Raw genomic sequence first — 47,613 nt, 5'->3', positions numbered from 1 at the left:
CATGGTGTGGGTTGGACGGCAAATGTGGTTCCAATTGCCGCCATTGCTGTTCAGTTAGGTCAGTTCGGCTCATCGCCGTCTGACCGGCTAAACCTTGCTTGGTTCAACTCAGTCAGACAGACCCTAGCACGCCTGGCGCTGGTGCGCTCGGGGAGCGCACCCTACGCAGGGGGCAGCGCCAGGTTTTGCGCTTGGGCGCTGACCCCGGTGTTCAGCCGCGCAACCAGACCCGGTCCTTCCCTGCCGCAGGCCAAAACCGGGGTCAGAGCCCCAAAGGAAAAACCGGGCTCTGACCCCTCGCACCAGCCTCAAAAGAACTGCTGCCAGTCCTCCAGCCACCCCGGAAACGCGTCCGCCGCCATCGGATTGGCGATGTGGTAGCCCTGCGCGTACGTGCACCCCAGTGCCTGCAGGAAGTCCCAGTCCTGGCGCGTCTCGACGCCCACCGCCACCGACATGCGGTCCAGGCTGTGCGCCAGGCCCAGGCACGATTTCAGCACCGTGCCCAGCGGGCGCTTCTTGGAGGCGCCGTCGACGAAGGAGCGGTCGATCTTGAGTTCCGAGAACGGGATGCGCGCCAGCAGCTGCAGGTTGGAACGGCCGGTGCCGTAGTCGTCGATCGCCAGGCCGAAGCCCATCATGCGCAGGCGCACCAGGCGCTCGATGAAGTCGGCGTCGAAGTCGAGGATCGAGGATTCGGTCATCTCGAACGTCAGGTAGTCCGGCAGCACCCCGTGGCGCTGCATGCACGACGACACCTGGCGGATGAAGTTCGGATGCGCCAGCGTGGCCGGGTCGAGGTTCAGCGAGATCGGGACCGGGATGCCCTGGTCCTGGAAGCGGCGGCAGCGCTCGACCGACGATTCGATCATGGTCCAGTCGAGGAAGTCGACGCGGCCGTTCTGCTCCAGCGCGTCGATGAAGGCGCCCGGGCCCAGCACCCCGTGTTCCGGATGGCGCCAGCGCGCGAACACCTCCAGGCCCTTGACCTGGCCGGTGGCCAGCTCGATCTTGGGCTGGAAATACGGTTCGAACTGGCGCTTCTGCAGGCCCACGCCCACCTCGGCGAAGTTGAAGCTGGGCGTGGGCGCGCGCGGGCGCGCCGGCGCCGGCGGCTGGTAGTTGTCGAGCAGGACCTTGAGCTTGGCGCTGGTGACCGGCTTGGCGACCGTGCCCAGCAGGTCGACGCCATGGGCCTGCGCCAGCGTCTCGACGGAAAACAGCACGCTGGCCGGCTGGTTGCCGACCACGATCAGGCGCACGCCGGACTGCAGCGCCGCGATCGCCCGCAGCAGTTCCAGCCCGTCCATGCCGCCCAGCGCCAGGTCGATGACGGCGACGTCGACCTTCGGCGTGAAGCCCGCCTGCAGGGTGCGCAGGGCGGTCGGGCCGTCCGGCACGTCGGTCACCCGGGTGGCGCCGACGTGGCCCAGCGCCTCGATGAGCGCGCGGCGCTGCACCGGTTCGGCCTCGGCCACGAGAAAATGTAAATGCTGCACCTGGGCGGTATCCATCACGACTCCATCATTGCTAGCCCGAAGAGTAACCCGGGAACGGGACGGCGTCTATGCCGGACGGCTGGCCTGTTGTTGCCGGAGCTGTTCGAAGAAGCAGACGGCGGCGCAAGCGGCCACGTTGAGCGACTCGACCGCGCCCGCGTGCGGGATCGCGACGCGGTGGGTGGCCAGGTCGAGCAGTTCGCGCGACACGCCCTGCCCTTCGTGGCCCAGCACCCAGGCCACCGGCCGGGCCAGGTCGACGTCGTGGATGCGCTCGGCCGCGTAGCCGCTGGTCGCCAGCACCGGCACCCGGGCCGCACGTACCAGCGCCGCCAGGTCGGCCTGCTCGAACACGTCCAGCACGAAGTGGGCGCCCATCGCCGCGCGCAGCACCTTGGGCGACCAGATCGACGCCGTGCCGGGGCTGCAATACACCTGGCGGATGCCGGCCGCGCCGGCGCTGCGCAGGATCGAGCCGGCGTTGCCGGGGTCCTGGACGCCGTCCAGCAGCACCGCCGATTCCACCAGCGCGGGCGCGCGCGCGGGACGCGGCGTGTCGACCAGGAACAGGACGTGCACGCCGTGCTCGACCTGGCTGAGCGCGCCGAACAGCGCGTCCGGCAGGACGATCGTCTCCGCTTGCACGCGGCCGACGATGGCGGCCACTTCCGGATTGGCGAGCGCGCCCTCCGACACGATGCAGTGCTGCGGCTGGCCCTTCAGGTCGAGCCAGCTCTGGCACAGGTGCACGCCGTCCAGCAGCGCCTTGCCGGCACGGCGCAGCGCCTGCGCGCTGCCGGCCAGGTGCTTGAGTTCCTTGTAGAAGGCGTTGTCGCGCGAGGTGATCGTCTTCATGCCGGCTGCTCCGCGAACAGGTCGGGCTGCGCGACCAGCGCGCGCACCGGGGCGAAGCTGCGCCGGTGCACCGGGCACGGGCCGTGCTCGCGCAGGCGCGCCAGGTGCAGCGCGGTGCCGTAGCCCTTGTGCTGGTCGAACGCGTACTGCGGATACTGGGCGTGCAGCTGCACCAGGGCGGCGTCGCGCGCCGTCTTGGCCAGGATCGACGCGGCCGAGATGGCATGCACCTTGTCGTCGCCTTCCACCACCGCGTGCGCGCGGATGGCCGCGGCCAGTGGCGGGCAGCGGTTGCCGTCGATCAGCGCGATGGTCGGCACGGTCGCCAGCGCCTCGACGGCGCGGCGCATCGCCAGCATGGTCGCCTGCAGGATGTTCAGCGTGTCGATCTCGTCGTGCGAGCACTCGGCGATGGCCCAGGCCAGCGCCTGCGCGCGGATGATCGGTGCGAGCTCGTCGCGGCGCGCCCCGGTCAGCTTCTTCGAGTCGCGCAGGCCCGCGATCGGGCGCGCCGGATCGAGGATGACGGCGGCCGCGAACACCGGGCCGGCCAGCGGGCCGCGCCCGGCCTCGTCCACGCCGCAGACGACGTCGTCCAGCGTGAACGGGCGGTTCTTCGGCGCCAGGCCGGGATAGAAATCGAACGTCTTTTTTCTCATCTCATTTACCGATCACCTGCAGCACGGCTTGCGCGCTCAGTTGCGCGCTGTCGCGCAGCAGGTCGTGATGCATGTCCGTGAAGCGCTGCACGAGGCGCTTGCGGTTGGTCTCGTCCGTCAGCTGGAACCACAGGGCGTCCGCCAGCGCGTGCGGCGTGGCCGCGTCCTGCAGGAATTCCGGCACGACGGACTCGCGCGCCAGGATGTTCGGGAGCCCGATCCACGGCAGGTAGCCCATGTGGCGGATGATCATCCATTCGGCCGCCAGCACCTTGTAGGCGATGACCATCGGCTTCTTGAACAGCGCCACTTCCAGCGTCGCCGTGCCCGACGCGGCCAGCACGGCGTCGGCGGCGGCGATGCAGTCGTGCGACTGGCCGTCCACCAGCACCAGGGGCACGTCCTGCAGGCCCGCCTTCGCGGCGACCGCCCGGAACGCCGCCTTCTGGCGCTCGCCCGCCATCGGCGCGACGAAGCGCAGCGCCGGGTCGCGCGCGGCCAGCAGGCGCACCGTGCGCAGGTAGGGCTCGGTCAGGTACTTGATCTCCGACATGCGGCTGCCCGGCATCACGGTGACGACCTTCGCGTCCTCCGGCAGGCCGAGCGCGCGCCGCGCCGCGCCGACGTCCGGCGCCAGGGGGATCGTCTCGGCCAGCGGATGGCCGATGTACGTCACCGGCACGCCGGCGCGTTCGTAGATCGCCTGCTCGAACGGGAACACCACCAGCATGTGCGAGACGGCGCGCTGGATCTTCTTGATCCGGCCGCCGCGCCAGGCCCAGACCTGCGGCCCGATGAAGTGCACGGTCGGGATGCCGGCGGCGCGCAGCTGCTCCTCCAGGCCCAGGTTGAAGCCCGGGTAGTCGGCGCCGATGAAGGCGGCCGGGCGCTCGACCAGCAGGCGGTCGCGCAGGCGGTCCTGGATGCCCTTGAGCTCGCGGTAGCGCAGCAGCACGGGCAGCAGGCCGCGCACCGTGAGCGTGTCCATCGGCACGTCCGAGACCAGGCCCTGCTCCAGCATGCGCGGTCCGCCGATGCCGGTGAAGCGCGCGCCGGGCAGGTGCGGCTGGAGTCCGGCCATCAGGCGGGCGGCCAGCAGGTCGCCCGAGACTTCGCCGGCGACGAGGGCCAGGGTGGTGGCCCCCGCCGGGGGCGGTGCCGGCGTCGCGTCCTGCCGTGTATCAGCGGACGATGCCACGGCTGGTGGTGTCGAGGAATGCGCGCAGGGCGCCCACGTGCGCCGCGCCTTCGCCGCCCGCCGCTTCTTCCTGCGCCAGCCTGGCCTTGGCTTCCTCCAGCGTCAGGCCGGAGCGGTACAGGGTCTTGTAGGCGGCGCGGACGGCGTTGATCTGCTCGCGCGAGAAGCCGCGGCGCTTCATGCCCTCGATGTTGACGCCGTGCGCGGCCGCCGGGTTGCCCGAGACGAGCACGAACGGCGGCACGTCCTGGGTCAGGCTGGTGTACATGCCGACGAAGGCGTGGGCGCCGATCTTGCAGAACTGGTGCACGCCGCAGTAGCCCGACAGGATCGCCCAGTCGCCCACGTGGACGTGGCCGGCCAGCTGGGCGTTGTTCGAGAAGATCGTGTTGCTGCCGACCTGGCAGTCGTGCGCCAGGTGGGTGTAGGCCGACATCCAGTTGTCGTCGCCCAGGCGCGTCACGCCGGCGTCCTGCACGGTGCCGAGGTTGAAGGTGCAGAATTCGCGGATGGTGTTGCGGTCGCCGATTTCCAGGCGGGTCGGCTCGCCCGCCCACTTCTTGTCCTGCGGCGCCGCGCCCAGCGAGGAGAACTGGAAGATGCGGTTGTCGCGGCCGATCGTCGTGTGGCCCTCGAGCACCACGTGCGGGCCGACGACGGTGCCGGCGCCGATGCGCACGTTCGGTCCGACGATCGAGTACGGGCCGACCTCGACCGAGCTGTCCAGCTCGGCCTTCGGGTCGACGATCGCGGTCGCGTGGATCTTGCTCATCACTGCCCCGCGCCGCCGCTGGCCGGTTCGCTGGCCCGGATCGTGCACATCAGTTCGGCCTCGACGGCGACCTTGCCGTCGACGCTGGCCTGCGCCTTGTACTTCCAGATGCCGCGCGAGGTGCGCAGGATCTCGACGTCCATCTTCAGCTGGTCGCCGGGGCCGACCGGGCGCTTGAAGCGCGCGTTGTCGATGCCCACGAAGTACACGACCGAGTTCTCGTCCGGCTTGACGTTCATGGTCATGAAGGACAGGATCGCGGCGGTCTGCGCCAGCGCCTCGATCATCAGCACGCCCGGCATCACCGGCTGGTGCGGGAAGTGGCCGTTGAAGAATTCTTCGTTGACGGTCACGTTCTTGATCGCGGTGATGGTCTTGCCCAGTTCGTAGTCGACCACGCGGTCCACCAGCAGCAACGGGTAGCGGTGCGGCAGGTATTCCTTGATCTCCTTGATGCCCAGGATCTTCGATGCGGTGTTTGCTTCAGTCGTCATTGTTGTTCTGTCGGTTCGGTCAGGTTCTTGATCTGTTTTTCCAGTACGCGGATCTTCTCGCGCATCGAGGCCAGGTTGCGCACGATGGCCGCGCTCTTTTCCCACTCGGCGTTCTTGGCCAGCGGATAGAAGCCGGTGTACTGCCCCGGCTCCAGCACGGAGCGCGACACCATGCTGCCCGAGGAGATATGGACATTGTCCGCGATTTCCAGGTGGCCGAGCACCATGGCGGCGCCGCCGAAGGTGCAATTCTTGCCGATCTTCGCGCTGCCCGCCACGCCGACGCAGCCGGCCATGGCCGTGTTGGCGCCGATGTGGCAGTTGTGGCCGATCTGGATCTGGTTGTCGAGCTTGACGCCGTCCTCGATGACGGTGTCGGCCATGGCGCCGCGGTCCACGGTCGTGTTGGCGCCGATGTCGACGTCGTCGCCCAGCAGCACGCGCCCGGTCTGCGGGATCTTGATGTAGACGCCGTTCTCGCGCGCGAAGCCGAAGCCGTCGGTGCCGATCACGGCGCCCGAGTGCAGGATGCCGCGCTTGCCGATCCTGCAGCGCGCGTGGAAGGTCACGTTGGGGAACAGCTGCGTGTGCTCGCCGATCTCGGCCTCGCGGCCGACGAAGCAGCCGGCGCCGATCACCGCGTGCGCGCCGACGACGGCGCCGGCCTCGATGGTCGCGTGCGGGCCGACGTGCGCGGTCGGATCGACGATGGCGCCGTCGTGCACCACCGCGCTCGGGTGAATGCCCGGCGCCGGCGGCGTTTCCTCGAGCGCGGCGAAGTACTGGGCCGCGCGCGCGAAGTAGGCATAGGGGTTGGTGGTGACGATGCGCGCGCCCTCGTAGGTGGCGGCGACGGTCGCGTCGTCCAGCGGGGCGACGATCAGCGCCGCCGCCCTGCTCTGCGCGGCGAGCGCGCGCAGTTTGCTGTTGCTCAGAAAGCTGATGTGCGAAGCGTCGGCGCTGTCCAGCGGGGCGATGCCCTGAACCTCGAGGTTCGGGTCGCCGACCAGCTGTCCGCCGAAGCGTTCGACCAAATCACCCAGTCGAGTGGCCATCTTGGTCGTCCAGTCAAAGTGGTAAAAAAACTGCCGGCCACGCAGGCCGGCGTCTTGCGGGATGCACGGCGCGACGCCTTACTTGTCGAGCAGCTTGAGGATCTTGTCGGTGATGTCGATGCGCGGGTTGGTCCAGATGGATTCCTGCAGCACGACGTCGAGGTGTTCCTGTTCGGCGACCTGCTCGATCAGCTTGTAGGCGCGCTGGGCGATCGCCGAGCGTTCCTCGTTCTTGCGCTGGATGAGATCCTCGTTGAACTCGCGCTGCATGCGCTGGACGTCCTTTTCCATGTCGAGCAGCTCGCGCGTGCGGCGCGTGCGCTCGATGTCGTTCAGCTTGGGCGCATCGCCGTCGAACTTTTCGCGGTTCGACTTGTAGCGCTTGATCATGTCGTCGACCTGGGCCTGGCGCTTGGAGAATTCGGCCTGGATCTTTTCGTCGGCCTGCTTGGCGAGCCGGGATTCGCTCATCAGGCGCTCGGTGTACACGAAGCCGATCCGGCCGGTCGTTGCTTGCTGCGCATGCGCCTGCGCCATCACGCCGGCGCAGACGGCCGCCAGCACCAGGGCCGTGCTCAACTTGGCCGGCAACGAGGCAATCGCATTTTTCAACATCATTCTCCGCATTCCTTAATCAGAAGCCGGTACCCATCTGGAACTGGAAGCGTTCCAGGCGGTCGCCCGGCTTGGCATTCAGGGGCTTAGCATAACTCAACTTCAGCGGACCCACCGGCGAAATCCACGACAGGCCGATACCGGCCGACGTACGCAGCTCGGACGGACGGATCTTCTGGGTTTCCTGGTAGATCTGGCCGGCGTCGGCGAAGGTGAACCAGCGCAGCGAACGGTCCTGGCCGCTGCCCGGGAACGGGAACTGCAGCTCGGCGTTGCCGATGATGCGCTTGGAGCCGCCCAGGGCGTCGTAGGTGTACGGGTCGACGATGCCCAGCGAGGAACTCTCGTAGCCGCGCACCGAGCCGATGCCGCCGCCGTAGAAGTTCTTGAACACCGGGTAGCTGTGACCGCCCAGGCCATGGCCGTAGTCCAGCTCGCCCTTCAGCGCCAGCGTCATCCAGCGCGTGAGCGGACGGTACCACTGGTGTTCGTAGATCGCGCGGTAGTACTTGGCGTCGCCCAGCAGGTCGATCTCGAGGTTGGCGCGCTGGTAGCGGCCGCGGGTCGGGGTGATCGCGCTGTCGCGCGAGTCGCGGCCCCAGGCCACGGTGAACGGGATCGAATTGGTGCGCGCGGTGCCCACGCCGGAGGCCGGGCCGCCGTTCTGGATCACGAACTGCTTGTACAGCGTCGGCGAGCTCTCGTCGGTCTCGAGCTGGGTGCGTTCCAGGCCGGTACCGAAGTAGACGGTGTCGATTTCCGAGAACGGCACGCCGAACGTCAGGTTGCCGCCGATCTGGCGCACGGTGTACGAACCGATGTTGATCGCCGGCGGACGCGAGGTGCGCAGGTACAGCTGGAACGCGCGCGAGATGCCTTCGTCGGTGAAGTACGGGTTGGTCTGCGCGAACGAGATCGTGCGGTTGTACTTGCTGGTGTTCAGTTCGATGCCGACGGTATTGCCCGAGCCGGCGAAGTTGGCCTGCGTGACCGAGGCGGTGAACGTGAACTTTTCCGCCTGCGAGAACGCGCCGCCGATCATGAAGTTACCGGTCGGCTTCTCGACGACGGCGATGTTCACGTCGACCTGGTCGGAGGTGCCCTGGGCTTCCGGCGTCTCGACGGTCACGTCCTTGAAGTAGCCGAGGCGGTCGACGCGGTCGCGCGACAGCTTCACGCGGTTCGGGTCGTACCACGAGCTCTCGAACTGGCGGAATTCGCGGCGGATGACTTCGTCGCGGGTGATGGTGTTGCCCGAGATGGTCATGTGGCGCACGTAGGCGCGCTTGCCCGGGTCGACCAGGAAGGTGAACGCCACCTGGCGCTTCTCGCGGTCGATTTCCGGGTTGGCCGTGACGTTGGCGAAGGCGTAGCCGAAGCTCGCCAGGCGGTCGGCGATGCGCTTGTTCGACGCTTCCTGCAGGTCGCCGGAGAAGGTCTCGCCCGGGCGCAGCAGCACCAGGCTCTTGAGCTCCGCCTCGCGGCCGAACATCTCGCCTTCCATCTTGATGCCCGAGACGGTGTACTTCTCGCCTTCGGTGATGTTGATGGTGAGGTAGATGTCCTTCTTGTCCGGGGTGATCGACACCTGGGTCGATTCCACGTTGACCTCGAGGTAGCCATGGTTCAGGTACCACGACTTGATGGTCTCCAGGTCGCCGGTCAGCTTCTGCTTCGAGTACTGGTCGGCCTTCGAGTACCAGGTGAACCAGCCCGAGGTGTTCAACTGCAGCAGCCCGCGCAGTTCCTTGTCGGAGAACGCCTTGTTGCCGATGATGTTGATGCCCTTGATCTTGGCGACGTCGCCTTCGTCGACGTTGAACATGACGTTCACGCGATTGCGCTCGATCGGGGTGATGGTGGTGGTGATCTTGACGCCGTACAGGCCGTGCGACAGGTACTGGCGCTTGAGTTCCTGCTCGGCGCGGTCGACCGATGCCTTGTCGAAGATCTTGGTCTCGCCGACGCCGATTTCCTTCAGCGCCTTGACCAGCATGTCCTTCTCGAATTCCTTGGTGCCCGTGAAGTCCACCGCGGCGATCGCCGGGCGTTCCTCGACCAGCACCACCAGCACGCCGTTTTCCTCTTCCAGGCGCACGTCCTTGAAGAAGCCGGTCGCGTACAGTGCCTTGATCGCGGCGGTGCCCTTGTCGTCGTCGAACGTCTCGCCCACGCGCACCGGCAGGTAGCTGAACACCGTGCCCGCCTCGGTACGCTGGATGCCTTCGACCCGGATGTCCTTCACGACGAAGGGCGCGACGGCGCTGGCATGGCCGGCGCACAGCGCCAGCACGGCCGCGCCGATCAGGCTGCGGGAGGTGAACGGCAGGGCAAAGCGATCAGGTTGTAATTTCATCGGTTGTTTCAAATTCGGTCAGTCATTGGACAACGTTTCGTGTTCTTCGCCCGCGCTTATGCCGCCGTGACGGGGACTCCGTGGCCGAAGTCCTCGTTCAAAGCAGCCGCACCAGGTCGTTGAAGACGGCGAGCGCCATCAGCATGAACAGCAGGCCTACCCCGGCGCGCTGCGCGATCTCGCCGATCCGCGCTGACACGGGGCGCCCGGTCAAAACTTCCAGCGAATAATACAGCAAATGGCCACCATCCAGAACGGGAATTGGTAACAGATTCATTACACCCAGGCTGATACTGATGAAGGCGATGAACTCCAGGAAGGGCTGCGCGCCCGCCCTGGCGGTCTGCCCGGCCACGTCCGCGATGGTGATCGGCCCGGTCACGTTCTTCAGCGAGACCTCGCCCACGATCATCTTGCCGATCATCTTGAGCGTCATCGTGGCGGTCTCCCAGGTGCGCTGGGCGCCGCGGCCCAGCGCCTCGAGCGGGCCGGTCTGCACGGTCACCATCTCGGGCATCTGCGCCACCATCAGCTTGACGACGCCGCGTCCCGACGCGGGATCGCGCTCGGGCGTCAGCGCCAGCGCCAGCGGCGCGCCCGCGCGTTCCACCTGCAGCTGCAGCGTGCGCCCGGCCGCGCCGCGCACCGCCTCGATGAAGGCGACGCCGTCGGCGACCGGCTTGCCGTCGATGCCCGTCACCAGGTCGCCGGCCTGCAGGCCCGCGCGCGCGGCCGCGCCGTCCGCCAGCACCTTGTCGACGGTCGGCCGCGGGCGCCACATCTGCATGCCCAGCGCGCCCATCACGTCGCCGTCGACGTCCAGCGCCGCCACCTTGTCCTGCGGGAGCACGGCGCGGTAGGTCGAGCCGTCCGCCGCGCGCAGCGCCAGTTCGGCGCCGCGCTTGTCGAGGGCGGCGCGCACGATTTCCCAGCGCAGCTCGGTCCAGGCCTGCACCGGGCGGCCGTTCACCGCGGTGACGGCATCGCCGCCGCGCACGCCGGCCTGGTAGACGACCGACGTCTCGGCCATGCCGCGCAGGCGCGTGCCCGGTTCGTCCTTGCCGCCCATGTAGACCAGCGCCGTGACGACGATGGCCAGGAGGAAGTTGGCGAGCGGACCCGCGGCGACGATGGCGATGCGCTTCCACACGCTCTGGCGGGTGAATTCGCGCGCCAGGTCCTTGTCGTCGGTGGGCGCGGTGCTCGGGTCGCGCGCATCGAGCATCTTGACGTAGCCGCCCAGCGGCAGCGCCGAGATCGCCCACTCGGTCTGGTCGGGACCGAAGCGGCGCGACCACACCACGCGGCCCATGCCGACGGAGAAGCGCAGCACCTTCACGCCGCACAGGCGCGCCACCCAGTAGTGGCCCAGTTCGTGGAACACGATCAACGGGCCGAGCGCCAGCACGAAGGCCAGCACGGTCGTCAGGAATGTCATGTCAGGCTCCCTGCAACCCGCTCACGATGCGCCCCGCCGCGTCGCGGGCGCACGCGTCCTGGGCCAGCACGGCGTCGATGCCGGACGCCGCGCCGCAGGGATTCTCGTCCATCACCCGGCGCACGACGCGGTCGATGTCGCGAAAGCCGATGCGGCGGTCGAGGAAAGCTTGGACCGCGACTTCGTTCGCCGCGTTCAGCAGCGCCGGCGCGGTGCCGCCCGCGCGCAGCGCGTCGAAGGCCAGCGCCAGGCAGGGGAAGCGGTCGAAGTCGGGATGCTGGAACTGCAGCGCCGCCCATTGCGTCAGGTCGAGCTGGGCGACGCCGGACGCGATGCGCTGCGGGTAGGCCAGCGCGTGCGCGATCGGCGTGCGCATGTCGGGATTGCCGAGCTGGGCCAGCACGGAACCGTCGGTGTACGACACCATCGAATGGATCACGCTCTGCGGATGGATCAGCACCTCGATGCGCTCGGGCGGCGCGCCGAACAGCCAGTGGGCCTCGATCACTTCCAGGCCCTTGTTCATCATCGTGGCGGAGTCGACCGAGATCTTGCGGCCCATCGACCAGTTCGGATGCTTGCAGGCTTCCTCCGGCGTCACGTCGCCCAGGGTATCGACGGCGCGGTGCAGGAACGGGCCGCCGGACGCCGTCAGCAGGATCTTCGCCACGCCGGCGGCGTCCGGGTCGCGCGCGTAGTGCGCCGGCAGCGACTGGAAGATGGCGTTGTGCTCGCTGTCGATCGGCAGCAGCGTGGCCTTGTGCTCGCGCACGGCGTCCATGAACAGCTGGCCGGACATCACCAGCGCTTCCTTGTTCGCCAGCAGCACTTTCTTGCCGGCGCGGGCGGCGGCCAGCGTCGGGGCCAGGCCGGCGGCGCCGACGATCGCCGCCATCACGGTGTCGGTCTCGGCGCTGGACGCGATGTCGCACAGGGCCGCCTCGCCATGGTCGACGTCGACCGGCAGGCCGGCCAGCAGGCCGCGCAGGCGCGCGGCCGCTTCCGCCGTGCCGACGACGGCGCGCTGCGGGCGGAACTGGCGGCATTGCGCGGCCAGTTCCTCGACGCGCGCGTGGGCGCTGAGGGCGTGGACGCGGTATTTGTCGGGGTGACGCGCGAGCACGTCGAGGGTCGAGGCGCCGATCGAACCGGTGGCGCCCAGGATGGTGATGCGTTGCATGAAACGTTCCTCTGTTTCTGGATGGCCGGGCACGGCGGACGCGGGCGCGGCCATGCCCGGGGGACGCTTAGAGCCGCGAGCCGATCAGGGCGGCCAGCGGAAGTACCGGGATCAGGGCATCGATCCGGTCGAGCACGCCGCCATGGCCGGGCAGCAGGTTGCTGCTGTCCTTCATGCCGGCGCGGCGCTTGAGCTGGGATTCGAACAGGTCGCCGACGATGCTGGCGGCGACCATGACGGCGAGCACGAGCAGCAGCACGCCCCAGCCGTAGCTGTGCTGGACGCGCACCGCGAAGGTGTTCGCCAGCGCCGGGCCGCCGAACGCGACGCTCAGGGCGCCCAGCACCAGCACGGCGATGCCGCCGCCGATCGCGCCTTCCCAGGATTTACCCGGCGAAATGGACGGTGCGAGCTTGCGCTTGCCGAAGGCCTTGCCGGCGAAATAGGCGCCGATGTCGGCCACCCAGACGATCGCCAGCACCGACAGCAGGAACAGCGGCGAATAGGAATACAGTTCGACGATGGCGGCGAAGCAGCCGACCACGGCGAAGCCGTAGACCAGGCTCAGCAGCGTATTCGTGGGCGTGCCCAGCGGCGGCAGCCCGGTCTTGAGCGAGGGCGCGAAGCGGGCGATCCACAGGGCCAGGCTGAGCGCGGCCCAGAACGACGTATTGATGCGGTCGGTGAACAGGGCGACGGCGAAGGCCGCCGTCCACAGCAGCGCGATGATGTGGGCGTTCTGGGTGCCTGGATTGAACAGGCGGAAGCATTCCCAGATGGCGGCGCCGAAGAAGACCGTGGCCACCACCGCGAACGCCGTGAAGTTGTTGAAATAAAGGATGGGCAGCAGGACTGCCAGCAGCACGACGGCGGTGATGACGCGGGTCTTGAGCATCGTTGTTTACTTGGCCTTATCTGCGATCTGCTCGCCGGTGCGGCCGAAGCGGCGTTCCCGGCTCTGGTAGGACGCGATCGCCGTGTCGAGCGAGGCGGGCGAAAAGTCCGGCCAGAAGGTGTCGGTGAAGTACAGCTCGGAATACGCGAGCTGCCACAGCAGGAAATTCGAGATGCGTTCCTCGCCGCCGGTACGGATGAACAGGTCCGGCTCCGGCGCGTAGGCCATCGCCAGGTGCGGCGCCAGCATCTCCTCGGTGAAGTCGGTCGTCCCCGGATTGGCGGCGACCATCTTCCCGGTCGCCTGCATGATATCCCAGCGGCCGCCATAGTTGGCGCACACGGTGACGGTCAGGCGGGTATTGCCGGCGGTGCGGCGTTCGGCGGCGGCGATCATGTCCTGCAGCTTCGGGTCGAAACGGCTCAGGTCGCCCACCACTTTCAGGCGGATGTTATTTGCGTGCATCTTCGCGACTTCGCGCTCGAGCGCGGTCACGAACAGGCCCATCAGGTAGGACACTTCGTCGGCGGGACGGCGCCAGTTTTCCGACGAAAAGGCGAACAGCGTCAGGTACGCGACGCCGCGCTCCACGCAGGCTTCGACGATCTTGCGCACGGCGTCCACGCCCTTGACGTGGCCGGCGACGCGGGGCAGCAGGCGCTTGGTGGCCCAGCGGCCGTTGCCGTCCATGATGATGGCGATGTGGCGCGGCACGACGGGGGTGTCGGGCACGGCGGTGGTCGAACTTTTGAAAATCATAAATCTGGCCAGAAGCGGCCGACCGGGGGATTCCGGATCGGCGACGCGGGTGCGGCGACAGCTTACCGCAAAAACAACGGGAGCGGACCGGCCGAGGCCGGTCCGCCCTTCCATGACGCTTCCCGGCGGAACCGGGCATGTCGCGTCACACCGTCATCACTTCCTTCTCTTTCTCGGCGACCAGCTTGTCGATGTCGACGACGGCCTTGTCGGTCATCTTCTGGATGTCGTCGACGGCGCGGCGCTCGTCGTCTTCCGAGATGGCCTTGTCCTTGACGAGCTTCTTGAGCTGCTCGTTGCCGTCGCGGCGCACGTTGCGCACGGCGATCTTGGCGTCCTCGGCTTCCGACTTGCACAGCTTGACCATTTCCTTGCGGCGCTCTTCGGTCAGCGGCGGGGTCGGCACGCGGATCATCTCGCCGAACGAGGACGGGTTCAGGCCCAGGTCGGCATCGCGGATCGCCTTCTCGATGGTGTTCAGCATCTTCTTCTCGTAGGGCTGGACACCGATCGTGCGGGCGTCGATCAGGGTCAGGTTGGCGACCTGCGACAGCTGGGTCGGCGAACCGTAGTATTCCACCATCACGGAATCGAGGATGCCAACGTGGGCGCGGCCGGTGCGGACCTTGGCCAGGTTGGCGCGCAGGGTCTCGATGGACTTCGCCATCTTGTCCTGGGCATTTTTCTTGACGTCAGCTACAGACATGCTGCTCTCCTGTGTTTCAAATGATATTAAACGTGTACCAGTGTACCCTCGTCTTCGCCCATGATCACGCGCTTGAGCGCGCCCGGCTTGACGATGGAGAACACCTTGATCGGCAGCTTCTGGTCCCGGCACAGGGCGAACGCGGTGGCGTCCATCACCTGCAGGTGCTTGGCGATCGCCTCGTCGAACGAGATCGATTCGTAGCGGGTCGCGTGCGGATCCTTCTTCGGGTCGGCGGTGTAGACGCCGTCGACCTTGGTGGCCTTCAGGACGATCTCGGCCGAGATTTCCGAACCGCGCAGCGCGGCGGCGGTATCGGTGGTGAAGAAGGGGTTGCCGGTGCCGGCGGCGAACACGACGACCTTGCCCTCTTCCAGGTACTGCAGCGCCTTCGGACGCACATAGGGTTCGACGACCTGCTCGATGCCGATCGCCGACATCACGCGGGCGGTGATGCCCTGCTGGCGCATCGCGTCGGCCAGCGCCAGCGCGTTCATGACCGTGGCCAGCATGCCCATGTAGTCCGCCGTCGCGCGGTCCATGCCCTGCGCGCCCGGGGCGACGCCGCGGAAGATGTTGCCGCCGCCGATCACGACCGCCAGCTCCACACCCAGCTTCGACACCTCCGCCACGTCCGCGACCATGCGCTCGATGGTGGCGCGGTTGATGCCGAACTGGTCGTCACCCATCAGCGCTTCGCCAGACAGTTTGAGGAGGACTCGTTGGTAGGCTGGTTTTGTCATGAATGGGGCTCCTAATGTGAATGTGTTTCGAATCCGGTTCCGGCCGCCCGGGGAACGCTCCCGGGCGCCGCGTCCAGCACGCCTATTGTAGGGTGCGCACCCCGTGCGCACCGAACGCTTACGTTCTGTAACGTTTCGGCGCGCACCGGGTGCGCGCCCGCGGGAGGTATCCCCGTTGTAAAAACGGGCCTTGCGGCCCGTCTTTCTGATTACTGCTTGGCAGCAGCCATCTGTGCTGCGACTTCGGCTGCGAAGTCGTCGACCTTCTTCTCGATGCCTTCGCCGACGACGTACATCGTGAACGATTTCACGGTGGCATTGGCGGCCTTCAGCATCTGCTCGATGCTCTGCTTGTCGTTCTTGACGAACGCCTGGTTGAACAGCGAGACTTCCTTCAGGTACTTCTGCACCGAACCGTCGATACGCTTGGCGACGATCTCGGCCGATTGCGGCTGCTTGCCTTCGGCGACGGCCTTGTCGGCGTCTTCCTGGGCCTTCAGCTGGGCGACCGAACGCTCTTTCTCGATCAGTTCGGCCGGAACTTGTTCCGACGACAGGGCAACCGGCTTCATCGCGGCGATGTGCATCGCGACGTCCTTGCCGACCTGCTCGTCCGCGCCTTCGTACTCGACGATCACGCCGATGCGGGCGCCGTGCAGGTACGATGCCAGCTTGCCGGTGGTTTCGAAGCGCTGGAAGCGGCGCACGGTCATGTTCTCGCCGATCTTGCCGATCAGGCCGGTGCGGATGTCGTCGAAGGTCTTGCCGTCGACCGGCAGGGCGGCCAGGGCGGCGACGTCGGCCGGGTTCTGCTCGGCGACCAGCTTGGCGGCCAGGTTGGCCATGGCCAGGAAGTCGTCGTTCTTGGCGACGAAGTCGGTTTCGCTATTGATTTCGACCAGCGCGCCGATGTTGCCGTTGATGTAAGCCGACACCACGCCTTCGGCGGTGACGCGCGACGAGGCCTTCGATGCCTTGCCGCCCAGCTTGACGCGCAGGATCTCTTCGGCACGTGCCATGTCGCCTTCGGCTTCGTTCAGTGCCTTCTTGCACTCCATCATCGGGGCATCGGTCTTGGCGCGCAGTTCGCCAACCATCGCTGCAGTAATCGCTGCCATTTGTGTTCTCCTAATATGTGATCTGAGAGTGGGCCGGCGGGAGCGCCGCCGTCCGCGGGAAATCTGCTGAATCCGCTTGAAAAAAGGGGCGCCCGGCGCCCCTTCCCTCGGCCGGCGGGCGAGCGCCCGCCGTCAATGCATTAAGCCTGCTCGCTGACTTCGACGAAATCGTCGGCCGACTTGACCATTTCGACGACTTCGTTGGTGGCGTTGGCACGGCCTTCCAGGATCGCATCGGCGACGCCGCGTGCGTACAGGGTGATGGCCTTCGACGAGTCGTCGTTACCCGGGATCACGTGGGTCACGCCTTCCGGCGAGTGGTTGGTGTCGACCACGCCGATGACCGGGATGCCCAGCTTGCCGGCTTCGGTGATGGCGCCCTTGTGGTAGCCGACGTCGACGACGAAGATCGCGTCCGGCACGCCGCCCAGGTCCTTGATGCCGCCGATCGACTTCTGCAGCTTGATCAGTTCGCGCGAGAACATCAGCGCTTCTTTCTTCGACAGCTTCTCGATCTCGCCCGATTCGATCTGCGCTTCCATGTCCTTCAGGCGCTTGATCGAGGTCTTGATGGTCTTGAAGTTGGTCAGCATGCCGCCCAGCCAGCGCTGGTCGACGTACGGCACGCCGGCGCGCTGCGCTTCGGCGGCGATGATGTCGCGGGCCTGGCGCTTGGTGCCGACCATCAGGATGGTGCCGCGGTTGGCGGCGATCTGCTTGATGGTCTTCATCGCATCCTGGTACATCGCCATGGTTTTTTCCAGGTTGATGATGTGGATCTTGTTGCGATGACCGAAGATGAACGGGGCCATTTTCGGGTTCCAGAAACGGGTCTGGTGGCCGAAGTGAACACCGGCTTCCAGCATTTCGCGCATAGTGACAGACATTTGATTCTCCAGGGTTGAATTCTTGAACGACGGCCGGTACACCCGATGGTCGGGCACCCTTGTCGGCCGCATTCGCGATTTGATAAAAAAGGCTTTTTTACAACATTGCTCGATACGAACACGAGCAACCCGAGATTCTAGCGGGATTCGTGCGCGATATCAAGCGTGCACACGGCGGCGCCCGGTCACGGGCGCGATCCGCGCGGGCGGCCCGGCCGGGGCCTGCCGCCGCCGGGCGGCGGGGATCGCCTACCGACCCGCGGGGATCACTTATAATGCCGGAATTGAAGAATCCACCGCTTTGAAGGTTACCAGTCCATTATGTCCATCTCCATCAAGACTCCGGAAGACATCGCAGGCATGCGCATCGCCGGCCGCCTCGGCGCCGAAGTGCTCGACTACATCACGCCCTTCGTCAAGGCCGGCGTGACCACCGGCGAGATCAACCGCCTGGCCCACGAGTACATGGTCAACGTCCAGGGCACGGTCCCGGCCACGCTGAACTACGCGCCGCCCGGCTACCCGCCCTTCCCGGGCTCGCTGTGCACGTCCGTCAACGACGTGATCTGCCACGGCATCCCGGGCGACAAGGTGCTCAAGAACGGCGACTCGGTGAACATCGATATCACCGTCATCACCAAGGACGGCTACCACGGCGACAACAGCCGCATGTTCCTGATCGGCGAGCCGTCGGTGCAGGCGCGCCGCCTGGCCGAGGTCACCTACGAGTGCATGTGGCTGGGCATCAGCAAGGTCCGGCCGGGCGCGCGCCTGGGCGACATCGGCCACGCGATCCAGCAGCACGCCGAAAAGAACGGCTTCTCGGTCGTGCGCGAATTCTGCGGCCACGGCATCGGCAAGGTGTTCCACGAAGAGCCGCAGGTGCTGCACTACGGCCGCCCCGGCACCGGCGAGGAACTGCAGCCCGGCATGATCTTCACCATCGAACCGATGATCAACGCCGGCCGCCGCGAGATCCGCGAGATGCCCGACGGCTGGACCATCAAGACCCGCGACCGCAGCCTGTCGGCGCAGTGGGAACACATGATCCTGGTGACCGAGACCGGCTACGAGGTGCTGACGACGTCCGCCGGCACCCCGCCGCCGCCGGCCATCGTCCAGCCGAAGGACAGCGTGGCGGCCTGATCCGCCACGGCCGCCGGCCCGCGCCGGCGCCCCCGCCCTTCCCCGTCCCGCCGCCCGTTCTTTCCGCAGCCCGCCCTTTCCGCAGGAAACCGCCGCCATGCCGACCTCCGCCATCGCCGACCAGCCGCAACAGCAACTGCAATTCCAGCTGCAACTGAAGCAGCGCCTGAAGGCCGAGCGCCAGCTCGTGATCGCCGACTTCCGCGCCGACGGCAAGCCGGAAAAGCTGCTGCGCGGCCTGCGCCACAGCGTCGACGGCGTGCTGGCCGACGCCTGGCGCGCGTCCGGCCTGCCGCAGGACGCCGCGCTGGTGGGCGTGGGCGGCTACGGGCGCGGCGAGCTGTTCCCGTTCTCCGACGTCGACCTGCTGGTGCTGCTGGCCAGCCCCGCCGACGCCATCACCCAGGCGCGCCTGGAACACTTCGTCCAGCTGCTGTGGGACCTGGGCCTGGAGATCGGCCACAGCATCCGCACGGTGGACGAATGCATGACCGAGTCGCAGGCCGACATCACGGTGCAGACCAGCCTGCTGGAAGCGCGCCTGGTGACGGGCAGCGAGCCGCTGTTCGACGAACTGCAGCGCCGCTACGACGCGGCGATGGACCCGCAGGCCTTCTTTCACGCCAAGACGGCCGAGATGCGCCTGCGCCACGCCAAGTACGAGTTCACCCCGTTCTCGCTCGAGCCGAACGTCAAGGAAAGCCCGGGCGCCCTGCGCGACCTGCAGGTGATCCTGTGGGTGGCCAAGGCCGCCAGGCTGGCGAACTCCTGGGGCCAGCTGGCGATGCGCGGCCTGATCACGCGCGAGGAAGCGCGCCAGCTGATGGAAAAGGAGCGCGCCTTCAAGGACATCCGCATCCGCCTGCACCTGCAGACCAGGCGGCGCGAGGACCGCCTGGTGTTCGACGTCCAGACCCAGATCGCCGAGACCTTCGGCCTGGAAGGCACGCCCGAGCGCCGCGCCAGCGAATTCCTGATGCAGCGCTACTACTGGGCCGCCAAGGCGGTCACGCAACTGAACACCATCCTGCTGCAGAACATCGAGGCGCAGCTGTTCCCCGCCCCCTCGCAGCCGGTGCCGATCAACCAGCGCTTCAACGAGGTGGGCGGCTTCATCGACGTCGCCGCCGACGACACCTTCGTCCAGCATCCGTCGGCCGTGCTCGAGATCTTCGTGCTGATGACGGAGCGGCCGGACATCAAGGGCATGACGGCGCGCACCATGCGCGCGCTGTGGCATGCGCGCACGCTGATCGACGACGCCTTCCGCGCCGAGCCGCGCAACCGCGCGCTGTTCCTGCGCGTGCTGCAGGCGCCGGTGGGCCTGGTGCACGCGCTGCGCCGCATGAACGACATGGGCATCCTGGGCCGCTACCTGCCGAACTTCCGCCGCATCATCGGGCAGATGCAGCACGACCTGTTCCACGTCTACACGGTCGACCAGCACATCATGATGGTGGTGCGTAACATGCGGCGCTTCACGATGACGGAGCATGCGCACGAATACCCGTTCTGCAGCCAGCTGATCGCCAATTTCCGCGACCGCTGGCTGCTGTACGTGGCCGCGCTGTTCCACGACATCGCCAAGGGCCGCGGCGGCGACCACTCCGAGCTGGGCAAGGCGGACGCGCTGGAATTCTGCCGCGACCACGCGCTGTCCGAGGAGGATACCGAGCTGGTGGTGTTCCTGGTCGAGCAGCACCTGACGATGTCGCAGGTGGCGCAGAAGCAGGACCTGTCCGATCCGGACGTGGTCCAGGCCTTCGCGCAATTGGTGCGCGACGAGCGCCACCTGACCGCCCTGTACCTGCTGACGGTGGCCGACATCCGCGGCACCAGCCCGAAGGTGTGGAACGCCTGGAAGGCCAAGCTGCTGGAAGACCTGTACAAGGTCACGCTGCGCGTGCTGGGCGGCGAGCCGCCGTCGGCCGACCGCGAGCTGCGCGCGCGCCAGCAGGAGGCGCTGGCCACGCTGCGCCTGTTCGGCCTGGGACCGCACGCGCACGAGGCGCTGTGGAAGCAGCTCGACATGGCCTATTTCCTGCGCCACGACGCGTCCGACATCGCCTGGCAGACGCGCTGCCTGCACGACAAGCTGGGACGCGACAAGCCGGTGGTGAAATCGCGCCTGGCGCCGATCGGCGAGGGCCTGCAGGTGACGGTCTACGTGAAGGACCAGCCCGACCTGTTCGCGCGCATCTGCAGCTACTTCGACCGCAAGAATTTCTCCATCCTCGACGCCAAGATCCACACCACCCGCGACGGCTACGCGCTCGACACCTTCCTGATCACGGACGAGAATTTCTCCGGCAACTACCGCGACATCATCAACCTGATCGAGCACGAACTGTGCGAGGTGCTGACGCGGCAGGAACCGCTGTGCCCGCCGCTGCGCGCGCGCCTGTCGCGCATGTCGCGCAACTTCCCGGTCACGCCGACGGTGGACCTGCGTCCGGACGAGCGCGGGCAGTTCTGGCTGCTGTCGATCGCCGCCAACGACCGCAACGGCCTGCTGTATGCGATCGCCAGCGTGCTGGCGCGCTACCGCATCAACCTGCACACCGCCAAGATCATGACGCTGGGCGAGCGCGTGGAAGACGTGTTCCTGATCGACGGCGCCGCGCTGGCCCAGCAACGGGTGCAGGTGCAGCTGGAAACCGAATTGCTGGATGCGCTGAAAATCTGATTCATATCGTTAACGTAAAACGTCTCTCCGGCGCAGGCCGGCGTCCACTTTTCGCGCAGCCGCAACGCATGCGATATTGGGCCCCGGCCTGCGCCGGGGCGACGTTGTTTTTTCTGTTGAGTAAACCACCATGACCGAACCCGTACGCCTCTCCAAACGCATGTCCGAACTGGGCCTGTCCTCCCGCCGCGAAGCCGACGAATGGATCGCCCGCGGCTGGGTCCGCGTGGACGGCAAGGTCGTCTCGGAACTGGGCAGCAAGGTGCTGCCGCACCAGAAGATCACCGTCGAGCGCCAGGCCGCCGCCGAGCAGTCCAAGCGTGTGACGGTGCTGGTGCACAAGCCGGTCGGCTACGTCAGCGGCCAGGCCGAGGACGGCTACAAGCCGGCCGTCGTGCTGGTCAAGCCGGAACACCGCTGGGCCGACGACCCGTCGCCGGAGCTGTTCCACCCGACCCAGCTGCGCTCGCTGGTCCCGGCCGGGCGCCTGGACATCGATTCCACCGGCCTGCTGGTGCTGACCCAGGACGGCCGCATCGCGCGCCAGCTGATCGGCCAGGACACGTCCATCGAGAAGGAATACCTGGTGCGCGTGCAGTACACGAAGCCGGGCCGCCTGCCGGACGCCGACCTCAAGAAGCTGAACCACGGCCTCTGGATGGACGGCAAGCCGTTGTTGCCGGCCAAGGTACGCTGGCAGAACGACGACCAGCTCAGCTTTACCCTGAAGGAAGGCCGCAAGCGCCAGATCCGCCGCATGTGCGACATGGTGGGCCTGAAGGTCGTCGGCCTGAAGCGCGTGCGCATCGGGCGCGTGAAGCTGGGCGATTTGCCGGCGGGGCAGTGGCGTTACCTGGGGGCGGACGAAAGGTTTTGATCGGACGGTCCGGTCATGCATGCGCAGGGGTCAGAGCCCGGTGTTGATGTTCGAGGGCTCTGACCCCGGTGTTTGCCGGAGCCGGTGTGCACGCGCGCGCACCATGCATTTCCGTGACGTCAATTGACGCCGTGCCGCACCTGCATCTGCGTCCACGGGTCGAGCACCCGCAATTGCGTCAGTACCGAATGCGGCCCGGCGACGCTGCCGCCGCTTTCCTGGTCCCATTCCAGCTTGAGCTTCGAGCGCCCGCGCCGCAGGTCGACGCGCGCGTAGTCGATCCACGCGTCCGCGTTCGTGTACTCGTAGGTCTTGATCCACCCCTGGCGCAGCAGCGACTCGACCGCCTGCCGCAGCGCGAACGGCGGCAAGCCGTCGATCGTCTCGGGTTCCAGCCTGGGATCGTTCAGTACGCCCAGGTAACGCACGAAATGTGATAGCCACGTCATCGCTGCCTCCCAACAGTGGTCGACGTGATTTCACTCTAGCAGCGGCATCCGCCCCTTGACGTTAGCCAGCGCACGAAAGGGAACAAATGCACGATGCATGTGCACGTAATTTGTATCCAGATGTTTCAGGAGAGGATGGCGTGCAGTTCCTCCAGCCCGACCGGCTTGGTGAGATGGTGCGAAAAGCCGCGGTTGCGGGTCTGGCGCCGGTCGGCATCCTGGCCCCAGCCCGTCAGCGCGACGATGCGCAGTTCGCCGAAGCGCCCGTCCTGGCGCAGCCGGCGCGCCACCTCGTAGCCGTCCATGCCGGGCATGCCGATGTCGAGCAGCACGCTGGTGGGCAGGAAGGTTTCCGCCATCGCCAGCGCACCGCGGCCATCGTAGACCACGCGCACGTCGGCGCCGTCCGCCTCCAGCAGCAGGCCCAGCGTGTCGGCGGCGTCGCGGTTGTCGTCCACCACCAGGATGCGCTGGCCGTGCAGCGGCGCCGCCGGGCGGGCCTGTCCCAACGGCTCGACGTGGTCGCACGCCCCGGCCGGCAGCGCGAGCGGCAGGCGCACGAGGAATTCGCTGCCCTGCCCGCTGCCCGCGCTGCGCGCTTCCACGGTGCCATGGTGCATCTCGACCAGGCTCTTCACCATCGTCAGGCCGATGCCAAGCCCGCCCTGCCCGCGCCCGACCGCCCGGTGCGCCTGGGCGAACATGTCGAACACGCGTCCCAGCTCGGCCGGCGGGATGCCGATGCCGGTGTCGCGCACCGAGGCGACCAGCATGTCGCCGTCGCGCCGCACGTCCAGCCAGATCCGCCCGCCGGCATCGGTGTACTTGGCGGCATTGCCGAGCAAATTGGCGAACACCTGCGTCAGGCGCACCCGGTCGGCCTCCAGCACCAGCGGCTCCTCGGGCAGCGCCACCGCCAGCTGGTGGCCGGCGCGCTCGATCGCCGGCTGGCAGCTCTCGACGGCGCTGCGCACGATCTCGGCGAACGGCACCCGTTCCAGCTTCAGGTCCACCTTGCCACGCGCGATGCGCGACACTTCCATCAGGTCGTCGACCAGGCGCACGATCTGGCGCACCTGGCGCCCCACCATCTCGACCACGCGGTCGGACTGGCGCCGTCCGTCCGGCCGGCGCATCAGCTGCACGGCATTGCTGATCGGGGCCAGCGGATTGCGCAGTTCGTGGGCCAGCGTCGCCAGGAACTCGTCCTTGCGCCGGTCGGCCTCCCTCAGGGCTTCCTCGGCCTGCACGGCCGCGGTGATGTCGAGCGAGATGCCGACGTAGCCGCGCAGCGCGCCGTCGCCCGCCAGCCAGGGCGACGCATGCGATTCGAACCAGTGCAGCGCGCCGCCGCGCACCGGGGTCTCGATGCGGCGCACGAAGCTGCCGTCGGTGCGGATCGCCGCGAACACGGCGCACAGGTAGGCGTCCATGTCGGCGGGCGGGACGATGTTGCGCCAGCCCGCCGCGCCCGCGGCCGCGCCGCAGGCGCCGTCGTCGATGCAGCGCTGGTTCAGGTAGATCACGCGGCCGTCGGCGTCGAACTGCCAGACCAGCGCCGGCGAGGCGTCGGCCAGCGCGCGAAAGCGTCCCTCGCTGGCGCGCAGCGCTTCCTCGTTTTCCTTGTTCTCGCTGACGTCGATCACGAACAGCACGCAGCGCCCCTGCACGCCGGCGCCGCTGATGCGCGCGGGCGCGAACAAGCCCCACCAGCGGCTGCCATCCTTGCGCAGCATCTGCTTGGTGTACGGCGCCGTCGTGCCGCCCTCGGCCAGGTCGCGCAGCGCGCGCTCGGTGACGCACCAGAACTCGGGCGGCGTCAGGTCGCGCCAGTGCGGCAACGCATTCAGTTCCTGGCAGGTGTAGCCGGACATGCGCGCGAAGGCCTCGTTGACGTCGTGCACTGTGCCGTCCAGGTCGAAATACATGACGCCCACCGTGCGCACGCTCAGGGTGGCGTCGATCAGCGCCTTGTGCTCGCGCAGCAGGCGCTCGGCCGCACGGCTTTCGGCGACTTCTCGCTGCAGGTGCTCCTCGCGCTCGAGCACGGGCCGCAGGCGCGCCGCCACCTCGCGCTCGAGTACCCCGTCGGCCAGCGCGGCGCCGTAGGCGCGGTGCGCGGCGGCGGCGAAGGCGGCGCAGGCGCGCAGGCGGCGCAGGTCGTCGGCGTCGAAGCGGCGCACGTCGCCGTCCGCCATCATCGCGTTCAGCGAGCCTTCCACCCGGCCCTGCACGCGCCACGGCACGCCCAGCGTCTCGCCGATGCGCAGGCCGGTGGCGCGGATCGATGGGAATTCCTGCGCGGGCCGCTCGAACAGCACGGCGCCGTCGGCCAGGATGCTGGCGCCGCAGGGGCAGGCCGCGGCCGGCCAGTGGACGCCGTGGTGCGGGGCCAGGCGCCCGGACACGGCGCACCAGCGGATGCCGACGGCCGCCTGTCCGCCGTCGCTGCCCCCGTCGTTGTCCGGTTCGCTGCGCCCCGCGCCGGCCCCCTCCCCCGCGTCGTGGCCGGGGCCGGTGTCGCGCAGGGCGATCACCACCGAATCGGCGCCGCACAACGCCCGCGCCAGGTCCGCCACGCGCTGCAGCAGGCCATGCGGATCGTCGGCCAGTTGCTGGGCCAGCCCGGCCAGCGCCGCGCTGTCGTCCGGACCGGCTCCCGGACGCTCCCCGCCGCGGCTATTCAACGCGGCCGCCACGGCGGCATCGCCGCGGGCACCGGAATACCTGCCTGGATTCGAATCGGCCATGGATTTTATATAGCCAGTCATTGACCTGTATAAACCATAGATTACTTGACAATTTTAATATTGCCAAACGATTTCAATCGTGTTCGCCATCTTAACAACCCTGCCGGCACAACGCTCGCCGATTCGACTAATCCACCCGGAAACACTGTTAAAACAGCCTCCCCGCGATGTCATGTTCAATATCGGCATCATGGAATGGTAGCGATACCAGCCATGCCGGATCTTTTTGGTTTCGATCGAAATCAAAACAAGGGACGCGGGAATGGCGCTCCGGACGGGCGCACGCATGCGGGCGGCGGTTACAGCGAGGATGCCGTACCGGCGGGGGTGGCCTCGGCCAGCGCCTGCTCCAGGTCTTCCAGGCGCACGGGTTTCTTGAAGTGGCGGTCGAAGCCCGCCTCCAGCGCGCGCCGCACGTCGTCCGGCTGGCCGTAGCCGGTCACGGCCACCAGCCGGATCCCGCCCAGGCGCGCCAGCGCGCGCGCCACCTCGTGGCCCGAGATGTCGGGCAGGTCGATGTCGACGAAGGCCAGCTGCGGCGGCTGCGCCGTGGCCAGTGCGATCGCGCTGCCGCCGTCGGCCGCCGCCGTCACCGCGCAGCCGCGCGACTGCAGCAGCGCGCACATCATCTCGCGCAGGTCGGCATTGTCCTCCACCACCAGCACGCGCAGGCCGTGCAGCGCCGGCGCATCGGCGGCGTCCGGCGCCTGCGTTGCCGCGGCGACGGGCTGCGCCGGCGGCAGGCGCACGAGGAAGGTACTGCCCTGCTGCGGGCCGGCGCTGTGCACGGCCACGGTGCCCTGCTGCTGCTCGACCAGCGACTTGACGACGGCCAGGCCGATGCCGAGCCCTCCCTTGGCGCGGCTGGGCACCTTGGCCTGCACGAACACGTCCCAGACGCGCGGCAGCAGCTCGGCATCGATGCCCTTGCCGTTGTCGCGCACTTCCAGCTCGGCCCAGTCCCCGGCGGCGCGGGTGGCGACGTGGATGGTGCCGCCGGGCTGGGTGTACTTGGCGGCGTTCTCGATCAGGTTGCCGGCGATCTGCTGCAGCCGGTGCGGATCGCACAGGGCCCAGGCCGGCGCCAGCGCCAGGTCGACCGTGTGCGCCGCCGTCGTGCCCTGCGCCTGCAGCGTCAGCGCGGCCTCGCGCACGGCGGCGGCCAGGTCGAGCGGTACCGGCGCCAGCGCCACGCGCCCGCTGAGCACGCGGTTGGCGTCCAGCAGCTCGTCGACCAGGTGGGCCAGGTGGCGGCTCTGGCGCCCGATGATGGCGTGGGCGCGCTCGGCCGCGGCGCCGCCGGCGCCCATCTGGATCAGCGCGATCGCCGAGCTGATCGCGCCCAATGGATTGCGCAGCTCGTGCCCGAGCATCGCGAGGAATTCGTCCTTGGCGCGGTTCTGGCGCTCGGCCACGCTGCGGGCGCCTTCCGCCTCGGCCAGGTGGCGCCGGCGCGCCGTCTCCAGCCGGATCAGGCGGGTCGAGGCCGCGTGCAGCACCTGCTGCAGGCTGTTCAGTTCGGTGACGCGCAGGTCGGCCGGCGGCGGCAGCCAGCCTTCGGCCATGCCCTCGGTGGCGGCGCCCAGGTACTCGATGCCGGCCAGCAGGCGGCGCGCGAACAGCAGCGCGCCTGCGACGGCCAGCGCGGCCGCGCACAGCAGCGTGGCGGCCGTCAGCGACACGGCGTGGAACGCGATCGCCTCCAGTTCGTCGACCGGTACGCCGACCACCGCCTGCCAGCCCGACAGGCTCGAGCGCGCCGCCGCCACCACCATCGGCACGCCGTCGCGGCTCTCGCTCGTGGCCGTCGTCGCGCCGCTGTGCAGCGCCGCCAGCAGTTCGGGTCGGGGCCGGCCGGCCACGTACTCGTCCCAGCGGCGGTTGCGCGCGATGGTGCTGCCGTCGCGGTCGAACACGGTGACCAGCCAGGAGGCCGGCACGTCGCCCGGCAGCAGGCCGTTCAGGTGGCGCGCAGGCACCCACTGCCCCAGCAGCACGCGGCCGCCGTCGCCGAGCTGCACGGGCAGCTCGACCGAGACGATGAATTTGCGCGTGGCGCTGCCGACCTCGAGGTCGGAGACGGCGCCGCGCCCGCGCGCCAGCACGGCGCGCACGCGCTGGCGCGACGCGGCCGTGGGCGGCTCGATCGGCGCGCCGTAGGGCAGCACGGTATTGAAGATCTGCTGGGCGTCGGGACGCATCAGCACGGTGTTCCGGGCGCTGCCGGCATTGGCGGCGCGGGCCTGGCCATAGAAGGCGTCGAAGTCGCCGCGGTACAGCGCGCTGGACGTCGCCAGCGCCCGCGCGCTGGCCATGGCCGCCGTCAGTTCCTGGTCCATCGCCAGCACGGTGGCGCGCGCCAGCTCCTGCATGCTGCGCAACACGGCCTGGCGCTCGGCGTCGAGCAGGAGCTTGATCGCAATGGCCGAACCCAGCACCAGGGGCAGGACGACGGCGGCGGCCAACAGGCTCAGGTGGGTGCGCACTCTCATTGCTGGTCTCCCGACGGCAATCCCGATCCCGGATTATATTCCAGGCAAGATTTTTTGCGTATTTTGAGCAATAAAAATGTGGCCGGACGGCGTCTGTACAGGATTTTTCGTTATTGCATCGAGGCTTGCTCTGTCGTAGCATCCACAGCTTGCCGAGCTCACGAGGCAGTCGGCCACGTTCCAGGAACTTCATGAAAAACGACATCCCATCCCCTTCCACCGCGCCCTATTCGCAAACCCGCTCCTTCCTCACCGTCGCCCTGATCGAGCTGTGGGAACGCTTCGGCTACTACGGCATGCAGGCGCTGATCGTCTACTACATGGTCCAGCGCCTCGGCTTCGACGACAGCCGCGCCAACCTGGTCTGGAGCGCGGCGGCCGCCCTGATCTACGTGTCGCCGGCGATCGGCGGCTGGATCGGCGACAAGGTGCTGGGCACCAAGCGCTCGATGTACCTGGGCACGATCGTGCTGACCGTCGGCTACGCCTTGATGGCCGTGCCGACCGAGAACACCTGGTTCATGTTCTTCGCGCTCGGCGTCATCGTCGTGGGCAACGGCCTGTTCAAGCCGAATACCGCCAACCTGGTGCGCAAGATCTACGCCGGCGACGACTCCAAGATCGACTCCGCCTTCACCCTGTACTACATGGCCGTGAACGTCGGCTCCACGGTATCGATGCTGGCCACGCCATGGATCAAGGACTACGTGAACGCCACCTGGGGCAACGAGCTGGGCTGGCACGTCGCCTTCGCCGTCTGCAGCGTCGGCCTGGTCGCCGGCCTGTTCAACGTGCTGGTGATGCGCGCCACCATCGCCCACATCGGCTCGCCGCCGGACGAGCGCCCGCTCGAGATGGGCAAGCTGGTCGCGGTGCTGGCCGGCAGCGTGGTCACGGTGGCCCTGTCCGCCGTCATCCTGGAATACCAGGCGCTGGCGCGCGCCTTCGTCTACCTGGCCGGCGTCGTCGTGCTGGGCATCTTCATCCAGCTGATCCGCACGAGCCAGCCGAGCGAGCGCGCCGGCCTGATCGCCGCGCTGGTGCTGACGCTGCAGACCGTGTTCTTCTTCATCTTCTACCAGCAGATGTCGACCTCGCTGTCGCTGTTCGCGCTGCGTAACGTCGACCTCGAATTCACCGTGTTCGGCGTCCACCTGTGGACCTGGTCGCCGGGACAGTTCCAGGCGCTGAACGCGATCTGGATCATGCTGCTCAGCCCCGTGCTGGCGTGGGTCTACACGGCCGCCGGCAAGGGCGGCAAGGACCTGTCGATCGCCGGCAAGTTCGCGCTCGGCTTCGCCGCCGTCGCCGCCGGCTTCTTCGCCTACGGCGTGGCCGGCGCCTTCGCCGTCAACGGCCTGACCTCGTCCTGGGTCATGATCGCCGGCTACGGCCTGTATTCGCTGGGCGAACTGCTGGTATCGGGCCTGGGCCTGGCGATGGTGGCGCGCTACGTGCCGGCGCGCATGACGGGCTTCATGATGGGCGCGTACTTCGTCGCCAGCGGCATCTCGCAATACCTGGGCGGCGTGGTCGCCAACCTGGCGAGCGTCCCGAGCGGCATCACCGACCCGGTCCAGACGCTGCCGATCTACACCAGCCTGTTCAACAAGCTGGGCCTGGGCGCCGTTGCCTGCACGCTGATCGCGCTGGCCGTGCTGCCGTTGATGCGCCGCCTGAGCGCGACGCACGCGTCGCACCAGTAAGCGGCTGCGGGAACTGCACGGATACGGCGCGCCGTCATGTCGACGGCGCGCCGTTTTTCTTGGCGCTGTTCGCGTTAATTGCGTTTCCTGTCCAGCCGCTTGCCGAACTGGACCGCTGCCCGCAAGAGCAGCGCCGGCGTCGTCAGCCGCTTGTCGTCCAGTATCCGCTGCCAGCCCGAGTAGTCGATCAGGTAACGGCTGGCCACGCCGCGAAAGCGCAGCCGCCAGGTCTTGAAGCGGCTGTGCCAGCCGTTCACGTTCTGCAGGTGGATCGCGACGCGCGTGCGGATGCCCGCCCGCAGGTTGACCGCTTCGTGGGTGATGCCCGCCCCTGGCGTAAAGTCCTTCGTCGATGCTCACCGTAGTGCGCATCCCGCATCCCGCATCCCGCATCGAATTCGAGACGATTTTCATTGGATTCAGCATCACAGCAAGCGGGTTGGTATCCGTATTGGTGGCAACCGCGTTCGATTCGGGAGCATCGGCCGTGGTTCCTGTGGATGCTGACGGAAAAAACCGTCCTCGTGTGCGCCGAACTGCCACTTCGGGCCGATAGCAAACCTTCGTGACAGTCTGCTAGATTGTCATCTTGGCCACCCGCTATAACGGCGAGGTCGTCCGCAATCGGGCCGGGAACGGACATCACCTGAGATCGTGAAAGGATGTTGATGAAGAAAAAGTTTGTCATTTGCTCCTTGACTGCTTTCGCCTTGAACGCGGCGGCTCAACAAACCGACTATACGCGTGTTGGCGTCCGTCTGAACGAGCTAGCCAGTGCTGACCAAGAAGTCCGACAAGAGTGGAGATTGCTTGAGCATGACGCCAAAACGACTCCTGCCCGAAGAGATGCTTTACAACAGCGATGGCGCACTACCGATGGTGCGAACCTGAAGCAGTTCAAAAAAATCATTGCGGCCTGCGGATGGCCTGAAACAAGTAAAGACAGCCATAGTGCCTGGTTGTTGGCCCAGCATGCCGACAGCGACATTGCATTCCAACGGCTCGCAAAAGGACTTCTTGAAGCCTCTGTCAACGCCGGTATTGCAGCGCCGCGAGATCTTGCCTATCTTGCTGACCGCATCGCTGCCAATGAGGGCCGTCCACAAGAATATGGAACCCAGTTTTCGCAATGGATCGCTGCCATTTGGTACTTGACCCGGTCGATGATCGGCAGCTGGTGAATCGCCGACGTTTGGCTATTGGACTGCAAAGCCTCGAGGAATATGAGGCCGAGGGACGCCGGCGGTTTATCCCACCGGATTGTGCAAATTCTGCAATTGCGCGGAAAACTCAATGACTCCTTCGGGCCCGGAACCGGAATGTCGTGACAGCTATCGACGCTTCAGCACGGCAACCTGCTATGCTGGCTGGACCGCCCGCCATCCGCCAGAAGCACGACCACATGCACTGGTCCGACTGGGCATCGCCGCACTGAAGACGCACCATGAACGAAAGACACGGGACGTGAAATTTCGCTTGCCAGGCATTGGCGTCCTCGCCCTCTGCATATTGCTTACCCCGAATGTCGCGCAAGGCGGCAACCTTGGTCCAGCAAGGACCGCCGATAAATTTGTCGAGGCGTTGCAACATCGGAATTTCAAGGAAGCCGCGACCATGTTCTTGCCAGCGCCGGGGGACGATGCCGTGGCGACCGAGCGCATGTTGACAAGGATCGACGAAAGCCTGGGTGGCTTCCCTACGATGCATCCTGTTCCAGCGCTACCCGACGGCAAGAGTGTGAGGCTGGAAGTTCTGGCCCCCGGGAACGTCGCGCCCAACATCCAGACATTCCTTCAGCTTCGCTATGCATCCACCGCCAACGACGGGCAGCCCGTGTTTTACGAGTTGAATGTGAGTGCCGGCGGTACCCCACCGCGTATCCTGTCTTTCGGCGTGCACTTTCCGGCGTCTGATTTACAATCCACCGCACGTGCACTTCATTTCGTAGATGTCATCGGACGTTAAGACGCTTCGGGCTGCGCCAGTGCCTTGCACGCATCCATTTGACGCATCCACATGAATCATGAACCCAGTCAGGATTTTGCCTTTTGCTCTGCTCTTGACAGCCTGCGCCATCGGCCCGGTCGTTACCGCTGACTATACGGGACTCGGAAATGCCGCCATTGCAGACGTCCTGCGATATTCCATATTTACCGGCGAAACCGGGATCGATTACGCGGTAAGCCAATTCATCAACAAGCACGACGTCATGGGCTCGAGCAACCCTCGGTCAACGCTGGAACACTTGGGCTTTGTATGCGGACCAGAGCCTGGCAGTACATGTGTCTATGAAGGGTCGGCAAAATCCTCGTTCGACGATCCGGAAAAACCCGTGATCGAAAACTACCTGACGACGGTGCGTCTCGATGTCTCCTGGCGCGATCGGAAAATCGACGTTGCCAGCCAAACCGCGAGGACCAGGGAATGAAGAAGGTGCAGATCATTCAAGCCGCGCAGACCGTCGCGCTCGCGGCATGACGACCCTGATGACCGCCCGCCTGCGCCTCGAACCGCTGGACGACGCCCACCTCGACGGCCTGCACGCGATGAACAGCGACCCCGCCGTGATGCGCTGGCTGGGCGGCCCGGTCGCGACCGTCGACGACACCCGCGCCATGATCGCCCGCGTGCGCACCCGCTGGTCCGAGTGGGGCTACGGCTGGTGGGCGCTGGTCGAGCACGACGGCGGCGCGCTGGTGGGTGCGGCCGGCATCCAGCACCTCGGCAAGGACCGCGCCAACCCGCACGAACTCGGCTGGCGCCTGCGCCGGGCCAGTTGGGGCATGGGCCTGGCCGGCGAGGCCATGCGCGCGATCGTGCGCCACGGTTTCGAGGAACTGGATGCGCCGCGCCTGTGCGCGATCCGCCATCCGGACAATGCCGCCTCCCTGCGCCTGATGGAGCGGCTGGGCATGCGCTACGTGGGCGTCCAGCACTGGGATGGCGCGGACGTGCCGGTGCACGCACTGGCGCGCACGGCGTGGCGGTTGCGGCAGGACGACGACGGCGCCGCACCCGCGCACGATTGACAAAAGACTTCTTGTTATTGCAGAGAGGAAATCTGCTATATTCGTCATTTTACAGCGTGACCCGGCGCGATATGACGACCGCAATGTTTCGATTCTGCTCAATTTGCTGCCTGTGGCTGGCGTTTCTGCCGGCCAGGGCCGGCGCGGGCGCGCCGCCCGCCTACCATTTCTCGCCGGTCAACCAGTACAACCTGCAGGTTTCGGCGGGGTTCTGGAACCCGATCATGCGCTACGTCTCCGAAAAGAGCGGCGTACGCCTGGAACTCAAGCTCGGCCGCACCTCGGCCGACACCACCAGCTTCATCCTGGCGCGCGAAGTGGACTTCGCGTTCACCAACCACCTGTTCAGCCCCGACCGCGAACGCATGGGCTGGACCGTGTTCGGGCGCCGCGACGCGCCCCCGGTGGCGGGCCAGATCGTGGTGCCGGCCGATTCGCCGGTGCGCGACATCGCCGAACTGGCCGGCGCCGCGGTCGCCTTTCCCGGTCCGGAAGCGCTGGTCGCGTACAAAGTCCCGTACGCCCAGCTGCTGCGCAAGGGCATCCCGGTCGACGTCGTCTTCGCCGGCAACCAGGACGCCGCCTTCACCCAGCTGTTCGCCGGCAAGGTCAAGGCCGTCGGCGCCAACTCGCAGCTGGTGCAGAACTACATCGGCCGCGAGGGCAAGCGGTTCCGCATCCTGTGGTCGTCGGAGCGCTTCAACGACCTGGCACTGATGGTCTCGCCGCGCGTGCCGCCGGCCCAGGCGCGCGCCGTGGCGCGCGCCTTCCTCGGCATGCGCGACGATCCGGAAGGCCGCAGGATCCTGCAGGCGGCGTCGGAACTGGTCCATGCGCCGGTGCCGCTGGCCTTCGTGCCGGCCAGCGATGCCGACTACGCGGCCTACCGTACTTTCTACGCCGGCGCGCCGGCCAGCCTGCGCTGAACGGCGCGTCCCCACGATGCCGCTGCCGCGTTCCCTTTCCCGCCTGCTGCCGCGCTCCCTCGTCGGGCGCGTGTTCACGGTGTTCAGCCTGACCCTGCTGCTGTGCATGGGCGTCGGCCTGGGCCTGTTCTACCGCTACCAGTTCCTGCAGCACGTCGAGGAGACCCAGGATGCCGCCATGACCCTGGTCGAGGTGGCCGCCCAGACCATCGAGGACAGCGTCGTGATCGGCGACTACGACACCGTCAAGCGCACGCTCGGCAAGATGCTGGTGCAGTCGCCATTCAAGCGCGCCGAATTCATCGACGTCTCCGGCGCCGCGATCCGCCTCGACGCGCCTTCTGTCGCCGGCGCCCCGGCGCCCGCCTGGCTGACGGACCTGATCGCCGCCAAGCTGTACGACGTCAACCGCGTCGCCAGCGTCGGCGGCAAGGACTATGGCGTGGTGCGCCTGCGCTTCGACGAACACAAGCTGGCCGCCCAGCTGTGGACCATGGCGCTGGAAACCGCCGCCGTCGCCGGCATCGCCTTCCTCGCCAGCCTGGCGCTGATGCGCACGTTGCTGCGCCGCTGGCTCGACAACCTGGGCCGCCTGCGCTCCTTCGAGGACGACGTCGCCGCCGGCCGCGTGACCGCCGAGGCGGCGCTGCTGGCGGACGCGCCGACCGAGATCCAGGAAGCGATCCAGTCGGTCAACCGCAGCGCGGCCAGCCTGCGCGTGCAGTTCGGCCAGCGCATCGATTCCCTGATGAATTCGCTCATGCAGCACAAGAGCGCACTGGACCGCGCCGCCATCGTGTGCGAGGTCGACTGCGCCGGCATCATCGCCGGCGTCAACGACCTGTTCGTCGCCAGCTCCGGCTTCGCGCGCGCCGAACTGGTCGGCCGCGCCCTGGCCGACGTCGGCCGCCCCGCCGCCGGCGGCGCGCCCTGGCAGCCGTCCGACCAGGTCTGGAACGGCGAAGTGGTGATCGACGGACGCCATGGCCAGCGCGAGTGGTACCGGACCGTGGTGCCGATCAGCGACGCCGCCGGCACCATCGAGCGCTACATCTGCATCGACATCGACATCAGCGAACGCAAGGCCTTCGAGCGCGCCATCCTCGCCAACGCCCGGCGCCAGACGCTGGTGGCCGAACTGGGGCACAAGGCGCTGGCCGCGAACGACCTGCACGAGCTGTTCGACGAAGCCGCCGCCGCGGCCGCCGCCGGGCTGGGCGCGTCCTGCGCCGCCCTGTTCGAGACCGGCCCGGACGGCCGCCTGCGGGTGCGCGCCGGCAGCGGCTGCCTCGCGGCGGCGCGTGGACAGGCCTTGCCGCACGACGGGGACGGCGCCGACGCCGGCGCCATCGCCGCCGTCCTGTCCGGCTGCGCCGCGGGCCACGGTACCGGCGCCGCGCTGGACGCCGCCATCGTCTGCGCCGACCGCAGCTTCGGCGTGCTGGGCGTGTACGACCGCGCCGGGCGCCGCTTCGACGCCGACGACGCCAGCTTCCTGCGCGGCATCGCCAACATCCTGGCCACCGCCGTCGAGCGCCACGATGCGCGCAGCCGCCTGACCTACCTGGCGCAGTACGATCCGCTGACCAGCCTGCCGAACCGGCGCCGCCTGCAGTCCTGCCTGGAGGACGCGATCGTCCAGGCCGGGCGCGCCGGGCAGCAGGCGGCCGTGATGTTCGTCGACCTGGACCGCTTCAAGAACGTCAACGACATGCTCGGCCACGGCGTCGGCGACCAGCTGCTGGTGCAGGCGGCGCAGCGCCTGCAGGCCTGCGCCCGTCCCGGCGACGTGGTGGCGCGCCTGGGCGGCGACGAGTTCGCGCTGGTGCTGCCGCAGCTGGCGGCCATCGACGATGCCGCCCCGGTCGCGCGCCGCATCATCGACGCGCTGGCGCAGCCCTTCCAGCTGCAGGGGCAGCAACTGTTCGTGTCGGCCAGCATCGGCATCGCCGGCTATCCCGCGGACGGCGCCGATGCCGAGGCGCTGCTGAAGAACGCCGACACGGCGATGTACGACGCCAAGAGCGGCGGCCGCAACGGCTTCCGCTTCTTCCAGCCGGCCATGCACGAGCAGGCCGCGCTGCGCCTGCAGACCGAGAACCAGCTGCGCCTGGCGCTGGAGCGCGGCGAGTTCCTGCTGCACTACCAGCCCAAGCTGGACCTGGCCGGCGGCGCCGTCAGCGGCTTCGAAGCGCTGCTGCGCTGGAACCACGCGCAGCGCGGCATGGTCGGGCCGCTGGAATTCATCTCGATCCTGGAGGACACGGGCCTGATCCTGGCCGTCGGCGAATGGGTGATCGCGGAAGTCTGCCGCCAGCTCAAGGCCTGGCAGGCGCAGGGCCTGGCGCAGCCGCCGGTCGCGATCAACCTGTCGGCGCGCCAGCTGCAGCAGCCCGACCTGGCCGAACGCATCGAGCGCATCGTGACGGCGTCCGGCGTCGATCCCGGCCTGCTCGAATTCGAACTGACCGAGTCGATGCTGATGACCGACCCAGAGGCCGTGGTGGCGACGCTGGCGCGCCTGAAGGCGCTCGGCATGCGCCTGTCGGTCGACGACTTCGGCACCGGCTATTCGAGCCTGGCCTACCTGAAGCGCTTCCCGCTCGACGCGCTCAAGATCGACCGCACCTTCGTGCGCGACCTGCCGGACGACCCGGACGACGCCGCCATCACCAAGGCCGTGATCCGCCTGGCGCACAGCCTGAACCTGAAGGTGGTGGCCGAGGGCGTGGAGACGCTGGCCCAGCTGCGCGAGCTGGACCAGTACGACTGCGACGAGATCCAGGGCTGGTACGTGGGCCGTCCGCAGCCGCCGGCCGCCTGCGCCGCGCTGCTGGCCGACGCGCGCGCGGCCGCCTGCGCGCCGGCCTAGGCCCCTGCGGGCGCAGGCCGCCCGCTTGCGCTAAGATGGCGGAATTTGCCGGTCCCGGTCCATCCACCTCGTTTTCCGCAAGCATGCCAGAGAATCCTTCCAGCGCCGCCGGCGCCCTGCAACTCGCCGCCCGCGTCGCGGCCATCGAACCCTTCCGCGTCATGGAAATGGTCAAGGCCGCCGCCGCCATGACCCGCGCCGGCATCGACGTCGTCAGCATGAGCGTCGGCGAGCCCGATTTCACGGCGCCCGACGTCGTCGCGCGCGCCGCGGTGGCGGCGATCCAGTCCGGGACCACGCAATACACGGAATCGCTCGGGCTGCCGGCGCTGCGGGAGGCCATCTCCGGCTGGTACGCCGGCGCCCACGGCCTGGACATCGATCCGCGCCGCATCGTGATCACGGCGGGCGCCTCCGCCGGCCTGCTGCTGGCCTGCGCCGCGCTGGTGGCCGACGGCGACGAGGTACTGATGCCCGATCCCTGCTACCCGTGCAACCGCCACTTCGTCAGCGCCTTCGGCGGGCGCCCGGTGCTGGTGCCGTCCGGACCGGACGAGCGCTACCAGCTCGACGCCGCCCAGGTCGGCGCGCACTGGAACGCGCGCACGCGCGGCGTCATCGTGGCCTCGCCGTCGAATCCGACCGGCACGTCGATGACGCCGCAACAGACGCAGGACCTGCTGGCGGCCGTGCGCGCACGCGGCGGCTTCGCGATCGTCGACGAGATCTACCAGGGCCTGTCCTACGGCGCGCGGCCGGTCAGCGCGCTGTCCTTCGGCGCCGACGTCATCACGGTCAACAGCTTCTCGAAGTACTTCGGCATGACCGGCTGGCGCCTGGGCTGGCTGGTGCTGCCCGAGGCGCTGGTGCCGGCGGTGGAAAAGCTGGCCCAGAACCTGTTCATCTGCGCGCCCACCGTCGCCCAGCATGCGGCGCTCGCCTGCTTCGCGCCCGACGCCATCGCGGTGTTCGAGGAACGCAGGCTGGAATTCCAGCGCCGCCGCGATTTCCTGGTGCCGGCGCTGCGCGCGCTGGGCTTCGCGATTCCGGTGATGCCGGACGGCGCCTTCTACGTGTATGCGGACGTCGCCGGCCTCGCGCATCCGGACGCGCACGACAGCGCCGCCTTCGCCATGGCCGTGCTGCGCGACGCCCGCGTGGCGATCGTGCCGGGCGCGGACTTCGGCTTCGCCGCGCCGCAGCGCCACGTGCGCTTTTCCTACGCGACGAAGTACGACAGGATCGAGGAAGCCGTCGAGCGGCTGCAGACGCTGCTCAGGCGCTGAGCGGGCCGGCGGCGGGCGCGCCGGCCACCAGTTCGCGCAATAGCTCGGCCGCCACCGGCTTGACGAGGTAGCGGTCGAAGCCGGCCTGCAGGCCGCGTTCGCGGTCGTCGGGCTGGCCGTAGCCGCTCAGGGCGATCGCATACGGCGCCGCGCCGGCGGGCGCCGCGCGCAGCGCCTGCATCAGGCCCAGGCCGTCCAGCCCGGGCAGGCCGATGTCGCAGACGATGACGTCCCACCCGCCGCCCAGCGCCAGCGCCAGCCCGGCGTCGCCGTCGTGCGCCGTGGCCACGTCGTGGCCGTCGGCCGCCAGGCAGCCCGCCAGGGTGGCGCAGGCGTCCAGGTTATCCTCGATCAGCAGCACGCGGCGCGGTCCCGCCACGTGCACCGGGGGCGCCGGCGCGGGGGCCGCCGGCGCCGCGGCGCTGCGCGGCAGGCGCACGGTGAAGCGGCTGCCCTGGCCGCTGCCGGCGCTGTAGGCGTCGACCGTGCCGCCATGCATGCCGACCAGGTTGCGCACCACGTTCAGGCCCACCCCGAGGCCGCCTTCGGAACGGGCCAGCGAGCGCGGCCCCTGGGTGAACAGGTCGAAGATGTGCGGAATGGTCTCGGGCGCGATGCCGGTGCCGTTGTCCTCGACGCTGACCAGCACGTGTCCGTCGTCCTCGTCGGCCAGCACGGCCAGGCGCAGGCGGCCGCCGTCGCCGGTGTACTTGGAGGCATTGGCCAGCAGGTTGGTGAACACCTGGGCCAGGCGCACGCGGTCGCCCTCGACGGCCACGCCCTCCGCGGGCAGCGCCAGTTCCAGCGCTTGCGCGCGCTCGGCGATGCGCGGCTGTACCGTCTCGACCGCGTGGCGCAGCACCTCGGCCAGCGCCAGCGGCTCCGGCGCCAGCGTGATCTTGCCGCTGCTGATGCGGGCGGCGTCCAGCAGGTCGTCGAGCAGGCGCGCCATGTGCCCGACCTGGCGCCCCACCACGCGCGCCAGCCTGGCGTGCTCGCCGTCGCCGCTGCGCTCGAGCAGCGACGCCGCCATCGCGATCGGCGACAGCGGGTTGCGCAGTTCGTGCGCCAGCATCGCCAGGAATTCGTTCTGGCGCCGGTTCGCCGCTTCGGCGTCGTCGCGCAGGTGCTGGGCATTGACGGTGGCCAGCACCAAGTGCTCGTTGGCCTCGCGCAGCTGGGTCACGGTATCCTCGAGCTGGCGCCGGTCCTGCGCTTCGGCGCGCAGCCGCGCGAGTTCTTCCTCGAGCGCCTGCACGCGCGCATGCAGCACGGCGTGGTCCACGGCGGCATCGGCGCGATCGACGGCATGCGCCGCCACCTCCTCCATCCCCGCTTGCGCCGCGCTCATGCCACCCCCGTCAGCCTTGCGGCCAGCCGGACAGCACGGCATCGTACGGCAACGGCGTGTCGTCGACCTCGATGCCGCCGGCGGTGATGTGGTAGCCGCGCAGTTCGGTGCTGTGGTCGCAGCCGCGCACCTTGACGACGGTGACGAACTTGCGCAGCGCGCCGCCGATCTCGGCGTAGCGCAGCGCCACCACGGCATCGGCCAGGAAGGACAGCGCCTGGGGACTGAAGCGCAGCTTCGACGCGAAGTCTTCCATGCCGGCCGTGACCAGCACCGTGACCCCGCGCTTGGCCAGCGTCGACAGGATGCGGAACACGGTCTGGCGCAGGTCGGCGCGCGCTTCCGGGGCCAGGTACAAGTCGAACTCGGACAGGGAATCGATCACCACGCGCGTGGCGCCGGTGCGGTCGATCGCGCTGAGCACGTCGTCCAGCAGTTCCTCGACGCTCAGCGACAGCGAGCGGGTCTCGATCACGGCGACGTGGCCGGCCTGCGCCATCGCGGCCAGTTCGGCATTGCGCAGGCGCGACACGCCCTTCTCGAAGAACACGCCGACGCCGCGCTCGCCCCGCTCGACGCCGGCCTGGAGGAAGCGGGTACCGAGGATGGTCTTGCCGATGCCGGTCGGGCCGGTCACCAGCAGCGAATGGCCCTGCGGCAAGCCGCCGTGCAGCAGCGCATCCAGCCCGGGCACGCCGGTCGGGATGCGGCGCGGATCGCGGTCGACCGCGGTGCCGGGCAGGCGGTCGTCGGCCAGCGGCGGCAGCTCGCGCGGATACACGCGGATGCCCTCGTCGGTGATGCGCATCGTATGGGCGCCCATCATGTGGGCCTGGCCGCGCATCTTGAGAACGCGGATCCGGCGCAGCATCGAATTGTCGTCGCTGGACTGGTACAGCGCCATCATGCCGTCGGCCACCGTGATGATCGGATTGGCCTCGACGTCGGCCTGCGTGTATTCGCCGATCAGGAAGGTAGTGGCCTGCCAGGTGGCCATGCGCGAACCCAGCTCCTGGACGAACTGCTGCAGGTCGGTGGTACCTTCGCTGCCGCCGCGCGCGGTCTGCACCACGGAGCGGAACGAGTCGACGAACACGAGGCTCGGGCCGAAGTCCTCGACCTCGCGCATGATGCGTTCGAGCACGCCGTTGAAGTGGCCGGCGCGCAGGTCGTCGGCCAGGTTCACGTAACGGATGCTGGCGCCGACCTTGTCCATGTCGAAGAACGGGAACTGCTGCTGGTAGCGCAGCATCTTCAGGGGCGGCTCGCCCAGCACGGTGAAGAACAGGGCGCGCCGCTGCGGCCCCGCGAGCGCGAACATGATCTGGTGCGCCAGCGTGGTCTTGCCGCTGCCCGGGGGCCCGGCGATCAACGTGAACGAAAACTCGGTCAAGCCGCCACCAAGCAGGATGTCGAGTCCCGGCACCCCCGTGCCCAGCATCCCCAGGCGTACTTTGTCGGTCATTACGTATGCTCCTGTGCTTCCGGCGGCCCCTCCCGACCGTCCGAATCCTGTTCGGCCTCGGCCAGGAGGCGCGCCGTCAGCGCGTCACCGATCAGGGCCGAGAGCAGCCTGGTGAAGGTTTCCAGCAACTCGGCGTTGGCGGACTCGGCCCGCTTCGCGTCGACGCCGGCCAGGTCGTGCTCCAGCGCACCCAGCAGCCGCGCGATCGAGCCGCGCTCGCCGCCCACGCTGAGCCAGCCGTGGCGCGGCGCGAGCATGCGCACGGCGCGGCCAAACAGCGCGCATACGCCGCTTTCGCCGATCAGCCCGGCCAGGCGGCCGGTGATCCGGCGCCACGGCAGCAGCAGGCGCGTGCGCTCGCCCGCCGCGACCGGCAAAGGCGTGCCCCCGTCGGGCCGGCGCTGGGTGTCATCTCTTTCCATCCGGTTTTACAAAATTATTATCCTAGGGAATCCGCATCGCGGTCCAGGCATCCACAGCCATTATAGCCGCTGCATGAAGCGGCCCACGATAATCTCGTGACAATTTTGCCGCCCGGGCCGGCACCCGCCCGGCGCGCGGGCGACCTGTTACCATCCCTCTCCTTCGCTCAACCAGAAACCGGAACGTCTCTCCATGTCCGCTACCAAGGCCTTTTCCTCCCCCGCGACGCGCGCCCTGCTCGCCGCGCTCGCGCTGCCGTGCGCCGGCGCCCACGCCCAGAACCCGCCGGTCGTCGCCGAGGCGCCGCTGCGCGCCCACCTGTCCCTGCTCGCCGACGACCTGTTCGAAGGCCGCGGCACCGGCCAGCGCGGCGGCGACCTCGCCGTGCGCTACCTGGAGACCCAGGCCGCGGCGCTCGGGCTGCAGCCGCTGCCCGGCGGCGGCTACCGCCACAAGGTCGAACTGGTCGGCCAGAAGACGCTGCCCGGCAGCAGCCTGCGCTTCGACGTCCGCGGCGCGGCGCTGGAAGCGCGCTTCGGCACCGACGCCGTGTTCGCCAACGCCGGCGGCCAGGCCGAGACGCGGCTGGCCGCCCCCGTGCTGTTCGTCGGCTACGGCATCGACGCGCCGGAAGAACGCTGGAACGACTTCGCCGGCGCCGACGTGAAGGGCAAGCTGCTGGTGGCGATGGTCAACGATCCGCAGCCCACCGCGGCCGAGCCGCAGCGTTTCGGCGGCAAGTCGCTGACCTGGCACGGCCGCTGGACCTACAAGTTCGAGGAAGCGCTGCGCCAGGGCGCGGCCGGCATCCTGCTGATCCATACGACCGCGTCGGCCTCGTATCCGTGGAGCGTGCCGGTCAACGGCTTCTCGCACGAGCAGTTCCACCTGGCCGGCGCGGGCAATGCGCTGCAGGGCTGGATCAGCGAGGATTTCGCGCGCCGGCTGTTCGCCGCCGCCGGCCAGGACCTGGATGCGCTGCGCGCGCGCGCCGAGGTACGGGGCTTCCGCCCGGTGGCGCTGGACGCCGCCGGCCGCGCCGACGTGAAGAGCGCGGTACGCACCGTGGTGCAGTACAACGTGGCCGGCATCGTGCCCGGCACCGATCCGGCGCTCAAGGACGAGGCGGTGATCTATTCGGCCCACTGGGACCACCTGGGCATCGACGCCGGCAACGGCCAGCCCGACCACATCTGGAACGGCGCCATCGACAACGGTTCCGGCACGGCGGCCCTGCTGGCGATGGCGCAGGCCGCGGTGCGCCAGCCGGCGAAACGCAGCCAGATCTTCCTGTGGCCGGCCGCGGAGGAACAGGGCCTGCTGGGCAGCCTGGCCTGGGTGAACGATCCGCCCTGGCCGCTGGCGAAGACGGCCGCCGACCTGAACCTGGACAGCATGAACTTCGTCGGCCGCACCCGCGACATCGGCATCGCCGGCGCCGAACGCAGTTCGCTGGCGCAGGCGGCCGGCACGGTGGCGCAGGCGATGGGCCTGCAGGTGGCGCCGCCGGTGCCGGACCTGGGCGGCGCCTATTTCCGCGCCGACCACTTCAGCTTCGCCAAGGCCGGCGTGCCGGCGTTCAGCGTCGGCTCGGCCGTGTTCTCGGGCGACGGCAAGTTCACCTTCGAGCACGATCATGGCGGCGCGGACCGGATGCGCGCGTTCACCAAGGTCTACCACCAGGTGGGCGACCAGTACGATGCGGCCTGGGACCTGTCCGGCATGGTGCAGCAGGCCCAGTTCACGCTGAACCTGGGCTATGCGGTGGCGAATGCGCCCGCCATGCCGCGCTGGCGCGCCGGCGAGGCGTACGGCAAGGTCGCGCGCTGACCGTCAACCGTAGGGCTGGTACGCGATCCCGTGAGCGATGGCGCCGGCGACCTGCAGCTGGTTCTCGGCGCTCTCGCTGAACTGCGCCACCAGCTGGGCGCGGGTGTAGCCGTGGTCGAGCGCCGCGCGCCAGAACGCGAAGCCGCCATCGTCGGCGTCGCGCCCCAGGATGTTGCGGTAGACGGTGGCCAGGAAACCGTCGTCGTCGAGCGCGCCGTAGGTGGCCCGGAACTCGGCACTGGCGACGAACTGCGCGGCGACGTCGTCCAGGCTGGTGCCGTTATCCAGCGCCGCGATCCAGAAGCCCAGCCCGCCCGCATCGGGCACGCGGCCCAGCGCGGCCTGGTAGACGCGGTAGGCCTGGCCGGCGGCGCCGTCGATGTCCAGGGCCAGCGCGCCGTCGGCGAAGCGGACGCGCTCGATGGCCGCCAGCGTGGCGTGCGTGCCCGCGCCGTCGACGCGGGCGACGCCATCCTCCACGTCGACGGCATAGGCGGCGCGCGCGCCGGCGAAGACCGCCGTGTCCAGCCCGCCGGCGCCGTCGAACACGTCGACGCCGTCGCGCGCGACGAAGCGGTCGGCGCCGCTGGAACCGCGCAGCGTGTCGCCGCCGAAGTTGGCGGCGTAGACGTGGCCGTTGGCCAGGTGGTTGATCCAGGTGCTCACGCTGTCGTGCCCGGCGGCCGCGACCACGTCGCTCATGCCGTCGCCGTCGACGTCGGCCGCGAAGGCGCGTCCGCCCGGATCGCTCTCCCAGTCGAGCGCGAAGCTGCCGTCGCCGCGGTTCAGGTAGACCTTCGAGGTGATCGGCTCGCCCGCCGACTCGGCCAGGATGTCGGGATGGCCGTCGTGGTTGAAGTCCACCGCCGACAGCGACATCAGCCAGCCCGGCTGGGAGCTGTCGCGGTCCTGCGGCAGGCGGCGCGCGGTCTCGTCGCGGAAATGGCCGCTGCCGTCGTTGACCAGCAGCTGGATGTAGTCGGTGTGGTAGAACACCGCGTTGTCGCCGCCGTTGGTCACGCTCAGCATCAGGTCCGGATACGCATCGCCGTTCAGGTCGATCGCCTCGACCTCCAGCACGATCTCCTTGTCCAGGCCGCTCGCCGGCAGCACGACCGGCGCACGCCGGGTGAAGTCGCCGTGGCCGTCGTTGAACAGCACCTTGCTGCCCTGGCCCACCAGGTTGCCGTCCCAGGTGCCGAGGATCAGGTCGCGGTAGCCGTCGCCGTCGACGTCGACCATGCCGGAAAAGGTGCTGGTCTCCTGGTAGACCACGTTGCCCAGCGTGGTACCGGGACGCGGCAGCAGCTCGTTGCGCTCGACGAAATGGCCGCGGCCATCGTTGAGCAGCAGCAGGTTGCCCTTGTCGAGCGTGTTCACCAGCAGGTCGATGTCGCCGTCGCCATCGACGTCGCCGGCGCTGCCGCCGTGGCTCAGGTCGCGCCGCTGGACCAGCGTGGCGCTGGCGTCGACCAGGCGGCCGGCGCCGTCGGACAGGTACAGGCTGCCGATGCCGCCGGCGAAGGGCGGCGCGTCGTCGCCGAAGTCGAGCTGGTACAGGTCGTCCGCGCCGTCGCCGTTGAAGTCGGCCACGATGCTGCGCCCGCCGCCGACGATCTTCATCGGCACCTGGCCCAGCAGCGCCGTGGTGGCGTCGGCGAAGCCGCCCTTGCCGTCGCCCGCGTAGAAATAGGTCGGGGCCGGCGCGGTGCCGGTGCCGACCTGGGTGACGTAGGCGAAATCGACATGGCCGTCGCCATTGAAGTCGCCGGCCTTGAGCTGGGTAATGCCGGCCGCGTCGGGATGCGCCACGTGGACGGTGGCGGCGGTGCGGAAGTCGCCGACGTAGTCCGAGCGCAGGATCGCCCTGTCGTCCGACCCGGGTCCGCTGAACGCGATCTTCTCGATGCCGGACAGGGTGTCGGTGCCGCGGTCGCCGTTGGCGAAGCGCTTGACGACGGTGAAGGTGTCGGTGGCGGCGTCGTAGCTGACCCGGGCCGCGGTCGAGGGTTCGAAATAGTAGTCGACGGTGTCGAAGCCGGCGCCCCCGCGCACCGTGTTGTCGCCCGCGCCGCCGTAGAAGAACTCGTCGGCGGCGCCGCCCACCAGGGTATCGTCGAAGCCGCTTCCCTGCACCACGCGGATGCCGACCAGCGTGTCGCGCGTGCCGAAGCCGTCGTCGGCCCAGCCCTGGCCGAGATCGACGCGCACCCCGGCCGGCGAATCCCAGTAGACCGCGGTGGCCCAGCCCCGGGCGCGGTTGACGATGGTGTCGTTGCCGCGCCCGCCGTCGGCCAGTGCGTCGTCCAGCCCGATGGTGTCGTCGCCGTCGCCGCCGTAGATCACGGCGCCTTGCGGGATGCCGTCCCGGCGCTGGTCGATGTCGTCGTTGCCCGCGCTGCCGCGATAGTCCATGTCGTCCCCAAAGATTTATTTTAAGCAACTTATTATAGACGGGAGACTGGCCGCGTCCTATGGATCGCGGGTAATATCGTTATCGACTGCAAGATTGATGCACCAACAACCGCCATAGGAATCCCATGAAGCAGACCACGCTGGCCGCCGCCCTCCTGTTCGCCCTGTCGCTCGCGCCCGCCGCGCCCGGCCTCGCCGCCAGGGCCGCGGCCGCGCCGGCCGCCCATGCCGAGGATGCCCGTTTCCGGGCCATCTGGCAGGCCGAGTGGCGCTGGCGCGTGCAGCAGGGCCTGGCCTGGGACGAGGACAGCCCGCGCGCCGCGCGCGGCGAACTGGGCCGCGTCGATGCGCGCACCCAGGCCGTCCGCCTGGCCTACTGGGAAGACGTGCTGCGCCGGCTCGACGCCATCAAGCCGGCCGCGCTGTCGGCCGCCGCGCAGGTCGACTACGCCGTCTACCGCGCCCAGGTCGCCGCGTTCGTGCAGGCCCAGCGCTTCCGCGAGTACGAGCAGCCGGTGAACGCCGACAGCGCGTTCTGGAGCGACATCATGTACATCGCCCGGCGCCCGCTGAAGACCGAGGAGGCGTACCGCACCTACCTGAAGCAGCTGGCCGACCTGCCGCGCTACTTCGACGAAGAGACGGCCAATATGCGCGCCGGCCTGGCGCGCGGCTTCACGCCGCCGAAGGTGACGCTGGCGGGGCGCGACGCGCCGCTGCTGAACGTCGCCAATGCGCGCACGCCGCAGGAAACCGTCTACTACGCGCCGTTCAAGACCATGCCGGCCACCATTCCCGCGGCCGTGCAGGAAGACCTGCGCGCGCAGGGCGCGCGGCTGATCGCCGACAAGGTGCAGCCGGCCTACGCGGCGGCGCTGCGGTTCGTGCAGTCGGAGTACTTCCCGAACGCGCGCACGACGCTGGCGGCGGAAAGCCTCCCGGACGGCAAGGCCTACTACCAGTCGAAGATCGTCGAATACACCACGCTGGACCTGACGGCGCGCCGGATCCACGAGACCGGCCTGGCCGAGATGGCGAAGATCCGCGCCGAGATGCAGCAGACGATGGCGCAGGCCGGCTTCAAGGGCGACCTGCCGGCCTTCCTCGCCTTCCTGCGCGCCGATCCCCAGTTCTACGCGAAGACGCCGGACGAGCTGCTGATGCGCGCCGCCTGGATCGCCAAGAAGTTCGACGCCAAGGCCGACCAGTACTTCGGCTACCTGCCGCGGCGCCGCTTCGCGATCGTGCCGGTGCCGGCCGACCAGGCGCCCTACTACACGTCGGCGCGCGGCGGTCCCGGCATCTACCTGGTGAACACCTACAACCTGCCGGCGCGCGCGCTGTACAGCCTGCCCGCGCTGACGCTGCACGAGTCGGCGCCGGGCCACGCCTTCCAGATGCCGGTGGCGCTGGAACAGCGGGGCGTGCCGCCGTTCCGCCGCGCCTACATCTCGGCCTACGGCGAAGGCTGGGCGCTGTACTGCGAACGCCTGGGCAGCGAGATGGGCATCTACGAGACGCCCTACGAGACCTTCGGCATGCTCAGCTACCAGGCCTGGCGCGCGGCGCGCCTGGTGGTCGACACCGGCATCCACGCCATGGGCTGGACGCGCGCGCAGGCGCAGGCCTACATGCACGACAACACCGCGCTGTCGGACCACGAGATCGAGACCGAGGTCGACCGCTACATCTCGTGGCCGGGACAGGCGCTGTCGTACTACCTGGGGCAGATGGCCATCATGGACGCGCGCGCCAGGGCGGAGCAGGCGCTCGGGCCGAAGTTCGACATCCGCGCGTTCCACGACACGGTGCTGAAGCTGGGGTCGGTGCCGTTGCCGGTGCTGCGCGCGCGCATCGACGCGTTCATTGCGGACGGGGGCAAGTCGCCGTATCCGGCGCAGTAGCGGCGCGACGCGGCGCCGGCGAGAGCGTGGCGCCGCCGGGTCAGAACAGCTTGAGCTTGAGCTGCACCGAGATCCCGCCGTACAGGCGGTCCTTGTAGCTCGGGATGATGCCGACGTTCACGCCCACCCGTTGGTACTCGTAGGTCAGCGTCGGGATCGCCGCCGGGAACCAGCCGCCTTCGCGCATGCGCGGGTAGCCGTCGAAGGCGGCCAGCGCCGCGCCGATGCGCACCGGGCCGAGCGCCCACGGCTGCCAGATCACGCCGGCATAGTTCGACCATTCGCGGTCGCTGTTGTAGAAGCGCCCCGCCACCGCCGCCATCGTGCCGGAGAAGCGGTATTCGGCGCCCAGCCCCTTGTTACCGCCGTTCAGGTCCTTGTCGCGGTCGAAGTGCCAGGTGGCGAAGCCGGTGTCGATCCACAATTCGTTCTTCGGATCGGCGTCGATCCAGGTAAACAGTTTGCCGGGATCGGACTGCGCAGGCGCAGCCGCGGCGGTCTGCGCCTGGGCGCCGGCGGCGCCGAGCACCAGGCCGGCGGCGGCCAGCCGGCGCAAAACGGAATGGGTGTTCAATCGTCTGCCTTCGGGTCGAGGTCGGGGAACATCACTTCGGTGAAACCGAAGCGGGAAAAGTCCTGGATGCGCATCGGATACAGGATGCCCAGCAGGTGGTCGACTTCGTGCTGCACCACGCGCGCGTGGAAGCCGTCGACGTCGCGCCGGATCGGGTTGCCGTACTGGTCGAAGCCCTCGTAGCGCAGGCGCGTGTAGCGCGG

40 protein-coding genes (1 of these 40 running past the window's edge) are annotated in these 47,613 nt (G+C 68.5%); 13 read left to right on the top strand and 27 right to left on the bottom strand.

The window, feature by feature from the left end; genetic code table 11:
* Positions 1-308: 308 nt before the first annotated feature.
* The 17 genes from QZ749_RS16260 to rpsB all read right to left on the bottom strand — a co-directional run bounded on the left by QZ749_RS16260 (position 309) and on the right by rpsB (position 17,229).
* Positions 309-1,514: an EAL domain-containing protein gene (locus QZ749_RS16260; protein ID WP_296948944.1), complete on the bottom strand. Its 1,206-nt coding sequence runs from the start codon at positions 1,512-1,514 to the stop codon at positions 309-311.
* 51 nt (positions 1,515-1,565) lie between these two features.
* A complete protein-coding gene (locus tag QZ749_RS16255; RefSeq protein WP_296948942.1) occupies positions 1,566-2,354 on the bottom strand; it encodes an RNA methyltransferase in 789 nt (262 codons plus the stop codon).
* Complete coding sequence (rnhB, locus tag QZ749_RS16250) at positions 2,351-3,013, bottom strand: ribonuclease HII (protein WP_296948941.1); 663 nt, start codon at positions 3,011-3,013, stop codon at positions 2,351-2,353. The genes QZ749_RS16255 and rnhB overlap by 4 nt, the downstream gene beginning before the upstream one ends.
* 1 nt (position 3,014) lies before the next feature.
* Complete coding sequence (gene lpxB, locus QZ749_RS16245) at positions 3,015-4,211, bottom strand: lipid-A-disaccharide synthase (RefSeq protein WP_373896827.1); 1,197 nt, start codon at positions 4,209-4,211, stop codon at positions 3,015-3,017.
* Positions 4,195-4,983, bottom strand: a complete 789-nt coding sequence (lpxA, locus tag QZ749_RS16240) for an acyl-ACP--UDP-N-acetylglucosamine O-acyltransferase (protein ID WP_296948940.1) — start codon at positions 4,981-4,983, stop codon at positions 4,195-4,197. The genes lpxB and lpxA overlap by 17 nt, the downstream gene beginning before the upstream one ends.
* Positions 4,983-5,477, bottom strand: coding sequence for a 3-hydroxyacyl-ACP dehydratase FabZ (fabZ, locus tag QZ749_RS16235; RefSeq protein WP_296948939.1), 495 nt, complete (start codon positions 5,475-5,477; stop codon positions 4,983-4,985). Before fabZ ends, lpxA begins: the two co-directional genes overlap by 1 nt.
* Entirely contained in the window at positions 5,474-6,532 is a 1,059-nt protein-coding gene (gene lpxD / locus QZ749_RS16230) for a UDP-3-O-(3-hydroxymyristoyl)glucosamine N-acyltransferase (protein ID WP_296948938.1), read from the bottom strand. The genes fabZ and lpxD overlap by 4 nt, the downstream gene beginning before the upstream one ends.
* 78 nt (positions 6,533-6,610) lie before the next feature.
* Positions 6,611-7,150, bottom strand: a complete 540-nt coding sequence (locus QZ749_RS16225; protein WP_296948937.1) for an OmpH family outer membrane protein — start codon at positions 7,148-7,150, stop codon at positions 6,611-6,613.
* A 16-nt stretch (positions 7,151-7,166) separates the two neighbouring features.
* On the bottom strand, positions 7,167-9,503 hold the full coding sequence (bamA, locus tag QZ749_RS16220) for an outer membrane protein assembly factor BamA (protein ID WP_296948935.1): 2,337 nt from the start codon (positions 9,501-9,503) through the stop codon (positions 7,167-7,169).
* A gap of 97 nt (positions 9,504-9,600) precedes the next feature.
* Complete coding sequence (rseP, locus tag QZ749_RS16215; protein ID WP_296948933.1) at positions 9,601-10,941, bottom strand: RIP metalloprotease RseP; 1,341 nt, start codon at positions 10,939-10,941, stop codon at positions 9,601-9,603.
* 1 nt (position 10,942) lies between these two features.
* On the bottom strand, positions 10,943-12,121 hold the full coding sequence (gene ispC, locus QZ749_RS16210) for a 1-deoxy-D-xylulose-5-phosphate reductoisomerase (RefSeq protein WP_296948932.1): 1,179 nt from the start codon (positions 12,119-12,121) through the stop codon (positions 10,943-10,945).
* Positions 12,122-12,188: 67 nt separating this feature from the next.
* Entirely contained in the window at positions 12,189-13,016 is an 828-nt protein-coding gene (locus QZ749_RS16205) for a phosphatidate cytidylyltransferase (protein WP_296948931.1), read from the bottom strand.
* 6 nt (positions 13,017-13,022) lie between these two features.
* On the bottom strand, positions 13,023-13,775 hold the full coding sequence (gene uppS / locus QZ749_RS16200) for a polyprenyl diphosphate synthase (protein ID WP_296948929.1): 753 nt from the start codon (positions 13,773-13,775) through the stop codon (positions 13,023-13,025).
* Positions 13,776-13,920: 145 nt separating this feature from the next.
* A complete protein-coding gene (frr, locus tag QZ749_RS16195) occupies positions 13,921-14,481 on the bottom strand; it encodes a ribosome recycling factor (RefSeq protein ID WP_296948928.1) in 561 nt (186 codons plus the stop codon).
* 26 nt (positions 14,482-14,507) lie between these two features.
* Positions 14,508-15,224 (bottom strand): UMP kinase, encoded by a 717-nt coding sequence (gene pyrH, locus QZ749_RS16190; RefSeq protein ID WP_296948927.1) that lies wholly within the window; start codon positions 15,222-15,224, stop codon positions 14,508-14,510.
* Positions 15,225-15,433: 209 nt separating this feature from the next.
* Positions 15,434-16,342, bottom strand: a complete 909-nt coding sequence (tsf, locus tag QZ749_RS16185) for a translation elongation factor Ts (protein WP_296948925.1) — start codon at positions 16,340-16,342, stop codon at positions 15,434-15,436.
* 140 nt (positions 16,343-16,482) lie between these two features.
* Entirely contained in the window at positions 16,483-17,229 is a 747-nt protein-coding gene (gene rpsB, locus QZ749_RS16180; protein ID WP_296948923.1) for a 30S ribosomal protein S2, read from the bottom strand.
* Positions 17,230-17,550: 321 nt separating this feature from the next.
* Between rpsB and map the strand changes: the two genes are divergently transcribed.
* The 3 genes from map to QZ749_RS16165 all read left to right on the top strand — a co-directional run bounded on the left by map (position 17,551) and on the right by QZ749_RS16165 (position 21,938).
* The gene (map, locus tag QZ749_RS16175) at positions 17,551-18,375 is read left to right on the top strand and encodes a type I methionyl aminopeptidase (protein ID WP_296948921.1); all 825 of its coding nucleotides are present in this window, start codon (positions 17,551-17,553) and stop codon (positions 18,373-18,375) included.
* Positions 18,376-18,472: 97 nt separating this feature from the next.
* Positions 18,473-21,061 carry a [protein-PII] uridylyltransferase gene (locus tag QZ749_RS16170; protein ID WP_296948919.1) on the top strand — a complete coding sequence of 863 codons (2,589 nt, stop codon included), beginning with the start codon at positions 18,473-18,475 and terminating at the stop codon, positions 21,059-21,061.
* A gap of 130 nt (positions 21,062-21,191) precedes the next feature.
* Complete coding sequence (locus tag QZ749_RS16165) at positions 21,192-21,938, top strand: pseudouridine synthase (protein ID WP_296948918.1); 747 nt, start codon at positions 21,192-21,194, stop codon at positions 21,936-21,938.
* A gap of 119 nt (positions 21,939-22,057) precedes the next feature.
* Here the strand turns inward: QZ749_RS16165 and QZ749_RS16160 are convergent, their stop codons facing one another.
* The 3 genes from QZ749_RS16160 to QZ749_RS16150 all read right to left on the bottom strand — a co-directional run bounded on the left by QZ749_RS16160 (position 22,058) and on the right by QZ749_RS16150 (position 27,629).
* Positions 22,058-22,387: a hypothetical protein gene (locus QZ749_RS16160; RefSeq protein ID WP_296948916.1), complete on the bottom strand. Its 330-nt coding sequence runs from the start codon at positions 22,385-22,387 to the stop codon at positions 22,058-22,060.
* A 125-nt stretch (positions 22,388-22,512) separates the two neighbouring features.
* Entirely contained in the window at positions 22,513-25,137 is a 2,625-nt protein-coding gene (locus QZ749_RS16155; protein WP_296948915.1) for a PAS domain S-box protein, read from the bottom strand.
* 299 nt (positions 25,138-25,436) lie between these two features.
* Complete coding sequence (locus QZ749_RS16150; RefSeq protein ID WP_296948914.1) at positions 25,437-27,629, bottom strand: ATP-binding protein; 2,193 nt, start codon at positions 27,627-27,629, stop codon at positions 25,437-25,439.
* Between the two features lie 191 nt (positions 27,630-27,820).
* Here QZ749_RS16150 and QZ749_RS16145 point away from each other — a divergent pair, with 191 nt between their 5' ends.
* Entirely contained in the window at positions 27,821-29,335 is a 1,515-nt protein-coding gene (locus QZ749_RS16145) for a peptide MFS transporter (RefSeq protein ID WP_296948912.1), read from the top strand.
* A gap of 74 nt (positions 29,336-29,409) precedes the next feature.
* Here the strand turns inward: QZ749_RS16145 and QZ749_RS16140 are convergent, their stop codons facing one another.
* Positions 29,410-29,592: a hypothetical protein gene (locus QZ749_RS16140; protein ID WP_296948911.1), complete on the bottom strand. Its 183-nt coding sequence runs from the start codon at positions 29,590-29,592 to the stop codon at positions 29,410-29,412.
* 411 nt (positions 29,593-30,003) lie between these two features.
* On the opposite strand from QZ749_RS16140, the gene QZ749_RS16135 reads away from it, so the two are divergent.
* The 7 genes from QZ749_RS16135 to QZ749_RS16105 all read left to right on the top strand — a co-directional run bounded on the left by QZ749_RS16135 (position 30,004) and on the right by QZ749_RS16105 (position 37,448).
* A complete protein-coding gene (locus QZ749_RS16135) occupies positions 30,004-30,516 on the top strand; it encodes a DUF6624 domain-containing protein (RefSeq protein ID WP_296948909.1) in 513 nt (170 codons plus the stop codon).
* Between the two features lie 112 nt (positions 30,517-30,628).
* Entirely contained in the window at positions 30,629-31,300 is a 672-nt protein-coding gene (locus QZ749_RS16130; protein ID WP_296948908.1) for a hypothetical protein, read from the top strand.
* A 58-nt stretch (positions 31,301-31,358) separates the two neighbouring features.
* Positions 31,359-31,763 carry a hypothetical protein gene (locus tag QZ749_RS16125; protein WP_296948906.1) on the top strand — a complete coding sequence of 135 codons (405 nt, stop codon included), beginning with the start codon at positions 31,359-31,361 and terminating at the stop codon, positions 31,761-31,763.
* Between the two features lie 46 nt (positions 31,764-31,809).
* Positions 31,810-32,364, top strand: a complete 555-nt coding sequence (locus QZ749_RS16120) for a GNAT family N-acetyltransferase (RefSeq protein ID WP_296948904.1) — start codon at positions 31,810-31,812, stop codon at positions 32,362-32,364.
* An 83-nt stretch (positions 32,365-32,447) separates the two neighbouring features.
* A complete protein-coding gene (locus tag QZ749_RS16115; protein WP_296948903.1) occupies positions 32,448-33,290 on the top strand; it encodes a phosphate/phosphite/phosphonate ABC transporter substrate-binding protein in 843 nt (280 codons plus the stop codon).
* 16 nt (positions 33,291-33,306) lie between these two features.
* On the top strand, positions 33,307-36,162 hold the full coding sequence (locus QZ749_RS16110) for a bifunctional diguanylate cyclase/phosphodiesterase (RefSeq protein WP_296948901.1): 2,856 nt from the start codon (positions 33,307-33,309) through the stop codon (positions 36,160-36,162).
* A gap of 83 nt (positions 36,163-36,245) precedes the next feature.
* A complete protein-coding gene (locus QZ749_RS16105; protein ID WP_296948900.1) occupies positions 36,246-37,448 on the top strand; it encodes a pyridoxal phosphate-dependent aminotransferase in 1,203 nt (400 codons plus the stop codon).
* On the opposite strand, the gene QZ749_RS16100 is transcribed toward QZ749_RS16105, so the two are convergent.
* The 3 genes from QZ749_RS16100 to QZ749_RS16090 are packed head-to-tail and all read right to left on the bottom strand — an operon-like array spanning position 37,438 to position 40,686.
* Complete coding sequence (locus QZ749_RS16100; protein WP_296948897.1) at positions 37,438-38,799, bottom strand: hybrid sensor histidine kinase/response regulator; 1,362 nt, start codon at positions 38,797-38,799, stop codon at positions 37,438-37,440. The genes QZ749_RS16105 and QZ749_RS16100 overlap by 11 nt on opposite strands.
* Positions 38,800-38,809: 10 nt before the next feature.
* Complete coding sequence (locus tag QZ749_RS16095) at positions 38,810-40,264, bottom strand: ATPase domain-containing protein (protein WP_296948895.1); 1,455 nt, start codon at positions 40,262-40,264, stop codon at positions 38,810-38,812.
* Complete coding sequence (locus QZ749_RS16090; RefSeq protein WP_296948893.1) at positions 40,264-40,686, bottom strand: hypothetical protein; 423 nt, start codon at positions 40,684-40,686, stop codon at positions 40,264-40,266. Before QZ749_RS16090 ends, QZ749_RS16095 begins: the two co-directional genes overlap by 1 nt.
* A 193-nt stretch (positions 40,687-40,879) precedes the next feature.
* On the opposite strand from QZ749_RS16090, the gene QZ749_RS16085 reads away from it, so the two are divergent.
* Positions 40,880-42,517: a M28 family peptidase gene (locus QZ749_RS16085; protein WP_296948892.1), complete on the top strand. Its 1,638-nt coding sequence runs from the start codon at positions 40,880-40,882 to the stop codon at positions 42,515-42,517.
* A gap of 3 nt (positions 42,518-42,520) precedes the next feature.
* Here the strand turns inward: QZ749_RS16085 and QZ749_RS16080 are convergent, their stop codons facing one another.
* Positions 42,521-44,932 (bottom strand): FG-GAP-like repeat-containing protein, encoded by a 2,412-nt coding sequence (locus tag QZ749_RS16080; RefSeq protein ID WP_296948890.1) that lies wholly within the window; start codon positions 44,930-44,932, stop codon positions 42,521-42,523.
* Positions 44,933-45,057: 125 nt separating this feature from the next.
* Here QZ749_RS16080 and QZ749_RS16075 point away from each other — a divergent pair, with 125 nt between their 5' ends.
* Positions 45,058-46,836, top strand: a complete 1,779-nt coding sequence (locus QZ749_RS16075) for a DUF885 family protein (protein ID WP_296948888.1) — start codon at positions 45,058-45,060, stop codon at positions 46,834-46,836.
* Positions 46,837-46,876: 40 nt separating this feature from the next.
* On the opposite strand, the gene QZ749_RS16070 is transcribed toward QZ749_RS16075, so the two are convergent.
* Together QZ749_RS16070 and def are read right to left on the bottom strand one after the other, a co-directional pair.
* Positions 46,877-47,410, bottom strand: a complete 534-nt coding sequence (locus QZ749_RS16070; protein WP_296948883.1) for a hypothetical protein — start codon at positions 47,408-47,410, stop codon at positions 46,877-46,879.
* A protein-coding gene (def, locus tag QZ749_RS16065) for a peptide deformylase (RefSeq protein WP_296948881.1) crosses the window boundary here: on the bottom strand, positions 47,407-47,613 show its end. It continues 330 nt past the right edge of the window; 207 of the gene's 537 nt are visible here — the last part of the coding sequence; its start codon lies beyond the right edge, outside the window — the gene reads right to left on this strand; its stop codon occupies positions 47,407-47,409. Before def ends, QZ749_RS16070 begins: the two co-directional genes overlap by 4 nt.

Origin of the sequence: uncultured Massilia sp. (genome assembly GCF_913773735.1) — a bacterium.
In the GTDB taxonomy this organism is placed as follows: domain Bacteria; phylum Pseudomonadota; class Gammaproteobacteria; order Burkholderiales; family Burkholderiaceae_D; genus Telluria.
The sequence above is the reverse complement of the archived record's forward strand: the minus strand, read 5'-3'. Positions and strand labels throughout refer to the sequence as shown.

Bases quoted from the DNA above. Each gene is read 5' to 3' on its own strand.
- QZ749_RS16145 (WP_296948912.1), top strand. From the start codon at position 27,821: ATGAAAAACGACATCCCATCCCCTTCCACCGCGCCCTATTCGCAAACC.
- QZ749_RS16090 (WP_296948893.1), bottom strand. From the start codon at position 40,686: ATGGAAAGAGATGACACCCAGCGCCGGCCCGACGGGGGCACGCCTTTG.
- QZ749_RS16170 (WP_296948919.1), top strand. From the start codon at position 18,473: ATGCCGACCTCCGCCATCGCCGACCAGCCGCAACAGCAACTGCAATTC.
- QZ749_RS16080 (WP_296948890.1), bottom strand. From the start codon at position 44,932: ATGGACTATCGCGGCAGCGCGGGCAACGACGACATCGACCAGCGCCGG.
- QZ749_RS16110 (WP_296948901.1), top strand. From the start codon at position 33,307: ATGCCGCTGCCGCGTTCCCTTTCCCGCCTGCTGCCGCGCTCCCTCGTC.
- tsf (WP_296948925.1), bottom strand. From the start codon at position 16,342: ATGGCAGCGATTACTGCAGCGATGGTTGGCGAACTGCGCGCCAAGACC.
- map (WP_296948921.1), top strand. From the start codon at position 17,551: ATGTCCATCTCCATCAAGACTCCGGAAGACATCGCAGGCATGCGCATC.
- QZ749_RS16260 (WP_296948944.1), bottom strand. From the start codon at position 1,514: ATGGATACCGCCCAGGTGCAGCATTTACATTTTCTCGTGGCCGAGGCC.
- rnhB (WP_296948941.1), bottom strand. From the start codon at position 3,013: ATGAGAAAAAAGACGTTCGATTTCTATCCCGGCCTGGCGCCGAAGAAC.
- QZ749_RS16225 (WP_296948937.1), bottom strand. From the start codon at position 7,150: ATGATGTTGAAAAATGCGATTGCCTCGTTGCCGGCCAAGTTGAGCACG.
- ispC (WP_296948932.1), bottom strand. From the start codon at position 12,121: ATGCAACGCATCACCATCCTGGGCGCCACCGGTTCGATCGGCGCCTCG.
- QZ749_RS16115 (WP_296948903.1), top strand. From the start codon at position 32,448: ATGTTTCGATTCTGCTCAATTTGCTGCCTGTGGCTGGCGTTTCTGCCG.
- QZ749_RS16125 (WP_296948906.1), top strand. From the start codon at position 31,359: ATGAACCCAGTCAGGATTTTGCCTTTTGCTCTGCTCTTGACAGCCTGC.
- pyrH (WP_296948927.1), bottom strand. From the start codon at position 15,224: ATGACAAAACCAGCCTACCAACGAGTCCTCCTCAAACTGTCTGGCGAA.
- QZ749_RS16165 (WP_296948918.1), top strand. From the start codon at position 21,192: ATGACCGAACCCGTACGCCTCTCCAAACGCATGTCCGAACTGGGCCTG.
- lpxA (WP_296948940.1), bottom strand. From the start codon at position 4,983: ATGAGCAAGATCCACGCGACCGCGATCGTCGACCCGAAGGCCGAGCTG.
- QZ749_RS16095 (WP_296948895.1), bottom strand. From the start codon at position 40,264: ATGACCGACAAAGTACGCCTGGGGATGCTGGGCACGGGGGTGCCGGGA.
- QZ749_RS16100 (WP_296948897.1), bottom strand. From the start codon at position 38,799: ATGAGCGCGGCGCAAGCGGGGATGGAGGAGGTGGCGGCGCATGCCGTC.
- lpxD (WP_296948938.1), bottom strand. From the start codon at position 6,532: ATGGCCACTCGACTGGGTGATTTGGTCGAACGCTTCGGCGGACAGCTG.
- QZ749_RS16155 (WP_296948915.1), bottom strand. From the start codon at position 25,137: ATGGCCGATTCGAATCCAGGCAGGTATTCCGGTGCCCGCGGCGATGCC.
- QZ749_RS16205 (WP_296948931.1), bottom strand. From the start codon at position 13,016: ATGCTCAAGACCCGCGTCATCACCGCCGTCGTGCTGCTGGCAGTCCTG.
- frr (WP_296948928.1), bottom strand. From the start codon at position 14,481: ATGTCTGTAGCTGACGTCAAGAAAAATGCCCAGGACAAGATGGCGAAG.
- fabZ (WP_296948939.1), bottom strand. From the start codon at position 5,477: ATGACGACTGAAGCAAACACCGCATCGAAGATCCTGGGCATCAAGGAG.
- QZ749_RS16160 (WP_296948916.1), bottom strand. From the start codon at position 22,387: ATGACGTGGCTATCACATTTCGTGCGTTACCTGGGCGTACTGAACGAT.
- bamA (WP_296948935.1), bottom strand. From the start codon at position 9,503: ATGAAATTACAACCTGATCGCTTTGCCCTGCCGTTCACCTCCCGCAGC.
- QZ749_RS16075 (WP_296948888.1), top strand. From the start codon at position 45,058: ATGAAGCAGACCACGCTGGCCGCCGCCCTCCTGTTCGCCCTGTCGCTC.
- QZ749_RS16120 (WP_296948904.1), top strand. From the start codon at position 31,810: ATGACGACCCTGATGACCGCCCGCCTGCGCCTCGAACCGCTGGACGAC.
- QZ749_RS16150 (WP_296948914.1), bottom strand. From the start codon at position 27,629: ATGAGAGTGCGCACCCACCTGAGCCTGTTGGCCGCCGCCGTCGTCCTG.
- uppS (WP_296948929.1), bottom strand. From the start codon at position 13,775: ATGATTTTCAAAAGTTCGACCACCGCCGTGCCCGACACCCCCGTCGTG.
- QZ749_RS16130 (WP_296948908.1), top strand. From the start codon at position 30,629: ATGACTCCTTCGGGCCCGGAACCGGAATGTCGTGACAGCTATCGACGC.
- rseP (WP_296948933.1), bottom strand. From the start codon at position 10,941: ATGACATTCCTGACGACCGTGCTGGCCTTCGTGCTGGCGCTCGGCCCG.
- rpsB (WP_296948923.1), bottom strand. From the start codon at position 17,229: ATGTCTGTCACTATGCGCGAAATGCTGGAAGCCGGTGTTCACTTCGGC.
- QZ749_RS16085 (WP_296948892.1), top strand. From the start codon at position 40,880: ATGTCCGCTACCAAGGCCTTTTCCTCCCCCGCGACGCGCGCCCTGCTC.
- QZ749_RS16105 (WP_296948900.1), top strand. From the start codon at position 36,246: ATGCCAGAGAATCCTTCCAGCGCCGCCGGCGCCCTGCAACTCGCCGCC.
- QZ749_RS16255 (WP_296948942.1), bottom strand. From the start codon at position 2,354: ATGAAGACGATCACCTCGCGCGACAACGCCTTCTACAAGGAACTCAAG.
- QZ749_RS16135 (WP_296948909.1), top strand. From the start codon at position 30,004: ATGAAGAAAAAGTTTGTCATTTGCTCCTTGACTGCTTTCGCCTTGAAC.